The 53561-nt window shown below is 71.0% G+C and carries 49 protein-coding genes and 6 pseudogenes (1 of these 55 cut by a window edge); 32 read left to right on the top strand and 23 right to left on the bottom strand.

Going from position 1 to position 53561, the window contains the following annotated elements; genetic code table 11:
- The 3 genes and pseudogenes from KUM03_RS38030 to KUM03_RS38020 all read right to left on the bottom strand — a co-directional run.
- A pseudogene (locus KUM03_RS38030) lies at nucleotides 1-373 on the bottom strand (helix-turn-helix domain-containing protein); the annotation flags it as partial.
- A gap of 246 nt (nucleotides 374-619) precedes the next feature.
- Nucleotides 620-2038 (bottom strand): serine protease, encoded by a 1419-nt coding sequence (locus KUM03_RS38025; RefSeq protein WP_217255167.1) that lies wholly within the window; start codon nucleotides 2036-2038, stop codon nucleotides 620-622.
- The gene (locus tag KUM03_RS38020) at nucleotides 2039-2401 is read right to left on the bottom strand and encodes a CU044_2847 family protein (protein ID WP_217255166.1); all 363 of its coding nucleotides are present in this window, start codon (nucleotides 2399-2401) and stop codon (nucleotides 2039-2041) included.
- Nucleotides 2402-2695: 294 nt separating this feature from the next.
- On the opposite strand from KUM03_RS38020, the gene KUM03_RS38805 reads away from it, so the two are divergent.
- Nucleotides 2696-3055 (top strand): DUF2199 domain-containing protein, encoded by a 360-nt coding sequence (locus tag KUM03_RS38805; protein WP_254400432.1) that lies wholly within the window; start codon nucleotides 2696-2698, stop codon nucleotides 3053-3055.
- A gap of 200 nt (nucleotides 3056-3255) precedes the next feature.
- On the opposite strand, the gene KUM03_RS38005 is transcribed toward KUM03_RS38805, so the two are convergent.
- Nucleotides 3256-3879 (bottom strand): hypothetical protein, encoded by a 624-nt coding sequence (locus tag KUM03_RS38005; protein ID WP_217255165.1) that lies wholly within the window; start codon nucleotides 3877-3879, stop codon nucleotides 3256-3258.
- Between the two features lie 234 nt (nucleotides 3880-4113).
- Between KUM03_RS38005 and KUM03_RS38000 the strand changes: the two genes are divergently transcribed.
- Nucleotides 4114-5553, top strand: a complete 1440-nt coding sequence (locus tag KUM03_RS38000) for a helix-turn-helix domain-containing protein (protein ID WP_308406498.1) — start codon at nucleotides 4114-4116, stop codon at nucleotides 5551-5553.
- A gap of 69 nt (nucleotides 5554-5622) precedes the next feature.
- Here KUM03_RS38000 and KUM03_RS37995 read toward each other — a convergent pair whose 3' ends face one another.
- Nucleotides 5623-6279 carry a hypothetical protein gene (locus tag KUM03_RS37995; RefSeq protein WP_217255163.1) on the bottom strand — a complete coding sequence of 219 codons (657 nt, stop codon included), beginning with the start codon at nucleotides 6277-6279 and terminating at the stop codon, nucleotides 5623-5625.
- A 279-nt stretch (nucleotides 6280-6558) separates the two neighbouring features.
- Between KUM03_RS37995 and KUM03_RS37990 the strand changes: the two genes are divergently transcribed.
- Nucleotides 6559-8043 (top strand): PHB depolymerase family esterase, encoded by a 1485-nt coding sequence (locus KUM03_RS37990; RefSeq protein ID WP_217255162.1) that lies wholly within the window; start codon nucleotides 6559-6561, stop codon nucleotides 8041-8043.
- A 60-nt stretch (nucleotides 8044-8103) separates the two neighbouring features.
- Here the strand turns inward: KUM03_RS37990 and KUM03_RS37985 are convergent, their stop codons facing one another.
- The gene (locus tag KUM03_RS37985; protein ID WP_217255204.1) at nucleotides 8104-9297 is read right to left on the bottom strand and encodes an MFS transporter; all 1194 of its coding nucleotides are present in this window, start codon (nucleotides 9295-9297) and stop codon (nucleotides 8104-8106) included.
- A 54-nt stretch (nucleotides 9298-9351) separates the two neighbouring features.
- Here KUM03_RS37985 and KUM03_RS37980 point away from each other — a divergent pair, with 54 nt between their 5' ends.
- Nucleotides 9352-10092 carry a helix-turn-helix transcriptional regulator gene (locus KUM03_RS37980; protein WP_217255161.1) on the top strand — a complete coding sequence of 247 codons (741 nt, stop codon included), beginning with the start codon at nucleotides 9352-9354 and terminating at the stop codon, nucleotides 10090-10092.
- 267 nt (nucleotides 10093-10359) lie between these two features.
- Nucleotides 10360-11799 carry a hypothetical protein gene (locus KUM03_RS37975; RefSeq protein WP_217255160.1) on the top strand — a complete coding sequence of 480 codons (1440 nt, stop codon included), beginning with the start codon at nucleotides 10360-10362 and terminating at the stop codon, nucleotides 11797-11799.
- 257 nt (nucleotides 11800-12056) lie between these two features.
- Here the strand turns inward: KUM03_RS37975 and KUM03_RS37970 are convergent, their stop codons facing one another.
- From KUM03_RS37970 to KUM03_RS37950, 5 genes and pseudogenes are all read right to left on the bottom strand, one after another.
- Nucleotides 12057-12338, bottom strand: a complete 282-nt coding sequence (locus tag KUM03_RS37970) for a hypothetical protein (protein WP_308406497.1) — start codon at nucleotides 12336-12338, stop codon at nucleotides 12057-12059.
- 249 nt (nucleotides 12339-12587) lie between these two features.
- Nucleotides 12588-12854: a hypothetical protein gene (locus KUM03_RS37965; protein WP_254400430.1), complete on the bottom strand. Its 267-nt coding sequence runs from the start codon at nucleotides 12852-12854 to the stop codon at nucleotides 12588-12590.
- A gap of 183 nt (nucleotides 12855-13037) precedes the next feature.
- Nucleotides 13038-13580, bottom strand: coding sequence for a GNAT family N-acetyltransferase (locus KUM03_RS37960; RefSeq protein ID WP_217255203.1), 543 nt, complete (start codon nucleotides 13578-13580; stop codon nucleotides 13038-13040).
- 199 nt (nucleotides 13581-13779) lie between these two features.
- Nucleotides 13780-14428, bottom strand: a pseudogene (locus KUM03_RS37955) (hypothetical protein).
- Nucleotides 14429-14442: 14 nt separating this feature from the next.
- Nucleotides 14443-15933, bottom strand: coding sequence for an alpha/beta hydrolase (locus KUM03_RS37950; RefSeq protein WP_217255158.1), 1491 nt, complete (start codon nucleotides 15931-15933; stop codon nucleotides 14443-14445).
- Between the two features lie 235 nt (nucleotides 15934-16168).
- Here KUM03_RS37950 and KUM03_RS37945 point away from each other — a divergent pair, with 235 nt between their 5' ends.
- Nucleotides 16169-17350, top strand: coding sequence for a histidine kinase (locus KUM03_RS37945; RefSeq protein ID WP_217255157.1), 1182 nt, complete (start codon nucleotides 16169-16171; stop codon nucleotides 17348-17350).
- Nucleotides 17351-18028, top strand: coding sequence for a response regulator transcription factor (locus KUM03_RS37940; RefSeq protein ID WP_217255156.1), 678 nt, complete (start codon nucleotides 17351-17353; stop codon nucleotides 18026-18028).
- Between the two features lie 178 nt (nucleotides 18029-18206).
- Here KUM03_RS37940 and KUM03_RS39145 read toward each other — a convergent pair whose 3' ends face one another.
- Entirely contained in the window at nucleotides 18207-18482 is a 276-nt protein-coding gene (locus tag KUM03_RS39145; RefSeq protein WP_308406500.1) for an alpha/beta fold hydrolase, read from the bottom strand.
- 131 nt (nucleotides 18483-18613) lie between these two features.
- Between KUM03_RS39145 and KUM03_RS37930 the strand changes: the two genes are divergently transcribed.
- The 6 genes from KUM03_RS37930 (at nucleotide 18614) to KUM03_RS37905 (ending at nucleotide 25081) form a co-directional block, all read left to right on the top strand.
- Nucleotides 18614-19237 carry an ABATE domain-containing protein gene (locus KUM03_RS37930; RefSeq protein WP_217255155.1) on the top strand — a complete coding sequence of 208 codons (624 nt, stop codon included), beginning with the start codon at nucleotides 18614-18616 and terminating at the stop codon, nucleotides 19235-19237.
- Between the two features lie 247 nt (nucleotides 19238-19484).
- Nucleotides 19485-19925 carry a hypothetical protein gene (locus KUM03_RS37925; RefSeq protein ID WP_217255154.1) on the top strand — a complete coding sequence of 147 codons (441 nt, stop codon included), beginning with the start codon at nucleotides 19485-19487 and terminating at the stop codon, nucleotides 19923-19925.
- A 55-nt stretch (nucleotides 19926-19980) separates the two neighbouring features.
- On the top strand, nucleotides 19981-20544 hold the full coding sequence (locus tag KUM03_RS37920) for a GNAT family N-acetyltransferase (RefSeq protein ID WP_217255153.1): 564 nt from the start codon (nucleotides 19981-19983) through the stop codon (nucleotides 20542-20544).
- A 275-nt stretch (nucleotides 20545-20819) separates the two neighbouring features.
- Nucleotides 20820-22373: an SDR family oxidoreductase gene (locus tag KUM03_RS37915; RefSeq protein WP_217255202.1), complete on the top strand. Its 1554-nt coding sequence runs from the start codon at nucleotides 20820-20822 to the stop codon at nucleotides 22371-22373.
- A 43-nt stretch (nucleotides 22374-22416) separates the two neighbouring features.
- Entirely contained in the window at nucleotides 22417-23790 is a 1374-nt protein-coding gene (locus tag KUM03_RS37910) for a deoxyribodipyrimidine photo-lyase (RefSeq protein WP_217255152.1), read from the top strand.
- Between the two features lie 154 nt (nucleotides 23791-23944).
- Nucleotides 23945-25081, top strand: coding sequence for a polyprenyl synthetase family protein (locus KUM03_RS37905; RefSeq protein WP_217255151.1), 1137 nt, complete (start codon nucleotides 23945-23947; stop codon nucleotides 25079-25081).
- A gap of 146 nt (nucleotides 25082-25227) precedes the next feature.
- On the opposite strand, the gene KUM03_RS37900 is transcribed toward KUM03_RS37905, so the two are convergent.
- Nucleotides 25228-26265 (bottom strand): MerR family transcriptional regulator, encoded by a 1038-nt coding sequence (locus KUM03_RS37900; RefSeq protein WP_217255150.1) that lies wholly within the window; start codon nucleotides 26263-26265, stop codon nucleotides 25228-25230.
- Between the two features lie 157 nt (nucleotides 26266-26422).
- Between KUM03_RS37900 and KUM03_RS37895 the strand changes: the two genes are divergently transcribed.
- Nucleotides 26423-27034 carry a sigma-70 family RNA polymerase sigma factor gene (locus KUM03_RS37895; protein ID WP_217255149.1) on the top strand — a complete coding sequence of 204 codons (612 nt, stop codon included), beginning with the start codon at nucleotides 26423-26425 and terminating at the stop codon, nucleotides 27032-27034.
- A gap of 397 nt (nucleotides 27035-27431) precedes the next feature.
- A protein-coding gene (locus KUM03_RS37890) for an IS5 family transposase (protein ID WP_308406496.1) occupies nucleotides 27432-28294 on the top strand; the annotation gives its coding sequence in 2 pieces (ribosomal slippage) (nucleotides 27432-27788 and nucleotides 27791-28294; 861 coding nt in all).
- 9 nt (nucleotides 28295-28303) lie between these two features.
- Here KUM03_RS37890 and KUM03_RS37885 read toward each other — a convergent pair.
- The gene (locus KUM03_RS37885; RefSeq protein ID WP_254400428.1) at nucleotides 28304-29971 is read right to left on the bottom strand and encodes an immunity 49 family protein; all 1668 of its coding nucleotides are present in this window, start codon (nucleotides 29969-29971) and stop codon (nucleotides 28304-28306) included.
- Nucleotides 29972-30140: 169 nt separating this feature from the next.
- The gene (locus KUM03_RS37880) at nucleotides 30141-30500 is read right to left on the bottom strand and encodes a hypothetical protein (RefSeq protein WP_217255147.1); all 360 of its coding nucleotides are present in this window, start codon (nucleotides 30498-30500) and stop codon (nucleotides 30141-30143) included.
- Between the two features lie 127 nt (nucleotides 30501-30627).
- Here KUM03_RS37880 and KUM03_RS38800 point away from each other — a divergent pair, with 127 nt between their 5' ends.
- From KUM03_RS38800 to KUM03_RS37845, 7 genes and pseudogenes are all read left to right on the top strand, one after another.
- The gene (locus tag KUM03_RS38800) at nucleotides 30628-31416 is read left to right on the top strand and encodes a hypothetical protein (RefSeq protein ID WP_254400427.1); all 789 of its coding nucleotides are present in this window, start codon (nucleotides 30628-30630) and stop codon (nucleotides 31414-31416) included.
- A 72-nt stretch (nucleotides 31417-31488) separates the two neighbouring features.
- A complete protein-coding gene (locus KUM03_RS37870; RefSeq protein ID WP_308406495.1) occupies nucleotides 31489-32595 on the top strand; it encodes a sensor histidine kinase in 1107 nt (368 codons plus the stop codon).
- A gap of 5 nt (nucleotides 32596-32600) precedes the next feature.
- On the top strand, nucleotides 32601-33278 hold the full coding sequence (locus tag KUM03_RS37865; RefSeq protein WP_217255145.1) for a response regulator transcription factor: 678 nt from the start codon (nucleotides 32601-32603) through the stop codon (nucleotides 33276-33278).
- A 308-nt stretch (nucleotides 33279-33586) separates the two neighbouring features.
- Entirely contained in the window at nucleotides 33587-34501 is a 915-nt protein-coding gene (locus KUM03_RS37860) for a YceI family protein (RefSeq protein ID WP_217255144.1), read from the top strand.
- Between the two features lie 91 nt (nucleotides 34502-34592).
- Nucleotides 34593-35114, top strand: a pseudogene (locus KUM03_RS37855) (GNAT family N-acetyltransferase).
- A gap of 100 nt (nucleotides 35115-35214) precedes the next feature.
- Entirely contained in the window at nucleotides 35215-35385 is a 171-nt protein-coding gene (gene rpmF / locus KUM03_RS37850; protein ID WP_217255143.1) for a 50S ribosomal protein L32, read from the top strand.
- Between the two features lie 6 nt (nucleotides 35386-35391).
- A complete protein-coding gene (locus tag KUM03_RS37845) occupies nucleotides 35392-36579 on the top strand; it encodes a GTP-binding protein (RefSeq protein WP_217255142.1) in 1188 nt (395 codons plus the stop codon).
- Nucleotides 36580-36665: 86 nt separating this feature from the next.
- Here KUM03_RS37845 and KUM03_RS37840 read toward each other — a convergent pair whose 3' ends face one another.
- Nucleotides 36666-37196: an SRPBCC family protein gene (locus tag KUM03_RS37840; RefSeq protein ID WP_217255141.1), complete on the bottom strand. Its 531-nt coding sequence runs from the start codon at nucleotides 37194-37196 to the stop codon at nucleotides 36666-36668.
- A 91-nt stretch (nucleotides 37197-37287) separates the two neighbouring features.
- On the opposite strand from KUM03_RS37840, the pseudogene KUM03_RS37835 reads away from it, so the two are divergent.
- Nucleotides 37288-37956 (top strand): annotated as a pseudogene (locus tag KUM03_RS37835) (transcriptional regulator); the annotation flags it as partial.
- Here the strand turns inward: KUM03_RS37835 and KUM03_RS37830 are convergent.
- Together KUM03_RS37830 and KUM03_RS37825 are read right to left on the bottom strand one after the other, a co-directional pair.
- Nucleotides 37884-38453 (bottom strand): GNAT family N-acetyltransferase, encoded by a 570-nt coding sequence (locus KUM03_RS37830; RefSeq protein ID WP_217255139.1) that lies wholly within the window; start codon nucleotides 38451-38453, stop codon nucleotides 37884-37886. The pseudogene KUM03_RS37835 and the gene KUM03_RS37830 overlap by 73 nt on opposite strands.
- A gap of 44 nt (nucleotides 38454-38497) precedes the next feature.
- The gene (locus KUM03_RS37825; protein ID WP_308406494.1) at nucleotides 38498-38896 is read right to left on the bottom strand and encodes an ASCH domain-containing protein; all 399 of its coding nucleotides are present in this window, start codon (nucleotides 38894-38896) and stop codon (nucleotides 38498-38500) included.
- A gap of 170 nt (nucleotides 38897-39066) precedes the next feature.
- Here KUM03_RS37825 and KUM03_RS37820 point away from each other — a divergent pair, with 170 nt between their 5' ends.
- Nucleotides 39067-40509 (top strand): hypothetical protein, encoded by a 1443-nt coding sequence (locus tag KUM03_RS37820; protein ID WP_217255138.1) that lies wholly within the window; start codon nucleotides 39067-39069, stop codon nucleotides 40507-40509.
- Between the two features lie 199 nt (nucleotides 40510-40708).
- Nucleotides 40709-41428 (top strand): VOC family protein, encoded by a 720-nt coding sequence (locus KUM03_RS37815; protein WP_217255137.1) that lies wholly within the window; start codon nucleotides 40709-40711, stop codon nucleotides 41426-41428.
- Nucleotides 41429-41471: 43 nt separating this feature from the next.
- On the opposite strand, the gene KUM03_RS37810 is transcribed toward KUM03_RS37815, so the two are convergent.
- Entirely contained in the window at nucleotides 41472-41861 is a 390-nt protein-coding gene (locus tag KUM03_RS37810) for a thiol-disulfide oxidoreductase DCC family protein (protein WP_217255136.1), read from the bottom strand.
- Between the two features lie 425 nt (nucleotides 41862-42286).
- Here KUM03_RS37810 and KUM03_RS37805 point away from each other — a divergent pair, with 425 nt between their 5' ends.
- A complete protein-coding gene (locus tag KUM03_RS37805; RefSeq protein ID WP_217255135.1) occupies nucleotides 42287-42763 on the top strand; it encodes a nuclear transport factor 2 family protein in 477 nt (158 codons plus the stop codon).
- Nucleotides 42764-42805: 42 nt separating this feature from the next.
- Here the strand turns inward: KUM03_RS37805 and KUM03_RS37800 are convergent, their stop codons facing one another.
- Complete coding sequence (locus KUM03_RS37800; RefSeq protein ID WP_308406493.1) at nucleotides 42806-44131, bottom strand: NAD(P)-binding domain-containing protein; 1326 nt, start codon at nucleotides 44129-44131, stop codon at nucleotides 42806-42808.
- A gap of 136 nt (nucleotides 44132-44267) precedes the next feature.
- On the opposite strand from KUM03_RS37800, the gene KUM03_RS37795 reads away from it, so the two are divergent.
- A complete protein-coding gene (locus KUM03_RS37795; RefSeq protein ID WP_217255134.1) occupies nucleotides 44268-44642 on the top strand; it encodes a helix-turn-helix transcriptional regulator in 375 nt (124 codons plus the stop codon).
- 100 nt (nucleotides 44643-44742) lie between these two features.
- Here the strand turns inward: KUM03_RS37795 and KUM03_RS37790 are convergent.
- Nucleotides 44743-45583, bottom strand: a pseudogene (locus KUM03_RS37790) (NAD(P)-binding domain-containing protein); the annotation flags it as partial.
- Between the two features lie 107 nt (nucleotides 45584-45690).
- Between KUM03_RS37790 and KUM03_RS37785 the strand changes: the two are divergent.
- The 5 genes from KUM03_RS37785 (at nucleotide 45691) to KUM03_RS39140 (ending at nucleotide 52976) form a co-directional block, all read left to right on the top strand.
- The gene (locus tag KUM03_RS37785; RefSeq protein WP_308406499.1) at nucleotides 45691-47175 is read left to right on the top strand and encodes a site-specific integrase; all 1485 of its coding nucleotides are present in this window, start codon (nucleotides 45691-45693) and stop codon (nucleotides 47173-47175) included.
- Entirely contained in the window at nucleotides 47172-48911 is a 1740-nt protein-coding gene (locus tag KUM03_RS37780; protein WP_217255133.1) for a hypothetical protein, read from the top strand. The genes KUM03_RS37785 and KUM03_RS37780 overlap by 4 nt, the downstream gene beginning before the upstream one ends.
- Nucleotides 48908-51040 (top strand): integrase, encoded by a 2133-nt coding sequence (locus tag KUM03_RS37775; RefSeq protein ID WP_217255132.1) that lies wholly within the window; start codon nucleotides 48908-48910, stop codon nucleotides 51038-51040. The genes KUM03_RS37780 and KUM03_RS37775 overlap by 4 nt, the downstream gene beginning before the upstream one ends.
- Nucleotides 51021-51488, top strand: coding sequence for a hypothetical protein (locus tag KUM03_RS37770; protein ID WP_217255131.1), 468 nt, complete (start codon nucleotides 51021-51023; stop codon nucleotides 51486-51488). The genes KUM03_RS37775 and KUM03_RS37770 overlap by 20 nt, the downstream gene beginning before the upstream one ends.
- 279 nt (nucleotides 51489-51767) lie before the next feature.
- Nucleotides 51768-52976, top strand: a complete 1209-nt coding sequence (locus KUM03_RS39140; RefSeq protein WP_217255130.1) for a DUF4241 domain-containing protein — start codon at nucleotides 51768-51770, stop codon at nucleotides 52974-52976.
- A 67-nt stretch (nucleotides 52977-53043) separates the two neighbouring features.
- Here KUM03_RS39140 and KUM03_RS37760 read toward each other — a convergent pair.
- Both KUM03_RS37760 and arsB read right to left on the bottom strand, forming a co-directional pair.
- A pseudogene (locus KUM03_RS37760) lies at nucleotides 53044-53293 on the bottom strand (FAD-dependent oxidoreductase); the annotation flags it as partial.
- On the bottom strand, nucleotides 53290-53561 hold the 3' portion of the coding sequence (gene arsB / locus KUM03_RS37755; protein WP_217255129.1) for an ACR3 family arsenite efflux transporter. It continues 835 nt past the right edge of the window; only the last 272 of its 1107 coding nucleotides appear in the window; its start codon lies off the right edge, out of view — the gene reads right to left on this strand; it ends in the stop codon at nucleotides 53290-53292. The gene arsB and the pseudogene KUM03_RS37760, both read right to left, overlap by 4 nt.

Raw genomic sequence — 53561 nt, 5'->3', positions numbered from 1 at the left:
GCGCCGGGGTGGGGGTGTTCGTAGCGGCGGACCGGCTCCCCGGTGGCGCGGTCGATGTGGGAGAGGCGGTTGATCCGGCAGCGGGTCAGCACCGCGTGATCTAGACCGGTCCCAGCCGCTGCTTCCAGCGCAGGTGCACGATCTTGCGGACCTGCGGCTGAGTGGTCCGGGCCGGGCTCCGGTGAGGCCGTGAGGACCGGTCGGCCATCGCGGCCGGCCCTGATTCGGCGTACCGGTCGGCCCATCGCCTGGCGGTGGGCCAGGACACGTCGTAGCGCTCGGCCGCACGGGCGACCGGCCATCCCTCATCCACAATCAGACGCGCCAGGCGAAGACGTGCACGGGGCGTCAGAGCGGCGTTAGCGTGAGACACGAAGGCCTCCTGGTTGGCGGAGCGGTTCCTCGACAGCTCCACTCCACAACCGGAGGCCTTCGCCGTCCTACAAGTTCAGACCGTGTCGTCGCACAAACTCGACCAACCTGGCTGGGCAGTACACCTAGGTCGTGTCCTGCACCGCCTGCGCCGGCTCGACGAACAGTGGAGGGCCCCCGGACGCGTCCCCGTACAGGTGCCGTGGCCTCTGTACCGCCGGCGGCGGTGGCGCCGCCCGACCGTTCCTCAGGCCGGGGCGGCGGGCGCAGGCCGGGGTGCTGGTTCCAGTGCCTGACCGGGGACGGCCGGGCGGATGCCGAAGCGTCGGTAGCCGGGAGTCGTCTCGAAGATCGTCACCCGGGAGTCGGTGTAGTAGGTTCGCTCGCGCCAGTCGCCCTCACCGATCGTGTAGGTCCGCTCCCCGTCGTCGAACTTGGCCAGCAGATGGCGCTGGCCGTAGAGGGGCGTGCGCCGGGGGCCGGGCCTGAGGAGTGTGGCGGAGTCGAAGTCGACCGGGCCCTCCCCGTAGTGGAGCCGCGTCCACTGGAGAGCCAGGTAGGCCCCCACGGAGGGACTGACGCCGCGGGCGATGGCCCCTTGCTCCGTACGGTTGTTCATCACCCCGGGCACGCGCAGGCACGCGGTCAGGGCATCCGCGAGCCGCCGGTTGTAACCGCGTGCCCCGGAAATGACCAGCCCGGTGAACGGCTTGGCCTCCCCACCGGCAACCACCCACATCCTCCATCGCGCCGCGCCGTCCTCCTCCGCGTCGCGTTTCAACGCGTCGATCGCAGCGGAGACGGGGGACAGCCCGGCCCACTTGACGCCCTGGTAGCTCCTGAGCAGCCCGTACCACTGCGGCGAGGTCAGGTGGGGCACCAGCAGGACGCGAGGGTCCCAGCCCTGACCTCGCATGAAGGTCGCGGCGTCCTGGAGGGCGACCGCCGCCTGCACGATGGCCTCACGAGGCGGCAGCGGGACGATGTCGACGGCTTCGGCGGCCTGCCGGTGAAGACCGGTCGCCTGGTCAAGCACGTCGTACTCGGTCGGGGCCCCGCCGCCGACCGGCACCCGTCCGGTCGGGACCAGGATGTCGAAGCGCAGCAGCACGGCCACCATGGGAACGGCGTAGAGGACGTTGGCCGCCGGACGGCTCCCGCCGGCGCCCCGGAACCGGACGAGCTGTTGCTCCACCAGGATCCCCGCCACCCGCCCGTGCCCGTCGTCGAGCAGGACCGCGCTTCCCGAGTACGAGCTGTAGTCCTTGATCGTCTCGTTGACGTGGAGCTGCATGGCGAAGACGTTGCCGCCGCTGCGGGTCCGGTACGGCCGGCCGGCCGAGGTGACCTGTCCCGTCAGCTGCGGGTCGGTGGCCGTGACGGGCAGAGAGACGCGCCAGCGCTCGCCGTCAGCGATGGTGGTGACGGGCGAAACGTGAGGCGTGTCCGCATCCAGGTGCAGTACGGCCACGTCCAGTCCGGCATCGGACTCCACCTGGACCACGCCGATGTCCCCCGCGCCGCCCTCCAGCCGCAGCACGATGTCCTCGGGCGCGTACCCGTCGACGACGTGCGCCGCGGTGACCGCCCTGCGGCGCGCGATGACGACGCCGCTGCCCCGGGCCAGCCGGCGTCCGTCGCGTGTGATGACGACTCTTCCCTGCACTCAGGCCTCCCCCGGGTCCGGCGCCGACCTGGCGAACCGCACCGTGATGCCCAGCGCCGCCTCCGCACCGATCTTCGAGATCACGACCCCGGCCTCGGCCTTTAAAGTCAGCGAGAAGTCGACCTCGACTTCCTGAGCCGACCAGCCGGACGCGCTCGGCAGGTCGCGGATACTCGCCAACGCAGCCGCCGTTCCGGCACGGATGCCCTGCCTGACGTCGGTCATCCGGTCTCGCAGCCGGTCGGTGAGCTGGTCGGCGGTCGATATCTGACTTCCGTCGTCCGGGTTCTGCAGGACGATCGAGACGTCCCACACATCGTCTTCCGGGGCCGGCCCCTGCGTCGGACGCGCACCGTCGGTCATGGCGACTCGCCTCCACTGGTCGTTGACGGATCGGACGCGAGCACCCGCCAGTACGGTGCCCATGCGAGGGAGTCACTCCGGACGGCGAGCAGTAAGTCCCGGAAACCGAGCCGAGCGACGACTCGCTCCGCTTCGTCCGGACTGCCCCCAGCTTCCCCCTTTGGGAAAGCTGCATACCCCTGTCCCCCTCGCCTCACACCCCAAGCCCGACGCCCGGCAGCCGATGCGGCGCCGACTGTCTGCTCTCCTCGGAGCAGTGCGTGAATCGAGATACCGATCATCGGAAGCGCCGAGATGTTCTCCTGGGGCGCGGACGTGTGGGACAGGCCCGGCCGCGAGTCCGCGCAGCTGTACTGCGGCCGGCTCACCACCGACCTGCCGGTCTACTCGCCCACGACGCTCAACCTGAAGACGTACCTGCACATCCCGACGGCCGGGCCACCCATCCGGCTGCACCCGTGCCCGCAGAGCCTGCGGCAGCAAGTAGGGCTGCGAGCAATGCTGGTGAAGGCGGGCTCGGAACACGGGGGCGGCGCGCTTGCCCTGGCATTGACCTGGGCAGCAATGCTGAGCGGGACTGTAGTGGCGGTACTGTCGGCCGTGCTTCCGTACTCACTGGAGTTGGCCGCATGCGTGGGCGCGGCCGGTGGTTGACGGTCCGGGGTGGGCGCAGGGACCGGTGTGGTCGGCGGCGCCCACGATCTTCTGATCCAAGACCGGGTCAGCGGCGGCCCCCGGGGGGTGGCCGACGTATGACGGTCCCCGCCTCGCCCGGTGCACGACCCATGCGGGGCCGTCCTCCCGACCCCCGTGGCGGGAGGGCGGCCCCGGGCCCTGTCCGGTGACCGGCCCGGTCAGTACAGCTTGTCGACGGCCGTGCTCGTGGTCTTCTTGAAGGCGGCCACGGGCGCGTTCCCGAAGTCGCCCATCTGTCCCCACCGCACGACGGTGACGGTCCTGCCGTCCCGCCCGACCGACAGCAGGGCGATGTCTGTGGCGCCCCACGACGTCTCGGTGTGCAGGCCGCGGACGCGGGCGCCCTCCTCGACCGGCAGCCTGCCGTAGTCCCGGCCCTCGGCCTCGACGTCGGGCGAGGACTCCTCGATGCGGTCGGCGCAGGTGCGGATCAGGTCGTCGTAGTGCTTCGCCAGGGCCTTGGCCTGGGCGGCTGTGCCCGTCACGACGGTCAACTGCACTGCGCTGGTGTCCAGGTCGGTCCAGAACTCCCGGTGCCGGTAGTCGTAGGCGGGCACGCCCTCCGTGCTCACGCAGAGGCCGAGTCCCTCCGGGAACCCGTCGGTGACCGGCCCGGCGGTCCAGGACGACGTCGGGTGCGGCGGCAGCTGGGACGCCGACAGGAACTTGGGTGCGGCGGTCTTCGGCGCGGCGCCGGCGGCAGGTGCCGTGAGGACCGTGCCCGCCGTGAGGGCGGCGGCGGTGAGTGCGGTGAGAGCGCTCGTTCGGATGCGCAGGGACATGGGTGTTCCCCCGTGGATGAGTGCATGGACGTGGATGCCGCGGCGAGGCCGGCTCGTCGGCCCGGGCCTGGTCGGTGCGGCACCAAGAGCATCCGCGGTCACAGTGGCCGGGCGCAACAGCCGACGGCCGATCGGGCACGGTGGAACCATCCCAGCCCGTCTGACGTGCAGGTACATGGGTGCCTGGGATGCCGTCCCGGGCCGGGCGGGGTCGTACGAGGACCGGGGGGACCTGTGTCGGCACAGGACGACGGCGACGGCATCGACGAGGTGGCCGAGTTCGCGGCGCTGCTGCGGGCGCTGAAGGAACGCACGGACCGGAGCTATGGCTCGCTGGCCCGCCGTCTGGGCATGAACACCTCGACGCTTCACCGCTACTGCGCGGGCGACACGGTGCCGCTCGGCTTCGCCCCCGTGGAACGCTTCGCGGCCCTGTGCGGGGCGACCTCGGAGCAACGCCTGGAACTCCACCGCCGTTGGCTCCTGGCAGTGGCGGCCCGCCGTCGGCCTCGTACGGCGGGGGCGGCAAAGACCCCGCCCGACACCACGGCGGCGGAAGCGCTGAACGACGCGGCGGACGACGGGCCGGGCGCAGCGGTGGAGGGCATCACCGGGCCGGACACGACGCCGAACGCCGACGGCGGTCCGGTCGCCACACCGGACGCCGCGCCGAACGCCACCAGCAGCCCGGTCGCCGAAACGCACCCTTGGCCCAGGCCGCCCGGCGTGCCCGCGGCCCCGCACCGCCCCTGGTACCGCCGTAGACGTCTCGTGGTCGGGCTGGCCTCCGTCTGTGCCGTGCTCGCGACGCTCGGGGCCCTGTCGGCGCTGCCGGACGGGCGGCGGGCGTCCGCCGACGGTCCTGCCCGGGTCGGCGGTCCGACGGCGTCCGGTACGGCGGAGGCCAGGGCGCCCGAGCGACGGGACGCCTCACCCAGCCCGAGCGACACCCCCACCTCCGAGCGGCCCTCGGGCACCGCCACTCCGCAGAACGAGCCGGGCACTTCCCGGCCGCCCGGCGCGACATCCGCTCCGCCTCACGGCGAACAGCCCGCCGGGTTTCCGCTCACCTGGTCCGTCGACTCCCACGAGTGGAAGCTGGGTTGCGGTCACGACTACGTCATCGACAAGCCGCCGAGCGAGGTCCCCCCTCCTCCCGCCCCGCAGGACGCGGCGCCGTGGGCGGCGGCGCAGAGCGCGGTGCACGGCCGCGAAACGCTCGTGCGACTGTCGGTTCAGGGGCGCAGCGACACGGCCGTGGTGCTGGAGGCGCTGCGCGTGCGCGTGGTCGGCCGTACGGCGCCGGCCGAGGGCAACGCCTACGCCATGGATCAGGGCTGCGGCGGCTCGATCACTCCCCGGTACTTCGCCGTGGACTTGGACAAGGACCGACCCATCGCCCGCGCGGTCGCCGGGAACGACTCCGGCACGCCGATCCCGGCCGTGCGCATGCCCTACCGTGTCTCGGCGAAGGACCCCGAGGTGCTGCTGGTCACGGCCGAGACCAGCTCGTGCGACTGCCGCTGGTACCTGGAGCTGGACTGGTCCTCCCAGGGCCGCGAGGGCACCGTGCGCATCGACGACGACGGTCGCCCGTTTCGCACCAGCGCCATCGCGGACCTGCCCCGGTACATGTACGACACCCTGGGTCGCCGGTGGGAGCCCTACAGGTAAGGACAGGCACGATGCCGGCCGCGGTAAGAGCACGATCATCACCTGGCCGCGGCTGAGGCCGATCCGCTCCTACGACCGCGGTGTGCTGTCCGAGCGCCACGTGGTGAGGCGAGGGTGCCCCGGCAGTTCGGCGCGGCCGGTGGCCCACAGCAGGGTGAGCCAGGGATCCGCGCCCCCCGGAGCCTCGGGAAACAGACGGGCGAGCACTCGCGAGCAGAGAGCGGAGGGCGGGGTCCAGGCAAGACCGAGGCCTTCCGCCACATCGTGCGTGTGCACCAGCGTCTCCTGCACCCCCAGCGCCGCGAAGCCTTCGGGGTCCGACACCCCGGCGGCGTGGTGGGCGCGGACGCGGGGCGGCGTCGTACGCACCATGGCGACCAGCAGCGCGCCGCACGCCTCCAGCACCTGCATCAGGCCGGCCGGACCCGCATCACGCTCCGCGTAGACGAAGACCATGGGTCCGTCCGGCCGCTTCCGGCGCAACGCGAAAGGCACATGGGTGTCCAGCGGCGGGCTCTGCGGCCCCAGTTGCACGGCGTAGTACAACAGGTCGTTGGCGAGGTGCTCGACGGTCTCCCAGCAGTCCCACTCCAGCGAAGCGGCGTTACCGCCCCACCCCTCCGGTGGTGCGTCCTGGAGGACGCCCACGGCGAGGCGCACGGCAAGGTCGACGTCGTCCGCGGTGACCGGAGACACGACTGAACCGGATTCGACTGATCGAGACATGACAGCACCGTATCGCGCGGGAAGAGGGCGAACCCGCTACCGGCGGTGGAAGAGCCCATGGACCGTCTCCTCTTCTACGTTTCTCTACGCACCGGTGCCATACACGACCGGTCACCCGCGCGGCCATGGGCGGCCGTCACACAGGACCCTCGGCAGCGCTGGATGTCGGGACCATGCCAATGCGGCATCGGGCGCCGGACGATGCAACACCGCGCGAATGCGGAATCCCACCGTCCCCGGGTTCACGAACGTGACCCCCACCCCTCAGGAGACAGTCCCATGTCACAGCCGCACCTTCCGCGCCGCCTTGCCGGGGGCATCCGCCGCTGGGCCGCCGCGGCGGCGGGTGCCCTGGCCCTCACCGCCGGCCTCCTCGCGGCCGGCCCACAGGCGTCAGCCGCGAGTCTGATCCAGGTCTCCGGGTTCGGCACCAATCCCGGAAACCTGTCCATGTACGCGCACGTGCCCGACGCCCTCCCGACCGGTGCTCCACTCGTTCTCGCCCTGCACGGCTGCACACAGAGCGCAAGCGACTACCACGCCCACTCGGGTTGGTCCACGTTCGCCGACCGTTACGGATTCGCGGTGGTCTATCCCCAGACGACCAGCGCCAACAACGCCAACTCCTGCTTCAACTGGTTCGAGGCGGGCGACAGCGCCCGCGGTCGGGGCGAGGCCCTGTCGATCAAGCAGATGGTCGACAAGGCGGTCGCCCAGTACGGCAGCGACCCCGGACGCGTCTACATCACCGGCCTGTCGGCCGGCGGCGGCATGACGGCCAACATGCTCGCCGCCTACCCCGACGTCTTCGCCGGCGGATCCGTCGCCTCGGGCCTGCCCGCACGCTGCGCCGAGGCGCTGACCGCGGCCTACACCTGCATGTACAGCCCACCGGACAGGACGCCCGCACAGTGGGGAGACCTCGTGCGCTCCGCCGCACCCGCGGGCACCGCCTCCTGGCCGCGCGTGGCGATCTGGCAGGGCACCGCCGACACCACCGTCCGGCCCGCCAACGCCACCGAACTGCGCGACCAGTGGACGAACGTGTGGGGCATCGGGCAGACACCCTCCGACACCCGGAACCTCACCGGTGGCACCACGGTGACGACGTACGACGACGCGTCCGGCCGACCCGCGGTCGAGGTGTACTCGGTCTCCGGCATGGCCCACGGACTCGCCGTCGACCCCGGCAGCGGCACCGAGCAGTGCGGCACCGCCGGAACCTACTACCCCGACACCATCTGCTCCAGCTACCACACCGCCCGCTTCTGGGGCCTCGACGGGGACGGCGACAGCGACGGCGGCGAGAACCCGGGAACACTCCCCGCCCCCGCCGGGCTGACCGTCACCGCGACCACCGACACGACCGTCGCCCTGACCTGGGAAGCAGTCGCCGGAGCGAGCTACTACACCGTCCACCGCAATGGCACCAAGGTGAGCACCACCGCGTCCTCCCACTACACCGACACCGGCCTGGCCACCGGCACCACCTACAGCTACACCGTGACCGCCACGGACCCCGCGGGCACCGCCGGCGCGGCCTCCCCGGCGGTCATCGCGACCACCACCGGGTACACGCCCACGTGCCACACGGCGAGCAACTACGCCCACACCACGGCCGGAAGGGCCTACGCGAGCGGTGGCCTCACCTTCGCCGAGGGTTCCGGCCAAGCCATGGGACTGTGGAACACGTTCACCATCCACACCCTCCAGCAGACCGCACCCGGCCACTACGTGATCGCCGACGAGGCGTGTCCCGCCTGACGGATACGACGACTCAGGACGCAGGCCGAGAAGGGACCCGACCGGTCACATGAGTGACCATCACCCTTGATGCATTCGTTCGTAACCTTCTCCCTCCGACACCGTGGTAGCGGAGGGAGGCGGCAGGGAGGGCTCCGACAGGGTTCTGAACAGCAGCCAGGCCAGCACGGGCATCAGGATCAACGGGGTCAAGGCCGTCTGGAGTGTCGTCCAGTCGGCCAGCGTGCCGATGACCGGACTGCTCAAGCCGCCGATGCTCACGGTGAGGCCGAGCGTGATGCCGGCGGCGGTGCCGACCCGCGAGGGGAGATAGTCCTGACCGAGGGTCACCTGGAGCGAGAAGGGGACGTACAGTCCGACCGAGGTCAGGGCGACGAACACGTAGAGGGCCGGTCCCGGGACGAGGACCAGCCCGGCCATCGACGCGGCCGTCACCAGGTACGACCAGCCCGCGACCCGGACCCGGCCCCAACGGTTGGCCAGCCAACCGCCGAGAACGCTGCCCACCGCACCTCCGAGGTACAGCAGGAACAGCGCGGCCGTGCCGGCGATCCTGCTGCCGTCCACGCGCTCGGCCGCGTAGAGCGAGATGAACGTGCTGAGGCCGACGAACGCGATGGAGCGGCACACCACGGCCAGGGAGAGCCGTACGAACGACGCGACGTCGTCCCGGGGCCTCGCGGAGGGCTTGGCCGTCTCGGACACCCGGGACTCCAGTGCGCGCAGCACGGGCAGGCACAGCGCGGCACCGACCGCGGCCGGCAGCAGGAGCAGCGGTGTCAGCCGTAGTCCGCCGACGGCTACCACGGCAGCGACGGCGAGCGGCGCCAGCGCGAAGCCGAGATTGCCGCCGAGCGAAAACCACCCCATCGCGCGGTGACTGCCACCGCCGGCGATCCTGGCCACCCGCGCGGACTCCGGGTGGTACGCCGCCACTCCGATCCCGGAAACCGCGACGACCGCGAGCGTGACGACGTAGGACTCGCTCAGCCCGCTCAGTGCGATGCCCAGGCCCGCGAGCAGGGTGCCGACCGGGAGCAGCCAGGTTCTGGCCCGGCGGTCGGTGAGCACACCGAACAGCGGCTGAGCCACCGAGGACAGCAACGAGGACGCGAGCACGACCCCCGAGACGGCGGCATAACCGTAGGCGCGCTCGGAGACGAAGAAGGGCACGAGGGCGGCAACGGCCCCCTGGTAGACGTCGACGCAACCGTGCCCGACGGACAGCAGAGTGATCGAGAGGTTTCTTCGCACCTCGTCATCCTGCGTGGCACTCGGCACGTCGCGCTTCCGATAAACTGCCAGACAATGACGGAAGTCCGCCATACCCCTGTGGCTCCCACCCGCACCCAGCACCTGGCCGCCGGCGGGGAGATCGACGCGCATCGTCACGACGACCACCAGATCGTCTACGCGGGCCGGGGAGTACTGACCGTCTCCACCAGCGCCGGTTCCTGGGTCGCCCCGGCGACACGCGCCATCTGGGTTCCGGCCGGCACCGTCCACGCCCATCAGGCACACGGTGACCTCGAACTGCACCTGGTCGGACTGCCCGCGCGAGAGAACCCACTGCGCCTGGACACCCCCGCCGTACTCGCGGTGAGTCCGCTGCTGCGCGAACTGATCATCGCCTACACCCGCACCGAGAACCACGGCAGCCCGGAGTCGATGCGACTGCGCGGCGTCCTCCTCGACCAGCTGCGGATCTCGGTGCACCAGCCCCTGCACCTGCCGACCCCGTCCCATCCGTTGCTGCGCACGCTCTGCGACCTCCTTCGCGCCGACCCTTCGGACAACCGCACCCTCGCCGAACTGGGCCGGGAGGTCGGAGCGAGCGATCGCACCCTCTCCCGCCTGTTCGGCAGAGACCTCGGGATGACCTTCCCCCAGTGGCGCACTCAGCTGCGCTTGCACCGTGCGCTGGTGCTGCTGGCCGAGCACACGCCCGTGACCCAGGTGGCGAACCAGTGCGGGTGGTCGTCCACCAGCGCCTTCATCGACGTGTTCCGCCGTGCGTTCGGCCACACCCCGGGGACGCACGCGCGGTGACCGCCGCCGGCCGCGAACGGATCACTGCCGGTACGGAGTACGTCCGCGGCATCGTCTCCTGCAACGACGCGGGCACCCTGTCGAACACGGTGTGGGCTCCCAGCCGTTCAGCCGCACGCTCGTCGAGCGGTCTGGCCAACAACGCGCCGCGACAACCCAGTTGGCACCGCGCGGACACCGGCCACCGCCATGGCCATCGGCGGGCAGTCGATGCATGATGGAACGATGAGGTTCCGTCGACGGCGCACCGAGGATCGCGGCCGTCACGTGCTGGCTGCCGCACTCTACGAGCGCGACACCCGGGCCCGTGAGCGGATCGACCGGTGGTGGGCGGCCGGTGGAGCCCTCCGCGACGAGGTTTGGCGCGGCGCGTGGTTCCTGCTGTCGGCGGCGTACTTCAGGTTCGGCAACCACGAGCGTCCGGAGCAGGTCGTTCCGGTGTTGGAGTTCCTGCTCGAGTCCGATCCCACGTCGCCGTACCAGCCGCAGGTCCGGCTGACCGCCTGTCTCCCGCAGACCGCCGACGATCCGCCCAGCGGCGTGTACAGGGGCGATCCGGAGGTTCGGCTCCTCGTCGAAGCCGCGCTGAGGTTCCCCGATTCCGCATTGCGACAACGGTTGGCCGAACTGTTGTCCGTTACCGACCAGCCCGGCCTGCTGGATGCCCTGGAAACGGAATTCCGGCCGCGTGCCCGGCTGGGCCCGACCTATACCGGCGCGGCACCACCGGGCCAGGAGACCCGGTGCGCCCTGTGGCACGGAGGCGAACCGAATCCGTTCCTGGAGATCGTCTGCGCCAACCCCAATCTGCCTCGGCCCCCCGTCCAGCCCGGCGACATCGACCTGTCTTTACTCGCGCTCGTGAAGGACCGGCCCGATCTGCTGCCGGCGTTCGCACAGGGCGCCCTGGCCGTACGACTCCTGGAGTATCTCGGCACCTGGCTGCCGGAAGAGGTCCACGACCGGTGTCGCCGCGCGCTGCGTGACCTGGTGACCGAAGAAGGTGTCATGGCAGTGTGCGACCGGGCCATGCTCGGTGACGCCGAGGCCGTCGCCGCCGCCCGCGACGCCGGACACCGGCCGCCCGTCCCGATCTTGACTCCCCTTTTCCTGCTCCTCACCCGGCAGTTCGAGGCCTATCGCGAGGCGGATCCGGAAGGGCGGGTCCTCCAGGTGACGTGCTCCATCGACGAACTGGGAATCGAGGAACACGTCATCGTCGATCGGGTCCTGGAGCTCCTGGACACGGACCTGCCGGACGACGTGGCCGCAGCCGTACGGCTGTCCCTGCGCGACCTCGGTCGTCCCTTGAACGACCTCTCGGTCGAGGACGACGGACGCCGGGACCTGCGGACGGCCGTCCTGGACCGCGCGACCATGCTCGACCCGGAGGCGGTCGCGGCCGTGGTCGACGCGGGCTATCTACCCGCGAACGACGACCGGGACCTGCTCCCCCTGCTCTTCCTCACCGGACAGTTCGAGCGGTACGACCGCGAAGACCCGACCGGCACACGGTTACGCGCCATCCTCACCGAGTGGCGCTACTGGTACGAGCACGAGCCGTTCCGGACCGTCGCGGAGCGGGCGGGACGCCCAGACCCCTGGCCTCCCGAGGAGGAGACGCCGACGAGCGACCGGACGTCGACCCGCCACGCCACCACTTGGCCGAGCAGCTACGGCGCCGACGGCTACGGAGGCCACTTCTGATCCGATGGTTCCGGCATCGGCACATCGAGCCGACTGCCGAACCTTTCCCGCCGGCCGAGGGCAGCGTGCTGGTGTTCAACGGCCGTCGCACGGGTCGCCGCCCGCGGGTACCGGCACGTTGTCGGCCGCCAGGCAGGAGGAGTACACCCGTGGAGGTGTAGGCCGCGGCTTCGGATCCGCCTCGGCGCTCACAACGACGATCGCCACGACAGCGACGCACGTCAGCCCCCCTGTCGCGGCGAGCCCTGCGGCGCGGCTCACCGGTCGCCGCCGAAGTGGTCGCGGAGCTCGTCGCCGCAGTCGTCCGCGCCGACCCGGGTTCGGGTGAAGGCCACCAGACCCTCGTCCTGGCCCTCCTCCTCCGCCTTGGCCAACTGCCTCTCGACGTCCGCGATGTACTCGGCGCACTCGGCGCTGACGGGCTCTTCGCGCCTGTCGGACCGCGGGTCGGGCTGCGGGTCGGGCGCCGGGGAGGTGTCCAGTGCGGCGGTGGCGGCGATACCGGCCGCGCACAGCACTGCCCAAGCGGCGACCCACACCCGGCGACTTCTCCGTAACGGCTTCAGCATCCGTACATCCTACGAGCGCCGCACGGGCCGGCACTCGACGCGGGGCTGACCCCGTTTCGCGAGCGCGGAGGACGGCAACCGCACCTGGACACACCGGCTCCTGGAAGCCGCCCCCTTTCCGCGGTTCACGCGGCAACAGCCCGGATACGGAACGTCAGCCCGTCCGGGCCGGTCAGACAGCGAGGTCCGGGCTCCTCGGGGTCGTGCGTCGCAACGAAGTCAGCGCAGTTGGGGACTGTGCCGAGCATGTCCCGGTAGAAGCGGCGGGCCTGCTCGGGACAGGGGCAGGCAATCCCCGGCGTCGAACGGCGCGAGCACGAGTTGGGCACCGGCCGCGGTGGCGGCTTCGGTGCGGGCCTCGATGTCATCGACGGCCCGGTAGTAAGCGATGTGCGCAGGAGTGCCCGGCGGATAGAGCGACGAGCTGAGGTCGCTCACGCCGCCGATCTGATGACCGTCGGCGAAGATTCTGGTCGCACGGGTCACTCGATCCGCCGATCCAGGCGATTGACCGGCTCTCCGTCGATCACCACGGGCACACCGGCCATGCTTGGCACGCTCGCCAGGCGGAGCCTTCATAGTCGATCTCCCGGACCGTTCCGTAGGTGTCGCCGGGCCGTACGCGTTCGGCGGATCCCACGGCCCTTCGGCCCTTCGGCCCTGATCCCCTCAGGCCTCGGGGTCGCGCAGGCCGACGCAGTCCGAGGCCCAGAAGGCCTCCGAGTAGACGAAGGTGCCCGTCATCCACGGTTCGTGCGCGGACAACCGGGCAACCTGAAACGCGGCCTCGGGGATACGCAGCGACGGCGAACGGAAGCCCACAGCGCCCGCGGCCTCGAAGCCGCGCGTGCCGTAATAGCGCGGCGAACCCTCCAGGAACACCAACGGCACACCCTGGCTGTCGGCCGCCTCGAGGGCGTGAGCGATGAGCTGCGTACCGATGCCCTGGCGCTGAAACTCCGGGACCACGCCCAGCGGTGACAGCGACAGGACGTCCACGATCCGGCGCGGAGCGTCCAACCGCGTCGCGCTCAGCAGGACATGCCCGACGACCCGGTCATCAACGACAGCGACGAAGGACATCGGCGCCAATGCGGCCTCCGCAACGCGAAGCGCCTCCACAAGCCCGGGAACGCGAACGCTGTCACCGAAGGCGCGCGTATGAACCTCGCGCACCTCTCGGTGATCGTCAGGGGTCTCCTGCCGGATCACTGGCCCGACACTGGCGGGAGCGATCCGGGAGCCCGCAGGTGCATCGTGTGACGTCATGCCCGCGAGAGTAGATCGCGGGACGGCTCGTGCGCGAGGCAATTGAGCACCGGGGCAGGATCGCTTCGGGGAGCAGGCGAGAACCGCTGGGGCCGACAGTCAAGGGCCACATCGGCCCAGACTGCTCAGCACTACGCGGCGCTCAGCCCGCCCCGCCGTCGAGCAGCCAGTGGTAGCGCAGGCGCAGCGCCCGTTCCGTGCTGGCCGCCACGGTGGCTAGCCCGACCACGGCGTTGCCCCAGGCCGGCAGGTCGACGGGCGAGGTGAACGTCCCGACGTACTGGGCGACGCCCTCCGGCGAACGGGTGACCTGCTCGGCGAGCTGGAGGACCAGGAGAACCAGGCCGATGACCAGCACGGTCGACGAGAGGAATGCCGTACAGCGGCTCAGTGCGGGGTGGGCGCGGTCGAGGCGCGCGGCGTCCCTCGGCGGAGGCGGGGTCCGGGACGAGTTGGTGTGCGGTCCCCTCGGCGGTGACGTAGTGGCAGCGCTTGAGCCCGAAGGCGCTCGTCCTCACCTCGACGGTGCCGCCCCGGACGGGGAAGACGGCGGGGACTCTTGACTCGGCGTGGTGCCTGCCGTCGAGGTACAGGTGGACCCTGACGTGGCCCGTCGACTGATTCTGATGCCTGACGTCGATGGTGTAGACCGTCTGCCGGCCGTCGTCGGTCAGCTGGAGGTGGAAGAGGGCGCGGGTGAGCGTCTGCCACCAGCGGAAGCGTTTCAAGGGTCGCCCGTCCCCTGGTTCGACCCGCCGCACGGCCCGACGATGCCGCCACTTGTCGAACATGCCTCGTACTCCCGTCACTCGACCGGTTCCGCCGCGCAGGCGAGGTCTTGGGGCGGGCGCTGCCCGTCGGTGAGGAACGTCGTCACCGCGTCCTTCGCGCAGGTGTTGGGGCCGAAGGGATAGACGCCGTGCCCGCCCTGGTCGGCCGTCACCATCGTGGCCCGGGCCCCGAACGCCCGCCGCAGCTTCCGGGCGCCGACCAGGGGCGTTCCGGGATCGCGCTCGTTCTGCACCATGAGCACGTTCGACGGGCCGCGGTCGCCGATGCGCACCGGCGGCTCGACCCGTTCGTCGGGCCAGAAGGCGCACGGTCCGATTCCGGCCGTGGCTCCGCCCAGCATCGGGTACCTCAGCCGGTCTGCCGCGACGTTGCGCTGGTACTCCCGTACCGTCTGCGGCCAGCGGCTGTCGCCGCAGATCACCGAGAAGCGGGCCGACATGAAGTTCTCCATGCCGGGGAACGGCGGGGTGGGGGGCGGTGGTTGGTTCGTGTCGAGTGCCTGCCAGGTCTTGGCCACCAGCGGCAGGTCCGCGTCGCTGTAGAGGCGGTCGAAGGTGAAGCCTCGGAACGATGTCGCGTCGAAGCCCTGGACGGGCTCCGTCTCCAGCCGCGCCGCGATTTCGAAGAACTTCGCCCTCACCTGCTCGGGTGTGGTGCCAAGGCCGTACTCGGGGTGCGCGGCCGCGAAGGCCGCGAAGTCCGGGAAGCGGTCCTCCATTCCTCGGGCGAGCAATCGCATGGCCGTGACGTCGTAGCCGCCGGGGCCCAGGTTGCTGTCGAGCACGATCCGGTCGCCGCGCTTCGGGAACATCGTCGTGTACACCGCACCGAGGTAGCTGCCGTAGGAGGCACCGAGGTAGGAGAGCTTCGGCTCGCCCAGCGCCGCCCGGATCCGGTCCATGTCCCGGGCCGTGTTCGCGGTGGTGGTGTGCGGCAGCATCCAGGCTGTCCGTGAGGTGGCGCACTGCTCGGCGACGGTCCGCGCCTTCGGTGCCTCCCGCGCGACGTCGGCGGCGGTGTGCGCGTACGGCGGGACGTTGCCCCGTGCCTGCTGCTCCGGCGTCAGGTCGCAGGTCACCGGTGTGCTGCGGCCGACGCCTCGCGGATCGAAGCCGATCACGTCGTAGGAGTCCAGCACCTCCCGCGGCAGCCCGGTGGCGGCGAGAACGGCCGGGTAGCCGAGTCCCGTGATGCCGGGGCCGCCCGGATTGGTCAGGAGCACGCCGCGGCGTCGGGAGGGCTCCTGGCTCGCCAGCCGGGACATCGCGATCTCGATCTGCCGGCCCTGCGGATTCCGGTAGTCCAGTGGGACTTCGAGTGTCGCGCACTCCAGAGTGGGCGGGGCGGGCGCGCCGGCGGGCTCTGCGGCCTTCGCCGGTGCTGCCCTCTCCGAGCACGGACCCCACCGCACGGAACCGGGCGTCGCCGCCGCCGGCAGTCCCGGGTTCGTGGTCACCGCCATCGCGGCGGCGAGGGCGAGGGCGAGGGACAGGGTTCGGTGCATCGGATGTCCTCCTGAGGTGTGCACGAGGCGCACAGGTGGGGCGCTGGGGCGAGCGGGCAACCGATCGTCGTCCCGGACGGCTCGACGAGTCTGTCCGTGCGACACCGGCCGGCACATCGGCTCGGCGGCTGGAGTCGTCCTCGTCCGAAGTCGGGAGCGGCATTCGACTCTGGTCGAAGGACGCGTCGGCCCCCGGTCTGACTCACCGGCCGTTCGTTTTCGCGACAATGGCCGGGTGAATACGGATGTGGCGCCACGGCTCGGGGGGTGGCAGCAGACTTGGCGGCTGGCGGCGGCCGCGGCGGTGGGCGTTCCGACCTGGCTCTCCGTCGGTGTGCTGCTGCGGTGGCAGGAGGCCGATCCGGGTTCCTGGTTCCGCGTCGGCGATCCGCTGGTGGCTCTCGGTTGTCTGACGGTGCTGCTGTGGCGGCGGCGGTTCCCGCTCGCCGTCGCGCTGACGGTCGCGATCGCCTCGCCCGCGTCCGCACTCGCCACCGGTGCCGCGCTCCTGGCGCTGGCGTCACTCTCCGCCCGTCGCCGTCCGGTGGAGATCGCGGTCGTCTCGCTGGCCTTCGTGACCGCGTCGCAGTTCGCCGTCGGGCTCTACCCGGTCGCGAGGCCGCCCGGCTCGCTGTGGTTCCAGTTCGCGTTCCCGACGCTGACCGCGGGCATCGCGGTGGCGGCGGGTCTGGCCGTCGGTGCGCGGCGTGTGGAAGTGCGGTCCCTGCGGGAGCGGGCGGAGATCGCGGAACGGGAGCAGGCCGCACGAGCGGATCGGGCCCGCGCCCTGGAGCGCAACCGGATCGCCCGCGAGATGCACGACGTGCTCGCGCACCGGATCTCCCTGGTCGCCATGCAGGCCGGAGTGCTGGACCACCGCAGCGACCTCGCGGCGGAGGAGAACCGCGTGCTGGTCCGCGGCATCGCCGACGGCTCCCACCAGGCCCTGGAGGAACTGCGGGACGTCCTCGGCGTGCTCCGGGCCGACCCGGGCCGCCCGGAACCACCCCAGCCCTCCCTCGACCGCGTCCCCGACCTGGTCACCGACGCCCGCGCGTCCGGGCTCGACGTCACCCTCACCACCATCGTGACGGGGACACCGTCCGACGTGGCCGGACGGACCTGCTACCGGATCGTCCAGGAAGGTCTGACCAACGCCGCCAAACACGCCCCCGGCACGCGGGTGCACGTCACCGTCGAAGGAAGCGCGGGCGACAGACTCGACGTCAGCGTCCGCAACTCCCCGGCGACCGCGAAGAGTCCACGGCCACCGGCATCGGGATTCGGCCTGCTCGGTCTCACCGAGCGGGTCGGCCTCGCCGGCGGTGAACTGGACCACCAGCCCACACCCGACAACGGGTACGTCCTCACCGCCCGACTGCCCTGGCCGAACCCCACGCACGAGAGGAACACCTGAGTGGACAGCGAGCGGGAGCCGGTGCGCGTCGTCATCGTCGACGACGAACAGCTGGTGCGCATGGCGCTTCGGCTCGTCATCGACGGCGAGCCGGACCTGACCGTCGTCGCGGAGGCGGCCGACGGGGACGCCGCGATCACCGTGGTCGACGAGCAGCGGCCGGACGTCGTCCTCATGGACGTGCGCATGCCCGGCCGGGACGGCCTCAGCGCGACCCGCGAACTCCTCACCCGACCGACGCCGCCCCGGGTACTGATGCTGACCACGTTCGATTCCGACGATCTGGTGCTCGGCGCGCTGCGTGCCGGGGCCCTCGGGTTCGTACTCAAGGACACCCAGCCGGCGCGGATCCTCGACGCGGTGCGGACCGTCGCGGACGGCAATCCGGTGCTGTCACCGGCGGCCACGGCACGGGTGATCGCCGCAGCCACCGGCCCGCGGTCCGCTCACGCCCGCAGCTCGTCGCGCGAGGCCGCACGGGCGCGGCTCGCCGCACTGACCGAACGGGAACTCGACACCGCTCGGGCCATCGCCGACGGACTGGGCAATCCGGAGATCGCCCAGCGGCTGCGCATCAGCGTCGCGACCGTCAAGGCGCACACGGGCAGCCTGTTCGCCAAGCTGGCGGTCGAGAACCGGGTGCAGATCGCGCTGGTGGTCCGCGACGCGGAGGAGTGAGCGGCCTACTTCCAGGCGCGGTCCAGGAAGTCGGCGATCAGCGGGGCGATCCCCCGCAGGTGCGTGTCGAGGGCGAGGTGGGACGTGTCGAAGAGGTGGAGTTCGGCATCGGGCCGGTCCCGCAGGCAGGCGCGGGCACCGGGTTCCGTGAAGAAGAGGTCGTTGCGGCCCCAGGTGGTCAGGGTGGGCGGCGTGTGCCGGCGCAGCCAGGCCTGTCAGCGGCCGTAGCTGTCGATGTTGGAGCGGTAGTCGAGCAGCAGGTCCGGAAGCCGATCGGCGCCCCGTAGTCGAAGACGTACATGACGAACCGGTCCAGTCCGAGTCGCTGGACGAAGCCTTCCGTGACGTCGGCGAGCCGGTCGAAGCGGTGGGTGAAGCCGTCCGGTACCTCGGTGCGGCCGAAGCCCGGATGGTCCGGGGCGATCAGGCGGTACCGCGATCCGATCACGTCCAGCGGCCGGCGGGACCGGTGGGAGCTGGACGGGAAGCCGTGCAGGAGCAGCAGGACCGGAGCGTCGGCCCGGTCGGGCAGCGACCCCCGCTGGAAGACACGGACACCGTCGATGTCCCCATGGCGATGGGCAGTTGGCGATCTACCTGGTCAACACCCGCCCCAGCACCGGTGACCTGCTCACCGCCGAGGCGGATCTCCGTTCGTGGTGGACGCTCCAGGCCGACCGGCTTCCGGAGGCACCGCCGCCGGACCTCACCGCCGCCGACCTGGCGCCCGCCCTGGCCGTCCGGGAGCACACCACCCGCGCGCTGGGGCACGTCCGCCGGAGCGAGGCTCCTTCGACCGCCGACCCGGCCGGGCTCAAATGGGCGCAGCGTGCCGCGCCCGCGATCCGTGAACTGGTCCGGGACGGCTCGAAGGTGGTCACGCGGCTCAGCAGGGAGGGCCACCCCGGCATCCGACTGGCGGCCTTCCTCTCGGAGGCCGCCGCCGAACTGCTCGCCGACCCAGCGGTCGCCAGGGTCCGCGAATGCGAGGCCGAGGACTGCGTACCGCTCTTCCTGCCCCAGCATCCGCGTCGCCGCTGCTGCTCGGCCGGCCGCTGCGGCAACCGCGTCCGCGTCGCAGGGCACTACCAGCGGCACAAGCCCGGACAGCCGGGCGTCCAGGACCATGCCGGTTCACCGACCCGGGAGTCCGCCGGCACCCTCGTAGATGACCCGCCCCGGGTCTGTAGAACGCCGCACCGGGGTTGATCTCTTCGTCTTAGACGTCGGGGTCGATGGTCGAGGGGTTCGGTGTACGCGGCGTCGTACCAACTGTCGTGACGAGTCCGAATACGCCGGTGAAGTGGCCTCGGCTGTTCCGGTGCGGTGACTGGAACCGTACGAACTGGACTGCCTCACCGTCACTTTCGATCACCCCCATCGGAACACCCTCCCACCTCTTCCCTCATGCTCCGCCCGGCTTCTCCCCGAACCTCATTCGCTACAGAGTTGTCCCATGGCCGCCATCCTCATCCTGATCCTCCTGCCCCTCCTGGTCGGACTGTGGTTCTGGAGCCGTCCGCTGTTCTCCGGCACGTGGCGGCACAGCGCCGCGTGGTTCGCCTGGAGTGCGCTGCTCCTGCTGCTGGGCGCCGGCGTCACCTATCTCGCCGGCTCCCTCGCTGGGGCGTCCCTCGATCCGGAGGAGGCATGCCACCGCGCGGGCGAGCCCTACGACCGGGCGTATCGCAGGGCGAACTTCGAGGAGTACACGCGCTGGTTCCCGCTGCACGACAAGTGTCACGCGGGCTACGACCTGGTGCCGGTCTGGGTGAACCCGGTCTTCGTCGCACTTCTCGTACTGGCGCTTGTCTGTCTGGGCTACACCGTGGGGCTGGCCGTCGTCCAACTCCGGAACGGGAAGAGGGGCATCCCACGGACGTCACGGACGACCTGATCGGGATCGGATATTCGGTGTTGTCCCCGCCCCGTGAGGACACAAGATGGTGTGCATGACTCTGGCCACCCCCGTACTGCACACCGCTCGCCTGCGACTGCGCCCCTTCACCGCCGCCGACGCCGACCCCCTCTTCGCACTGCACAGCAGCGCGTACGTGATGCGTTACTGGGACTCCCCGCCGTGGAAGGAGCGGGTCCGCTCCGCGCGCTTCATCGCGATGTGCCAGAGGTTCGCGGACGAGGGCACGGGTGCGCGGGTGGCCATCGACCGTGCTTCTGACGGGGCCTTCGTCGGCTGGTGCTCACTGACCGAATGGAACCCGGACTACCGCAGCGCCTCATTGGGCTACTGCCTCGACGATGCCGTGTGGGGCCACGGCTACGCGACGGAGGCCGCGCACGCCTTGCTGCAGTGGGCCTTCGGCACACTGGACCTGAACCGGGTCCAGGCGGAGGCCGATACGCGCAACGTCGCGTCCGCCCGAGTACTGGAGAAGATCGGTTTCGTACGTGAAGGGACGTTGCGGGAGGAATGCATCGTGAACGGTGACGTCTCCAACACGTGGGTGTTCGGGTTGATCAGGCGCGAGTGGCAGCCGTCGACCATGCCGAATTGACCCCGGGAGACGTGGCGGCGCCCGACCAACCGGGGTCGCCCGACTTCGCCCCCGGTCGCGGGCCCGCACGACGGCGTGCATCCACAGTCCCCGCCCGACGCCTTCGGCAGCAGACACTCATGCGTGCTGCGGTTCAACGGCGGACGACCACCGTCATGGTCGCGGATCGCCCCGGCGCGACAGGCACGGTCACACCGGTGCCCTCATGATCGGTCCTGAGTGGGAAGCCGAATGTGACGCGTGGGAGGACACTCGTGGTGGACAAGGACCGACAGATGGACGGCGAACGGCTGCACTGCCTGGTCACCGGGGCCTCCGGATACATCGGCGGACGGCTGGTGCCGGAACTGCTGCGGGCCGGTCACCGGGTCCGGTGTCTGGCCCGCTCCCCCGGCAAGCTCCGCGACCACCCCTGGGCACAGGACGCCGAGACGGTCGGCGGTGACGTCACGGACGCCGCGTCCGTCGCCGAGGCCATGCGCGGGATCGACGTCGCCTATTACCTGGTGCACGCGCTCGGCTCGGGATCGGGTTTCGAGGACACCGACCGCCGGGCCGCCCGGATCTTCGCCGAGCAGGCACACGCCGCGAGCGTCCGACGGATCGTCTACCTGGGCGGACTCACCCCGGCAGGCGTACCCGAGCGTTCCCTCTCCCCTCATCTGCGTTCCAGAGCCGAGGTCGGACGCATCTTCCTGGAGGCACCGGTGCCCGCCACGGTGCTGCGGGCGGCGGTCGTCATCGGTTCGGGGTCGGCCTCGTTCGAGATGCTGCGCTATCTCACCGAGCGCCTCCCTGTGATGGTGACCCCCCGTTGGGTGCACACGCGCACGCAACCGATCGGAGTCCGAGACGTACTCCGTTACCTCGTCGGTGCCGCCGGCATGCCGCCCGACGTCGACCGAGCGTTCGACATCGGTGGGCCGGACGTCCTCACCTACCGGGAGATGATGGGCCGCTACGCGGCCGTCGCCGGGCTGCGGCGACGGCTCGTCGTGCCGGTGCCGGTCCTCACCCCACGGCTCTCCAGCCACTGGGTGGGCCTGGTCACGCCGGTGCCCGCCTCCATCGCCCGTCCACTGACCGAGTCGCTGCGCCACGAGGTCGTCTGCCACGAGCACGACATCGCCCGCTACGTGCCCGACCCGCCCGGCCGGCCGCTGCCCTTCGACGAGGCCCTGGCACTCGCGCTGTGCAAGGTCCGGGACGCCCAGGTGGCCACCCGCTGGTCGTCCGCGGCCGTGCCCGGTGCCCCCAGCGACCCGCTGCCCACCGATCCCGACTGGGCCGGCGGCAGTCTCTACCAGGACGAACGCCACCTGCCGGTCGACGCACCCCGCGCTTCGCTGTGGAAGGTCGTCGAAGGCATCGGCGGCGACAACGGCTGGTACTCCTTCCCGCTCGCCTGGGCGGTCCGCGGCTGGCTCGACCGGTTCGTCGGCGGGGTCGGCCTGCGCCGCGGCCGTCGCGACGCGGAGCGCCTGCGGGTCGGTGACTCGCTGGACTTCTGGCGGGTCGAGGAGATCGAGCCGGGCCGTCTGCTGCGACTGCGCGCCGAGATGCGCCTGCCCGGACTGGCCTGGCTCGAGATGTACGCCGAGACGGACACCGACGGGCGCACGCGCTACCGCCAACGTGCCCTGTTCCATCCTCGCGGCCTGCTGGGCCACGCCTACTGGTGGAGTGTCTCGCCGTTCCACGCGGTCGTCTTCGGCGGCATGGCCCGCAACATCGCCCAGGCCGCCGCCAAGGGGATGAGCGCACGCGGGCCCGCGGTGCGCACCGGCCGCGCCAGGCGTTCCCACTCCCGGAAGGACCTTCGTCAGTGAACGACCGCCGCGGTACTCCCCTCACCACTCCAGGAGCGACGACATGACCCGCGCGGTCGTCCTGTTCACCGCCGATCTCCGTCTGCACGACCATCCGCCGCTGCGCGCCGCACTCGCGGCGGCCGACGAGGTGGTTCCGCTCTTCGTCCGCGATCCCGGGATCCACGCGGCGGGCTTCGACGCCCCGAACCGCGCCGCGTTCCTCGCCGACTGCCTGGCGGCCCTGGACGCGTCCCTGAGCCGGCGCGGCGGCCGGCTGGTCGTGCGCAGTGGTCCGGTCGACCAGGAGGTCGGCGCGGTCGCCACCGAGTGCGGTGCGACGCGGGTCCACATGGCCGAAGCGGTGACGGGCTACGGCCGCCGGAGGGAGGCGCGGCTGCGCGGTCATCTGGAAACACTCGGCGCGGCCCTCCACGTGCACGACGCCGTGACCACCGCCGTCGCGCCGGGGCAGGTGACGCCCGCCGGCTCCGACCACTACGCCGTGTTCACCCCTTACTTCCGCCGCTGGTCCGTCCAGCGGCTGCGGGAGGTCTGCCCGCCGCCGCGCACCGTGTGCGTTCCGGACGGGGTGCGCGGCGAGCCGCTTCCGTCCCGCGACGCGCTGTCCGGCCTCTCGCCGGGTCTTCCGGCGGGCGGGGAGAAGGCGGGCAGGGAGTGGTTCTCCCGATGGGCGCGGTCGGGGATGGCCGCGTACGAGGAACGGCACGACGATCTGGCCGGCGACGCGACGTCCCGGCTGTCGCCCCACCTCCACTTCGGCACCCTGTCCGCATCGGAACTCGTCCAGCGGGCCCGCGCGCATGGTGGTCCCGGGGCGGAAGCGTTCGTACGGCAGCTGTGCTGGCGCGATTTCCACCATCAGGTGCTGGCGGCGCGCCCCGAGGCGTCCGAACGGGATTACCGCACCAGGCACGACCGCTGGCGGAACGAGGAGGAGGCGGCCGAGGACATCGCCGCGTGGCGGGAGGGCCGAACGGGCTATCCGGTGGTCGACGCGGCCATGCGCCAGCTACGCCACGAGGGCTGGATGCACAACCGGGCGCGGCTGCTGGTGGCGAGCTTCCTGACCAAGACTCTGTACGTGGACTGGCGGATCGGCGCTCGGCATTTCCTCGAGCTCCTCGTCGACGGCGACATCGTCAACAACCAGCTCAACTGGCAGTGGGCCGCCGGCACGGGCACGGACACCCGTCCGCACCGGGTTCTGAACCCGGTCGTCCAGGGCAAACGCTTCGACCCGCGAGGAACCTACGTACGCCGCTGGGTCCCCGAACTGAGCGACGTGGACGACCGGTTCGTGCACGAGCCCTGGCGGCTCCCGGAGGAGGTGCGGGCCCGCCTCGACTACCCCCGGCCGCTGATCGACCTCTCCGAAGGGCTCGCACGTTTCAGACACGCTCGCGGCCGCGACTGAGCGGCCGCGGCGGGAGGATTTCCGCCTCGGCTTCGAGCGCGCCGGTCCGAAGTGCCGTAAGCAGAGCCGCGATCGACGCATCCGAGCAGGGGTACTCGGACGAACCACTGGTGTGCCGGTGACCGGGAGCGACGAGAGCGAGAAGAGATTGTGCATGCGGGGACTACGGCCGACCGTGGCCGCACCACTCGCCGACGACCCGCTTACGGCCGGCGACGCGGCCCGAGCAGTCGAGGCGGAGCTCGGGCGCGTCCTGGACGCGGCGCTGGGACGGGCCCGCGACGCGGACCCGGTGTCCGCCCGTGACATCGCCGACCGCGTGGCCTCTTTGGTTCTGCGCGGCGGGAAGCGGCTGCGCACGGCGTTCGTGTGGTGCGGTTGGCGGGCCGCCGGCGGCTCGGGGGACGCCACGTCGGTTCTGCGCACGGGTGCGGCCCTCGAACTCCTCCAGGGATGCGCCCTCATCCACGACGACCTGATGGACGGATCACCGCTGCGTCGTGGCGCGCCGGCCGTACACGTGGACCTCGCCGGCTTGCACGAGGACGCACGCATGGCCGGGTCGTCCGAGGCGTTCGCCACCTCATCGGCGGTCCTCGCCGGCGACCTGGCCCTGGCCTGGGCGGACGACCTGCTGACCGAGACGGCACTCGGCTCGCCGTACGGGGCGCGTCTGCACCGCGAGTGGCAGGCCATGCGCGGCGAGATGGTCGCCGGCCAGTACCGGGACCTCCACGCGCAGGCAACCCGTGCGTCCGGTGTCGACGAGGCGGTGGACATCGCCACGCTCAAGACCGCCCTGTACACGGTCGAGCGTCCGCTGGCGCTGGGGGCGGTACTGGCCGGCGCCGGGACGGCGGTCCTGGGCGCGCTGCGCCCGGCCGGACGGTGTGCGGGGCTGGCCTTCCAGCTCCGGGACGACCTTCTCGGCGCCTTCGGTGACCCGGCCGTGACGGGCAAGCCGGCCGACGAGGACCTGCGCACCCGCAAGCTCACCTACCTGCTGGCCATCGGCTCCGGGCTCGCCGAGGCATCCGGTGACCTGGAGGCCGCGGACCTGCTCGCTCCGGGCGCGCCGTCCGTGTCCGACGATGCCGTGTGCCGGATGCGCGCGGAACTGGAACGGACGGGGGCACGGGCCGCGGTCGAGTCCAGGATCGCGGAGTTGGCCGGGGCCGGCCTGCGGCACTTCGACCGGACCGGCGCGGACCCCTCCGTGCGTCGTGAGTTCGCGGCGGTGGTCGAGCGAGCGTCCGGTACCGCGCCCGAGCGCACCGGTGAGGCCGCGTGAGGACGGTGCCGCTCCCCCACTCCGTGCGGCCGGGCGATGGTTGGCGGGTCGTTCCGGGCGGGCCGAACCCGAGCGCACGCTGTCCGACCGGGCAGGTTCCACCTGGTGGGCCAGTGTCACGACTTGTATCCGGCGGGGGCGTCACTTCACCCGCGCACGGCCGACTCCACCGCCGCGACCGCCTCCGCCAGCCCGGCAGGACGCGGCAGGCCGGGCGAGGTCTGTCCCGCCCAGCCGGGACCGAGCGTCAGGACGACCGGCTTCCTGCGGGCGCCTCGCACGCCCCACTCGATCGCCGAGACGTGCTGGGCCAGCGGACGGCTGGCCGTGGTTCGCGACTGCGCCCACAACCCCACGGCCGCCGGCCCGGTCCTCCGTACGGCGGTGACGAGGGACTCGGCGGGCAGCGCACCGCCGAACATGCGCACGGGAAGACCTCGTTCGGCCAGCGCGCCTGCCAGCGCCTCCAGGGGAAGAGTGTGGTTCTCCGCGGGCACGCAGGCGAGCACCGCCGAGGCCCTTGAACTGTCGGCGGGCACCGGCGGCGCATGACGCCGTAGGGCGCAGGAGACGTGCCAGGACAGGAAGTGCTCGACCTCCACGTACCGCTCCCCCGAGCTTTCCCACTTCCGGCCGACCGCCTGCAGCGTCGGCATGATCACCTCCGTCCAGGCCGCGACCAGCCCGTGCTGCTCGATCGCGTCCCTCAGGAGTGCGTCCAGGGCGGTGGCGTCGAGGCGCAGGGCCGCGCGGGCGACTCCCTTGCACTCCTGGCGCACGTCGCCGAGCCCGAGGCCGGTCCCGGCCCGGCTCCGGAAGCGGGTCACCGGCCGGGGTGCAGCCGCCGCGCCCCGCGCCGGCCGGGTGTCAGGAGCACCGCCGTCCGACGGCGGCGGCATGCCCGCGCTCTCCCCGTCCTCCTCGTCCAAGGCCAGGCGGGCGGCCTCGGACGGCGGCAGTCCGGTGGCGGTCAGAGCGCACATGTGCTGCAAGCGTGCCAGGTCCCCGGGGGTCCAGCGGCGGTGCCGGCCACCGGTGTGGGCAGTGGGGCCAAGACCGTAGCGGCGGTCCCAGGAGCGGATCGTCGTCGGCGCCACGCCCAGCCGCCTGGCCACCTCGCCGGTGGTGAGTCCGCCGCCGCGCGGCCCGTTCGCCGCGTCGGTCTGCCGCTTGTTCGGGTCCATCCGGTCACCATACGACGCACAAACGACGCATGTTGCCTGCGTCCTCTCCTCTCACAAGACTCGACCGTACGAGCCGTTGGCGACGGCGAACGCCGTTCCGGCCGCTCCGCGGGCGGCCTTCCCCCGCGTACAGCGCAGACGGCAGGAGGAACAGGTCATGACCACGCACTTGCGGGACACCGCAGTACGCCACGCGGCCCCTCGCCCGACCGCCGACACCGAGGACCAACTCGTCCGTGGCCTGCTCGCCGCGGACGAGAACGCCTTCGCGGCCGTCTACCAGCGCTGGGGTTCACTCGTCCGCACGATGGCCACCCGCTCACTCGGTGACGCTCACGAGGCCGAGGACGTGACCCAGCAGGTGTTCCTGGGCGCTTGGCGCGGGCGCAACGGATACCACCCTGAGAGGGGGCCTCTGGGCAGCTGGCTCGTCGGCATCACCCGTCGCAAGATCGTCGACGCGCTGTCGGCCAGGACGAAGCGCCTCACCCTGATCGACACCGTCGCCCACAATGCCGACGGGTGGCACCACGACGACGGCTCGCCGGGCGAGGTCCTGGACCGGGTGCTCCTCGTCGACGCGCTGTCCCGGCTGCCGAGCGGCCAGCGTGAGGTGCTGTGCCTGGCCTTCTACGAGGACCTCACCCAGGCCCAGATCGCCGAGCGCACCGGCATGCCACTGGGCACCGTGAAGAGTCACACCCGACGCGGCCTGCTCCGACTGCGCGAAGGGATCGAACAGGGCCGTGCCGCGGAGAACGCCGCGTAATCGCTGGACATGACAGTGACGGTGCCGCACGTCGACGCCACGCGCCCGGTGCAACTGGCACTGTGAAACGACGTCTCACCGAACGACCTGAGCGCCCTGAGCGCCCTGCGGCACATTGCCGTGTGCAGCCGCTGCCGGCAGGAGCTGAGCCTGACGATCCGGGTCGTCGTCGGCGCCCGTGGAGTCGAGGAGCCGGACCTCCCGGCCGCTCCGCCGCGCTCGACTCCGCCCGGCGGACTCGACACACCATCGACCGCCCCTCCCGTCACCCGCCGACTCCCGGCGACCCGGTGCCGCAGAGCCTGCCGGGCCCTCGGCTCGGTCGCCGCCGTGTTCATCCACCGGCCTGACTAGGGTCCGTCTTCAAAGATCACCCGGGGTGGTAGATCATGGCGTCGTGGTACGTCGTCATGAACTCACTGACCAGGAGTGGGAGTTACTCGCTCCGCTGATACCCCGGGCCGCGACCGGGCGGCCTCGCGCGGAGGACCGGCAGGTCATCAACGGGATGGTCTACAAGATCCGCACCGGGGTCTCCTGGCGTGACCTGCCGGAACGCTATGGGCCGTGGAAGACCGTGTACACCCGCTTCCGCCGCTACGCCCTCGACGGAGTGTTCACCCGAGCCTTGCAGCAGATCCAGGCCCACGCCGCCGCGGCCGGCGACATCGACTGGCTGGTACAGATCGATTCCACCATCGTCCGCGCCCACCAGCACGCCGCCGCCACCGGCCGAAAAGGGGGCAGCGCCGACAGGACGAATCGGACGATCACGCCCTCGGTCGATCCCGAGGCGGACTGACCACCAAGATTCATCTCGCTTGCGACGGCAAGGGCCGCCCGCTCGCGCTCCTGGTGACACCCGGCCAACGCCACGACAGCGTCTGCGCACGCCCTCTGCTGGAACGAATCCGTGTTCCCTGCACCGGCCTGGGCCGGCCGCGGTGCAGGCCCGACCAGGTCATCGCAGACAAGGCTTACAGCTCCCGAGGCTTCCGCGCCTACCTGCGGAAACGCGGCATTGCGCACACCATCCCCGAGAAGACCGACCAGCGACGGCACCGGCTGAGGCGCGGTGGCTACGGCGGCCGACCGCCAGGGTCCGACCGGGAGACCTACCGGCGGCGCAACATGATCGAGCGCTGCTTCAACCGTCTCAAGGGCTTTCGCGGGATCGCCACCAGATACGAAAAGACCGCCACTTCCTACGAAGCGGCGGTCACCCTCGCATCATTCCTGCTCTGGGCAAGGTCAGTTTGAAGACGGACCCTAGAAGGGCTCGGCTGCTTGCAGGAGGCTCTGCGGAAGATACGGGGATTCGACGCGGACGGCCCAGCCGCGGCGGCGGGCGTGGCAGGCCAGGGCGAGGGCGTCGAGGTTGACGGCGGCGTCCGGGTCGGTCGCGCGGTCGGCGACCTCGTAATAGGCGCGGTGGGCTTCGAGCGCATCGGCCAGGGCCAGGTTGAAACTCTCCTCGTCGCCCTCCACGAGCTGCGACAGCAGCACGGCCGGGGGCATGGCGAAGCCCCAGTCCTTGGCCTTCTCGTCCTGCTCCAGCGCCCGCCGCGCTGCCGACTCCGGGTCGGCGCCCGTCAAGTAGGCGTGGAGCGCCTCACGGTACGCGGCGAAGGCGGAACCGTCCGGGCGGGCGAAGGCGGGTCCGGTGAGGACCAACGGGGCCAGGTCCTCGCGTGCGCCCGTGATCAGGGCGAGGGCAGTGGCTGTGTGCCAGGTGCCGGCGCCGGCCGCCTCGCCCCGCTCGGCCGGGTAGCGCAGCGTACGGCCGTCGATGGTCACCTCCGCCTCGGTGCCCGGCTCGGCCAGGGCGACGCGGAACAGGGCCGCGCCCAGCTGAGAGGCCCTCCGGAGGTTCACGAGCAGGGCGTCCGTGACGCCGCCGGGGGCACCCGCGCGCCACTTGAACATGCGTTCCTGGTCGTCCATGACCCGGTCGAGCCGCGAGACGGCGAGCGGCTTCCCGTCGACGGAGGTGAACGCCTCACGGAGGTCCTCCTCGTACATGGCCTCGGTCTGCGGATGCACGGCCCGCTCGCAGTCCGGACGCTCCACCGGCAGCGGGCCGGCGGCGAGAGCGGCGACCGCGTCCGGTCGCCGGTTCCGGCCGAACCCCGCGACCCGGGGGCCGCGGCTCTCGAAACCGGTGACCAGGGCGTGCGGGAGGTAGTCCGTTCGGACGGCAGGCGTCCAGCCCAGAGTCCGGTAGGCGAGGGCGGCAAGGGCGATGGGGACCGGCGGGAGAAGGCTGCTCGGGGAGGCTGAGGGACCGTGCAGGGTGGACTGACTGACCAGGAGGTCGGACAGCGCGGCATCGAAGGCGTCCCGGTCCTCGGCGGTCAGGGCGCGCAGCGTGCGCAGTGCCGTGCTGTGCGTCCGGTCCAGCAGCGGCTCGCCGGTCTCCTCGGCGCGGACGCGGATCCGGTCCAGGGCCGCGTCGACGGCCGCGACCTTGGCCTGTGCGCTCGGCGGGTACTCCTCGTCGTCGCCGGTGTCGTCCAGGACCACGGCCATCAGTCCTGTGGCGAGTTCGCCGGCGGGCGTTCCCTGTGCCTGCTCGGCGAATTTCTGCCGGGCGAAGTGGAATGCCTCGCCGTGCCACTTGGCCTTGTCACGGAGGACGGCCAGGCACAGCGCGTCGATCCACTCCCCGGGCGTGACGCTCTCCTCGGGGGCGTCGTCGCCCGGGTCGTAGCTCATGCCGAAGTTCACGTACTCCAGGAAGACCTGGAAGGTGCAGTGCGGGTGGTACGCGGCGTAGGCGACAGCGCCGGCCGCGGCCTCGGAGGCGTCCTTGAGTGCGGCCTTGGCTTCCGGTGTGTCGAGGTCGGGGTTGTCGGTGGAGAGGGCACCCAGGTAGTCGAGGAACTCCTCGGCTATCGACTGCCATTCGTAGGTGGCCATGCGGTCGGCCCGCGACATGGACCGCACCAGGCCTCCGATCCTGTTCGTGAAATCCTCACGTGCGGCCGACACGACGGCCCCGCCGACCTGATGACGCTCTATCCGCACTGTCCTGCTCCTTGATCAAATCTTTTGGGGACAGCGTAAGTTCGCGCGTAGGGGGCTGATCGGGGCGGGGGGTACGCACTCAGTGGTCGGAGTAGCTGAAGTCACCTACGGTCCAGGCGCTGACCTCCTCGATCGCCACGCGGTACATCCCGCCCGTCTCCGGGATTCCCATCGTGCCCTGCAGGATTCGCGCGACGTGGAAGTGCAGGTGCGTGGGCGGCGCGTCCTTCTCCACAGGGGTGTCGAAGACGGCGGAGAACTCGCCCAGGTCGGCGGAGCCCGTCAGTACTTCCGACACCCTCTGCCTCCACACGGCTTCGGGAGCCAGGCGACCGGTGAGGACAGCGCCGCTTGTGACGACGGTCAGGGACATCCGATTGCTCTGCCCGGACTCCACGAGGGCGGCGAGGGCAACGATCAACTCGTCAGGCTTCGGCATGAAACCGGATTCTATGCACCGGCTCGGGTAGGGGCACCACCGCTCGACGCGTCATACCCAGGTCTGACGCCGCGGTTCAGATCTTGGTCCGACGCCCCGCGGGGGCGGCCGAGGCATCGTCTTCAGTATGAAGAACACGACGACATCCATGCCCACCCCGGGCTCAACGATCGGCGCCCGGCTGCGCGGTGCGCTGCCTGTGGAGCGGCTGGAGGACACCGGCCTCCCCGGGCGTTGGGTGGGTGGCACGTCGATGGTGCTCGGCCCGCTCCTGATGCTGGCCGGCGCGTTGCTGCGGGCCCCCTTCCACTTCTTCTATCCCGACCAGCTCGCCGCGTACGAGCGGCATCCCACCCTGATGGCCACCGCTTATGGCCTCTTCGCCGCAGGCAGCACACTGCTCTGGCCCGCTGCGGCCGTGATGGCCACACGCATCGGGGGCCGGAGTGCCGGGTGGGGCCTGTGGGGCGGGGTTCTGGTGATGTTCGGCCTGTTCGCCCGCGCCTTCCACGCGGGCGTGGACCACCTGGCCTTTCAGCTGGTGCGTTCCCAGGGAGTGGAAGCCGCGACCGAGGCGGTCTCCGCCGGCTACGGTGCCTTCCACGTCTTCGCTGCGCTGAACTTCGCCATTCTCGCGGGATGGATCGTTCTCGCCCTCGGAGCCTGGCGCACCCGGGTGCTCGGCCCGCTCCGAGCCGCCGCACTCGGTCTCACGGCGGCGCTGCCTGTCGGAGTGCTCAAGGGGACCACGCCTCTGTCACTGGTGGCCTTGGCCGGACTGTGTGCCGGGCTGGTGCCGTTCGGCCTGGCGCTGCTGTGTGAAGGGCCGCGTCCCGGCCGGCGGGCGGTACTGCGTTGGGTGCCGCTGACCCTGGTGACGCTCGGGGTGCTGGTGCTGCTCGGACAGGCCGGCTGAGTGCACCCGAGCAGGTACGGTCGGGCCATGAAGGCCAAAGGGCAGCACCATCTGTACGCCCTCGACCTCGGCGTGGCCCTGGCCCTGACCGCCGTGTATGTGGGCTTTGCCCGGCTGACCGCCGACGATGGGCAACCCACCTACGCAGGCCCGGTCTGGCTGGGTTGGCTGATCGCCGCAGCGGTCGGCCTGCCGGTCGCCGTACGTCGGCGTTGGCCGCTCGCGGTCCTGGGGACCGTGCTCGCGGCTCTGGCCTCGGCGTCTCTCCTCGACCTCGCTCGCGAGCCCTTTTTCGCCGCCGGCCTGGCGGCTTACCTCGTCGGACTGGCCGAGCCCGCCCGCCGGTCCGTACCCGCACTCGTGGTGACGCTGCCGGTGGCGTGCGGCGCCGTCTACCTGGGCGAGGCGGTGATCACTCCCGCTGAGGACTGGCGGGGTGCCGCAGGAGTGGCCGGTCTGGTGCTGGTGGTGATCGGCGGTGCGTGGGGTGTGGGGTTCATCGTGCGCGGTCGCCGCGCCGATGCCGAACGGAACGAGCGGCGCCGATCGGAGCACGCGCTGGGCGAGGAACGCCTGCGCATCGCCCGCGAGCTGCACGACATCGTCTCCCACAACCTCAGCCTGATCGCCGTCAAGGCGGGCGTCGCCGGGCATGTGGCGGAGGCCGATCCGCAGGAGGCACGGGCCGCGCTCAAGGTCATCGAAGAGACAAGCCGTTCCGCGCTGGCCGAGATGCGGCGCACGCTCGGAGTGCTGCGCACTGAATCCGTACCCTTGGGGCCCGCGCCGGGCCTCGACCGCCTCGATTCGCTCGCGGCGGAGGCGAACGAGGCGGGGGTGTACGTCGACTTGGCGGTGCACGGGACGCACGGCCTGGCCGACGGCACGCAGCTGACCGTCTACCGGATCGTCCAGGAGGCCCTCACCAACACTGTCCGACACGCCGCCCCGACCCGCTGTCTGGTCACCGTCGAGGCGGACACCCGCGAGATCCGTATCGACATCGAGGACGAGGGCCCATCGCCGGCCCGCCCGGCGTCCGGCCGCAGGCTGCCAGGCGGACATGGCCTTCTGGGGATGCGTGAGCGAGCGATGATGTACGGCGGCAGTTTCGAGGCGGGCCCCCGGCCGGAGGGCGGCTTCGCGGTGTCCGTCCGGCTGCCTGCCGAAGGGAAGTAGCCGGCATGACCGACGAGTCCGGGGTCCGAGTGCTGATCGCCGACGACCAGGCGATGGTACGCGGCAGCTTCCGCGTCCTCGTCGACCACACGCCCGGCATGACCGCCGTGGGTGAGGCCGAGGACGGGGCGGAGGCCGTCGAACTCTCCCGCCGGGAAAGGCCGGACGTCGTGCTGATGGACGTACGCATGCCGAGACTGGACGGCATCGAAGCCACCCGGCGGATCTGCTCGGACCCGGCCCTGTCCGGTGTCCGCGTCCTCATCCTCACCACCTTCGACCTGGACGACTACGTCTACGCCGCCCTGCGCGCCGGGGCCGCGGGCTTTCTGCTCAAGGACACCGCACCGAGCGACGTCCTCACCGCCATCGGCGTGGTCGCCGCGGGCGAGGCACTGCTCGCTCCCACGGTGACCCGCCGCCTGATCGCGGAGTTCGTCCGCCGCCCAGAGCCGACGCGACCGCCGAGCCGCTCGCTGGACGCGATCACCAACCGCGAGCTGGAGGTACTCGGTCTGATCGCCCGCGGACTGTCCAACACAGAGATCGCGGAGCACCTCCACCTGAGCCTGGCCACGGTGAAGACCCACATCGGGCGCCTGCTCGCCAAGCTGCGCGCACGCGACCGCGCCCAGCTCGTGATAGTCGCCTACGAGACCGGGCTTGTGCCGGGTCCGTGGTGAAACTCAGGACTGTTGGTGAAAATCGCGGTCCCCCTTCCGTGCCCTTCGCCACAGCATTGCTGCAAAGCGGCGAAGCCGAGGTGCGGTGATATGGGCCGTCCATGTACTGATTTACGACCCGGCATCCACGGACCAGGCGGTGGAACTGCTCCCGCTCAGGAGCGAGGTGGCTGAACCGGACGGCTTTATGATCAACAGTGAACCGCCGCTTCCGCATACGCCCTCCTGTCGCCGCCCCCTTGGCGACCGCGAACATCGCCGACCGAGTGGGCCGCGTCGCGGTGCCCCTGCGAAGAAAGGTGAACTCCATGGCCCTCGGGTTGCTACGACGTCGACGTTCGCGCGGCGCCTCCGGTGCCGGAGCAAGCATCTCGGTCCCCCTGCCGCCCGACGCCGGGGCGTTCGGCCTCGAGGTCGTCGATCCCATGGGGCAGCCCATGGGCGGAGCCGAGGTCACGGTGAGCGCGGTGGAAAGCCACCGAGTGGTGACACGTGGAACCACGGACCCCAACGGCTACTTCATAGCGACGCTGCCTCCGGGCTCCTACAGCGTCATGACTGCTGCCGAGGGCCTGTCACCCGCCCGCGAGACCGTCGACATCACGACCGGGGTCGCTCTGGCGCCGACGCGCGTGGGCCTCGCACCCGCACGCCGGCTGGAGCTTCCGACAGCCGGAACCTGGCTGTTCGACCCTCCGCACACCGCGATTCGGTTCATCGCCAAACACGTCGGCATGGCCCATGTCCACGGCCGGTTCACCCGCTTCCAGGGCGGCATCCGCGTCGCACCGGACATGGCCGACTCACAGGTCTCGGTACGCATCGACGCCGCCAGCATCAACACGGGCAACAACACCCGTGACAACCACCTGCGTTCCGCCGACTTCCTGGACGTCGAGCGCTACCCCTACATCGACTTCACCAGTACCCGGTTCGCCTACCGCGGCGGGTCCAAGTGGACCCTGCACGGCACGCTCACCATGCACGGCACCAGCCGCTCCGTCGGCCTCGACACGACCTACCTCGGGACGGTCAACGGGGGCTACGACCAGGAGCTGCGCTGTGCGGCTCTCGCCAAGGCGGAACTCCACCGGGAGGACTACACCCTCAACTGGCGCTCCATGCTCGCCCGCGGCATCGCCGTCGTCGGTCCGACCATCCAGCTGGAGATGGACGTACAGGCCATGTACCGCACCCACGACACGCCCACTCCCCCGGAGTAGACACACTCCGGTCGGACGCCCTTCATACCGTGTGCTTCCGGCCGGTCGGAGCCCGGCAGAAATGCGTTGCCGCGCCGGCGCCGCGGTCGGCATGCTCCGTACCGTGATCACTGAAGACGACTCCACCGATGCCACCATCGTCATGCCGGTCAGCGTGCGCGATCTGCTGCCCCGGGACCTGCCGGCGTGCACCTGGTCCGGCTCCGCCACCCACCTGCGCCACGTGGAGGGCGAGTTGGTGCGCGCCGCGGCGGGCGAGGTGGACTACCTGGCCGTGTGCACCCCGGTCGATCTGCCGGTGGCGATCGGCGGCATCGACTACCAGGTTTCCGAGGGAGCCGGGACCCTGTGGCAGCTCGCGGTGCTCCCGGCGCTCCAGTCCCGCGGCCTGGGGACCCTGCTCGTCCGAGCTGCCGAACGGCGGATCAGGGACCGCGGGCGAAGCCGGGCGGAACTCGCCGTGGAGGAGAACAACGTGCGTGCTCGCGCCCTGTACGAGCGCCTGGGCTACGTCGCGTACGGCCGCGAACCGGACGCCTAGGACGAGGAAGGGCCCGACGGGTTGATCCGCCGCCACGAGACGATGTGCGTCCTCATGCGAAAGGACCTTTGAGCACCCGGAGCCGTCGGTGAGCGGCGTACACCCAGGTCGTAATGACATCCATTTTCATGTACTGTCTGCCTGGAGCCCACGCCCCACACCGGAGGTCCCCGTGGCCGTACCCAAACGCAAGATGTCCCGCAGCAACACCCGACACCGCCGTGCCCAGTGGAAAGCGGACACTCCGCAGTTGGTGACGGTCACGGTGGACGGGGCCCAGTACCGCGTCCCCCAGCGGCTCGCCAAAGCGTACGAACGCGGCCTGCTCCACCCCGAGGGCTGACACCGCATGACGAAAGTCCCCTCTGCCCGTCTGCCCGTCACCGTCCTGTCGGGCTTCCTGGGTGCAGGCAAGACCACCCTGCTCAACCACGTCCTCGGCAACCGTGAGGGCCTGCGCGTCGCCGTCATCGTGAACGACATGAGCGAGATCAACATCGACGCCGCACTCGTGCGCGGCGGCGAGGCGGCCCTGTCCCGCACCGAGGAACGCCTGGTCGAGATGACCAACGGCTGCATCTGCTGCACCCTCCGCGACGACCTGCTGGAAGAAGTGGACCGGTTGGCGCGCGAGGGGCGTTTCGACTACCTCCTCATCGAGTCCTCCGGCATCTCCGAGCCCATGCCGGTGGCCGCCACCTTCGCCTTCGCCCGCGACGACGGCGCCACCCTCGGTGAACTCGCCCGGCTGGACACGATGGTCACAGTGGTGGACGCCGCGAACTTCCTGCCCGAGCTGACCGGCGGTGACGAGCTGGCCGAGCGAGGCCTGGACCAGTACGAGAACGACGAACGCACGGTCAGTGACCTGCTCATGGACCAGATCGAGTTCGCCGACGTCATCGTCCTCAACAAGCTCGACCTGGTCGACGCCGCATCCGCCGACCACCTGCGGGCAGCCCTGGCCCGGCTCAACCCAGCGGCCCACGTCGTGCCGGCCGTGCGGGGCCGCGTCCCGGTCGGCGAGGTCCTGGGCACCGGCCGCTTCGATCTGGAGCGAGCGCAACAGGCTCCGGGCTGGGTCAGGGAACTCAACGGCGACCACGTGCCCGAAACGGAGGAGTACGGCATCTCCTCGACCGTCTTCCGGTCAGCGACGCCCTTCCATCCCGGGCGGCTGTGGACCTTCGTGACCGAGGCGCTCGACAGCGGCGCCCACGGCGAGGTCCTCAGGTCCAAGGGCTTCTTCACGCTGGCCAGCCGCCCCCGCGTGACGGGGCTGTGGTCCCAGGCCGGCTCGGTGGCACGCTTCGAGCCCTCCTCGGCACGTGACGCCGACAGCCCCTTCGCCCAGGAACTGGTGTTCATCGGCACCCGCCTCGACGCCGAGGCCCTCCGGGCCGCCCTCACCGACTGCCTCATGCGGGCAGCCGAGCAGCCTCCCGCCTCAGACTCCTTCCCCGCCTGGGACGCCTACGGCTTCGACGAAGCCTGCGCGCACGAGCGCGAGCCTCTCACCGCCGTGACAGGGCACTGAGACTCCGGGCCTCCGGGCCGGACGGTGGTCGCAGCCACGGCACCGTCCGGCCCGGTAACCGGGTTACGTGGTCCGACCTCGATCAGTCAGGTGCCTTCCTCGGCGAGCGTCTTGATGCCGTGGAGGGTGGCCTCCATCCCGGCGCGCAGTTCCCGCATCCGGATGGCAATGATCTCCTCCTCCCGGTCTGGCCGGCGTTCGAGAGCCAAGGTGACTCCGCTGCGGCCAGGCCCGATGAAGGCCGACTGCCGCAGTCGGGTGCCCTCGCCCTCGGGCTTGAGCAGGAAACGCCAGGACGCCATGCATGTCGCCGGATCCAGCGTCGGTTCCCCGTATCGGCCGTCGGCATCCGTAACCGCCCAGGCGAACGCCCGTCGCTCCTCCAGCTCGATCACATGCGAGACGGTTCGCCACTCGCCGAGCCTCTGGTGATGGTTGTATCCCTCGAAGCGCGCGCCTACCCGAGGTCGGGTCGAGTCGTCCAGCCAAGCCACGCGCTGCAGTTCGGGGCTGAGCCGGGCGGGCAGGCGGATGTCGGTCACCAACTCCCAGACCTGCGGCACGCCCGCCTGGACAAGAACGTCACAGTGCACACTCGGGCCATCGTCGAAGCGCATGTCTCCCCCTGAATGCCGGTGGAAGTGGATACCACCCAGCAGGTATACCCCACACCACCGCGGCCCACGTCTACGCTCGGGGACATGGAGAGCCTCGGCGCAGGTCCTCGACTCCCTGGCCCGCGTGCTGGAACTCGACGAGGTCGAGACGGTCCACTTGCACCACCTCGCCCGCCGGGCCAGTCGGGCCGGCTTCGCCGAACCACCCGTCGAACACCCCCACCCCCGTGTGCTCACCTTGCTCGGCGCGCTCGGCGAGGCGACTCCCGCGATCCTGCTCGGCAGGCGCGGGGACGTACTCGCCCGGAACCGCACCGGGCACGCGCTGTTCGCCGAGCACATGAACTTCGACGCGCCCGGCGACTCGGCACGCCGTCCCTCGATCCCGCGTATGTTCTTCCTCGACCCACTGACCCGGGACCTGCACCGCGAACGGGACGAGCTCGCCCGCACCCACGTCGTGTGCCTCCGGCTCACCGCGGGCCGGTCCCCGACCGACGCCCGGCTCGCGAACCTCGTCGGCGAGCTGACCATGCGCAGCGACCAGTCCGCCCAGATGTGGGCGACCGGGGACGTCGCCGACTGCACCACCGGCGACATGCACCTGCGGCACCCCAGCGTCGAGTCCGCGAGCATCGCCTACGAGGTGTGGCTGCAGCCCGACAGTCCGGACCACCGCCTCGAGATCTACACCCCCGACGACGGGTCGTCGGCGGACGCGCTGAGCCTTCTCGGTGACCGCCGCAGGCCGAGCCACTGATCGGCGTCCCAGGCCCGGAACCGCTCCACTTCGGTGAACCCCAGCTTCGCCGCGAGGCGCATCGAACCGACATTGGCGGTCTGGGTGGCGAGCACCACGGGCTCACCGGGGAGGACGCCTCCGAGCCAGTCGAGTGCCGCCGCGCACGCCTCGGCGGCGTACCCGGACCCCCATGCCCGTGGCAGGAACAGGTAGCCGAGGTCGGCCTTCCCCACAGCAGCCGGGCGGTGGTGCTCCGTTGCTCTCCTGAGCAGGACCTGGCCGATCATCTCCCCGTCGAGATCGACGACGAAGCTCCCGGGCCACCGCTCGGGCACCTCGGGCAACTCGCGCTCGAGTTCGGCACGTGGGCGGGGTCCGCCGAGGTAGGTGTGCACGTCCGGCGACGCCAGCAGCTCGACGAACGTCGTACGGTCCCGGGCCTCGGGCTCCCGCAGCACGAGCCGCTCGGTCCTGATCGGTGCAGGCGGCCAGGGGACGTCTCCGAGATCGTTCATGCCGGCAGCCAATCAGCAGGCTCAGCAGCGAGCAAGAGTCGCCATCAGGAAGGCGCGACCAGCCGGAAGCGCAGGCACACCAGTTGCGTGTTGTCATCCACCGGAGTGCCGATCCCCTCCCAGAAGCGCATGTGTCCGGTCCGCCATTCGTCCAGCGATCGGTCGCCCTCTCCTTCGGCAGCGGCGTGTTCCCACGTGACACCACCGAAGGCGGCCAGCTCGACGCCAGTGATCTCGATCGTGGCGACGCAGTCTCCGTCGTTCCCGGCGAGCGCCAGGCGCTCACCCTCGAACTCCAGGCCCTCCGTCTCCTCGACGTATTCGGCCAGCAGCCCGGTGGTGGCGGTTTTCCTCCCGGCCAGGACGAGGCCGTTGAGCCGCTCCCGCATCTCACCGGCCGTACCGAGCTCCAGTGCCCGCATGCCGTTGATCCGTGGCCACACGGTCCCACCTCCCCTTCCGGCATCGCCCCGCGCCGATCGTCCCGCCCGGACAAGCCTCGACGATAGCGCTCGTCCTGCGCGACCAGTAACTCGACGACGCGGGACGGCTCCGACTCCCGGAACGGCCGCGTCTGAGCGAGCCCGAACAGGCCGTACTGCGGCGCCTCGCCGTGCACGCCGAGGGGTGCACGCCGGAGGCGGCCGAGGAGGTCTGCGCGGGCGACGGGGTGGCCGCTGTCGACGGCATTGAGGGGCCCCGGTACCGGCTGCTGGAGTCCGTCGCCGCGTACTGCGCCGAACGGATGCGGGAAGCGGGCGAGACGGCGTCCGTACGCCGACGGCACCTCGTGTACTACACCAGGTTCGCCGAGGCCGCGGAACCCGAGCTGCGCGGACACACGCAGGGTGGGTGGCTGGCACGGCTGGACGCCGAGAGCGCGAACCTGCGCTCGGCGCTGGACGGTGCCCTCGAACGGTGCGACGCGCAAGACGCGCTCCGGCTCGTCGACGCGCTCTGCTGGAACTGGATCCTGCGCGGCCGGCTCGGTGAGGCCCGGCGCTCGGTCACCGCGGCGCTCGGCCTGCCCTGCGGTGACGCGGCGTTGCGGGCGAAGACGGGCGCCTGGCAGACCGGTATCCGTGTCCTGTCCGGTGACGGAACCGACCGCGCGGCCCGGATCGAGACGGCGCTCACCGCGTGTGAACAGGTCGGTGACCCGTTGGGGACGGCATGGGCGCAGTGGTTCCTGGCGAACGCGCTGTGCGGGACGGGTGACCTGCCTGCGGGAGAGACGCTCACCGCGGCGTCGCTGGACGGCTTCCGGGCGCTCGGTGAGCTCTGGGGGGAGGCGGCGGCGCTGGCGGACCGTTCCGTACAACGGTTGCTGCGGGGGGATCTGAGCGGCGCGGAGGCCGACGCGGGACGCAGCGCGGAGATCTTCGCGGGCGTCGGGGACGCGTGCGGGCAGTCGTGGTCGGTGTACCCGCTGGCGTCGGTGGCCGAGATCCACGGTGACTACGAGCGGGCGACCAGGCTGCTGCGGGACGGCCTGGACACCGCCGAGAAGTTCGGGCTCTCCACCCAGGCCGCGGACCTGCTGTCCGGGCTCGGGCGGACAGCGCTGCTCGTCGGCGACGTCGACGGCGCACGGGAGTTCCACGAACGCTCCCGGCGTCTCGCCGCGGGACTCGGCTTCCGTGCGGGTGAGATCAACGCGGAGCTGGGGCTCGCCCTCGGCGCACGCCGCGAAGGACTCCTCGACGAGGCCGAGGCGCGACTGCGTACGGTCCTGGACTGGCACCGCCAGGTCGGCCTCGAGGGAGCGAACGCACTGATCCTGGCCGAGTTGGGATTCGTCGCCGAACTGCGCGGCGACGCGCGGGGTGCGCTGGCCCACCATGGCGAGGGCTGTGCGACGGCCCTCACCACCGGCGATCCCCGTGCCCTCGCCCTCGCCCTCGAGGGCCTCGCCGCCGCGCTGGGAGCGGCGAAGTTCGCGGACGCCTTCGCGCGAGGGGAGTCCCTCACCCCGGAGGAAGCACACGCCCGGACGGCGGCCGCGCAGGACTGGAGCGCGTCGGAGGCGGTCTCTGCGAGAGCCGGTGAGGCATGAGGAGACGCCGGGTCCGGCAGCCCCTGATCGTGCGCCGTCCCCGGCCCCGCCTCCTCCCGCACGCGCGCGACCGCCGAATACTCGGCTGCGGCCGGGCCCGGTCGGCCCATAGGATCCCCGCTCAAGGCGCCGACACGGCGCCACGCCGACTTTCTGGTACTCGACGGACCTACTCAAAGGGCCAAGGAAGCGTGGGGCAATGAGCAGCCGACTCTTCGCAGTCTCCTTCGACGCGCACCAGCCCGAAGTCCTGGCGCGCTTCTGGTCAGGTCTCCTGGGCTCGGAGCGGACCGGCGACGCGCACGGCGGCGTCGGTCTGCCGTCCGGGAACGCGGCCGGCTACCGCCTCCGCTTCCGCCCCTCCCATCGGCAGAAGGCCGCCCAGAACCGGATGCACTTCGACCTGACCAGCTCGTCCACGGAGGAGCAACGGCGGACCGTGGCCAGGGCACTCGACCTCGGCGCCCGGCACGCCGACGTCGGTCAGGGACCGGACGCCTCCCATGCGGTGCTCGCCGACCCCGAGGGCAACGAGTTCTGTGTCCTCGAGCCGGGCAACGGCTTCCTCGCCGGCTGCGGCTTCCTCGGAGCGCTCGCCTGCGACGGATCGCAGGCCGTGGGCCACTTCTGGAGCCAGGCGTTGGGCTGGCCGCTGGTGTGGGACCAGGACAAGGAGACCGCCATCCAGTCGCCCGACGGCGGTACGAAGATCACCTGGGGCGGCCCGCCGCTCATGCCGGACGCCGGCAAGGACCTGTGCTTCGACCTCGTGCCCGACGGCGACGGACAAGCCGAGGCAGAGGTCGAGCGTCTGCTCTCCCTCGGCGCCAAGCCTCTCGCCTCCGCCCACCGAAGCGATGGCGAGGTACTGCTGGCCGATCCGGACGGCAACGAATTCCGCCTGCTCACACGCCGGTAGCGCGCCGGCCCCTCGGCATGCCGCTACCGCCCGCCCCGGGGGATCAGCTGCCTCGGGATGCCGTTTCGGGCAGTGCACAGTCCGGGGTTCCACCGGGCAGCCGGTGCCTGTTGTCGGCGATCAGCCGGTAGACGCCGGCCGCCGCCCAACGAGTGGGCGGCAAGGTGAGCACCGCTCCGACGATGCGCCATCCGCTTCCTGCGCTCATCAGGAGTTTCGCCACGGCCTGCGCACCACCGTGGACGGCACCCGCGGGTGTCACCCACAGCACCTCCCGCCGGGCCCGTTCCTGGCGCACGCCCAGGGCCGCAAGGTCGGCCCGCTGCCAGGGAGTGGTCGCGCAGCGAGGACGTACCTTCCGTTCGAGGACGCGTACCGCCGCGGTACAGAAACCGCAGTCTCCGTCGAAGACAAGCACAGGCCGAGTCAGCATGCGTCCATCGTGCCCCAGGGAAACGCCCTCGGCCTCGCCCGTTGCATCCCGGGAGGGGGTACGCGGGGCAGATCCGGCACGCGCCGCTTCGGAAGCGACGCCCCCGCGCGGCGCGAGCACCGTTCTTGGAGAGTGACGCGATTCCGTCGCCCGATGGGACACCTCCGGGTCGCGAGATGCAGTGGCCGGGCACGGAGTTGCAACGCTCGGAGTGGTTCACCGGCGTCCAGCAGTCCGTCATCGAACGGCGCGTGACGTCGAGCGCTCGCGAAGAGTCGAGATGGCCGCCGACATCACCGTCCATCTTGCGCGCCGGCGCTACGAGGACTGATCCGGGGACGCGACCCCTTTCGGGGCGGGGGCCCGTATAAGGAGTCGTGTATAAGGAGTCGTGGACGTGCCAATAGGGCTGGTAGGAAGTGGAGATGACCACCAGTGACCTTGACCCGATGGAGCGTATCCTCGCGGAACGCGCCTGTGAACGTTTGATCCTGGAACTCGTCCGCCGGCTCGACCTCGGTGAGCCGAGCACCGTCTCCGAGCTCTTCACGCCCGACGGCGTGTGGGAGTGGCCGCATGACCAGCGGCGGATCCAAGGCCGTGAGGCTCTGCGCGAGTATTTCGGCTCCCGGCCCGTGGATCGGCTGTCCCGGCGAATGTGCACGAACATCCTGGTCAGTGTCGACTCGGCGGACACTGCCGCGGCGACCACCTACTTCGCGACTTACCGAGTTGACGGCTATACCGAGGGGGCACTGGTGGCGCCCCGGTTGCCGGTGAACGTCGGCCACTACCAGGACACCTTTCGCAAGATCGACGGCTCCTGGCTCATGGCGACAAGGACCCTCTTCCTGCCTTTCGGCGGGCCGACGGAACGCCTCGGCAGTCCCGGCCAGACCTGACCGGTGAGCGGGCCCTCAGCCCCCGGCGGGCGCTCGGGACGGTCACGAACCGCAGCACCCGCCGCCGTCGCCGTCGGGCTGCTGGGCGTCGGGGGTGTCGAACAGGCCCGCGCCGCCGCAGACTCCCGTCTCGGGAAGGTTGAGTTCGACACGGTCGGCGGAGTCGAGGTCGCCGGCGATCGCGGCGGCGACGGAGCGGACCTGCTCGTAGCCGGTCATGGCGAGGAAGGTCGGGGCGCGGCCGTACGACTTCATCCCGACCAGGTACGCGCCCTGTTCGGGGTGGGAGAGCTCGCGGTGGCCATGCGGGTAGACGGTGCCGCAGGAGTGCTGGTTGGGGTCGATCAGCGGTGCGAGCGCGACCGGCGCCTGGAGCCGCTCGTCGAGACCCAGGCGCAGCTCGTCGATGAAGGACAGGTCGGGACGGAAGCCCGTCAGGACGATCACCTCGTCGACCGCGTCGAGGCGGCGCCCGTCCTCGCCGACGAGGATCAGGCGGCCGTCGGCGTCACGCTCGATCGCCTCGGTACGGAACCCGGTGACCGCGTCGACGTGGCCCTCGTCGACGGCGGCCTTCGCCGCCAGGCCCAGTGCGCCGCGTGCCGGGAGCTGGTCGGCTTCTCCGCCGCCGAAGGTGGAGCCGAAGATGCCGCGGCGCAGGATCCACAGGCCCTTCGTCCCCGCGCCGTCGCCGGACTCTGCGAGGTCGGCGAGGTGGGCGAGAGCGGTGAACGCCGAGGCACCGGAGCCGATCACGGCGGTGCGCCTGCCCGCGTACCGGGCGCGGACGGCGGGGTCCTCGAGGTCCGGGACGCGGTAGCCGATCCGGTCGGCAGCGGCCTTCTCGCCGAGCGCGGGAAGACCGCTGCCGCCGGCCGGGGACGGGGTGGCCCAGGTGCCGGAGGCGTCGATGACCGCGCGGGCGAAGATCCGCTCCTCACGGCCGTCGGCATGGGCGACGTGCACGACGAAGGACTGCCGCTCCCGGTCGGCGTCCACGATCCGGTCCCGCCCGGACCGGGAGACGCCTGTGACGGTCGCCCCCAGCCGGACGCGGTCACCGAGGGCGTCGGCGAGCGGCTGCAGGTAGCGGTCGGCCCAGTCGCCGCCGGAAGGGTAGGTGGCCGGGTCGGGGCGCGTCCAGCCGGTGGGGGCGAGGAGCTTCTCGGCAGCCGGATCGACCACCTCGCCCCAGGTGGAGAACAGGCGCACGTGGGACCACTCGCGCACCGCGGCGCCGGCGGCCCGGCCGGCTTCCAGGACCAGGGGCTCGATGCCCTGGTCGACCAGGTGGACGGCAGCGGCCAGGCCGACGGGTCCTGCCCCGATCACGACGACGGGCAGCTCGGTGGTGGCGGACGCGTTCACGGCGACTCCTTGCGTGTTTCGATATCTGTCGATGGCTTGCGCGGCTCAGCATGGCACCTGCATCGACAGGCGTCAACATAGACAGATGTCGAAACAATCGACCGAAAGCTGATTCGATGTGTGTCAACATAGGCGTATGTCGAATGCGAAGGTGCTGCTGCCGCCAGAGCCCGCCGACGGCCAGGGTGTGGTGCCGTGCTGCCCGCCGCTCACCGAGCGCCCGATGACCGCCGGGGAGGCCGAGACCGCGGCGCGGATGTTCAAGGCGCTCGGGGACCCGGTCCGGCTGCGGCTGTTCTCCGCGGTGGCCTCGCACGAGGGCGGGGAGGCGTGCGTGTGCGACATCTCCGACGTCGGCGTCTCCCAGCCCACCGTCTCCCACCACCTGAAGAAGCTGAAGGAGGCCGGGCTGCTCACCTCCGAGCGGCGCGGCACCTGGGTGTACTACCGGGTCGAACCGTCCGTGCTCGCGGCGATGGGCAAGCTGCTCGCGCTGCCGGCCGCCGCCTGATGCGAAGCGGGGAGAAGGGCCGGGCGCCGAACGGCCGCTTGCCAAGGTGCCTACGAAGCCGGCCGGGCACCTGACGGACATCGACCGACCGAAGCCGAGCCCGGGCGGCGTCGCGGGCGGGACGGCCCACACCGATGAGCGTGGCTGAGGCCGGGCCGGTCCAGTCGCCGTGGCCGAGCAGGTGCAGCCGCGGTTCGCCGAGGGCGCGTGTGCCGTCGGTGGGGATGTGCCCGCGCCGGCCGCGCAGGTCGAGGGGGGCGAGGTGGGCCAGGGCCGGGCGGAAGCCGGTGCGTGCACCAGACGATCGCGTCGGCGCGGGTGCGGCTGCCGTCGGCCCATCGGCACCGGTAGCGGTGAGCTGGGCGAACATCCGCCTCGCGGACAGGCGTCCGGCGTCGCGGGCGGCACGGACCGGGGGAACGGCGACGATGTCGCCGAGCGAGGCCACGCCGCCGGTGTCACCGCGGCCTTGGTCGAGGGCGCGATGAGGGTCCCCCGGCTCGAGCGAAGCCGAGGGTGGGGGGAGGGCGGTGGCGACGTCGAACAGGGCGCGGCCGTCGATGTCGTCCGGCAGGAAGCGTGGCGGCCTCCTGGTCACCCACGTCACCTCGACGTCGCCGTCCAGGGCGCGGTCGGCCGCGATCTGGGCGCCGGAGTTGCCGCCGCCGACCACGATGACGCTCCACCGGCCTCCGGCCGGGAGGCCCCCCGGTCCGGTGAAGTCGGCCGGGCCACGGTCAGTTCACGGTGTGCAGCTGCCGGCCGGTGAAGAGGCCGCGGCCGGGGACGGCGGGGACGAAGGGCCGTGACCAGGTGCCGGTGGCACTGATGACCGCCCTCGCCCGCCAGGTGCCGGTGTCCGTCTCGGCCACGAGGCCGTCGCCGTCGCGGCGTACGGAGTCGACGCGGGTGCCGTGCTGGACGGGCAGGCCGTAGCGCTCTCGTAGTCACTGTCGCCTTCCCTGTTGGATCGGCGTGTTGAAGCGGATCGAGCAGGGGTGGATGCGTGCTGGGGTGGCGTACGTTCAGGGTACCGGAGGACCGCCAGGTGTCTGCGGATCGGGTGCCAGTTCTGGGTGGGTGGGAGGACCTGGGTGCTCGTGAGGATCGCGTTGGGATTCATCCTGGGGATCCGATTCTTCTTTCTCCGGACTGGCGGGTCGATGAGGTACTGAGCCGGTATCTGTGTCGGTCGTCGTTCGCCCGGCTCGCGCAGGAGACGAAGCGGAACTACACGGACGACTACTGCGTGTTCTTTGACTTCTTGTGGGGCCGCGGGATGCAGTGGGACGAGGCATCGGCGGACGACCTGTGGGACTTCGAGGACTGGCGGACCCGCTCCCCGAGGAACCCGCGCCGGGTCGGCGGGGCGCGATGGAACAGGGGCCTGGCCGCTCTTGCGCGGCTGTACGGGTGGGCGGTGCAGCACGGGTACGTGCCGGTGAACCCGGTGCTGATGCGTACGGTCGTCGGCCGGCGCGGTGAGATAGCGCTGGTCCCGGCCGCGCGGGCGAAGAACGCGCGGACCAGTGACGTGCGCTGGCTGACCCCGCGCGCCTTCCGCCGCTGGGTGGATGTGGGACTGCGCGGTCACGATGCGGATGGGCGCCCTGCTCCGGGCTGGGCCGGGCGGCTGGCCGACCGCAACGCGGCCTTCGCTGATCTGCTGTTCTCCTCCGGAATGCGCCTGACGGAGGGGGCCTCGCTGCTGACTCTGGAGGTTCCGCGTCTTCAGCTGGAGGGCGGCCGGTACTACGCGGGGCGTCTGGCGCGGGCGGTGACGAAGTCGAAGCGGGCGCGCACGTTCTATGCCTCCTCTGTCGTGGTGGGTGAGGTCGAGGGATACGTGGAGTCGTCGCGCGCCCGGGTGGTGCGGCGCGCGCAGTCGGCAGGCCGGTACGACGGGCTGCCGATGCGGCTGGTGACACACGAGACGGGCCGACGCCGCCGGCTGCTGCACTGGCGGGACCGGAACGGCATGGTGGGGCAGACTGCCCTGGCCGAGGCGACGGTGGGGGAGCGAATGAGCTTGTTCCTCGAGGGGCCCGCGGGCCCGGAGCCGCTGTGGCTGTGGCTGAACGAGTGCGGGCTGCCGTTACGCCCGGCGTCTTGGGAAGGTGTGTTCCGCACAGCGAACGAGCGGTGCGAGAGCGAGCTGGCGCCGGTGACGAGCGCGCCGCCGTTTTGCACCCCTCACATGGCCCGGCACAGCTTCGCGCTGGTGATGCTCGTGGTCCTCAACCACGTCATGGACCGGCGCATGGGCCTGACACCGCAGGAGCGGCGGGACTTCCGGCTCCTGTACGGAGATCCGTGGCGGATGGTGCAGGACCTGCTCGGACACGCCCAGCTGGAGACCACGAAGCACATCTACCTCGCTCCGGTCGCGGACCTGCAGCTGCGGTCGCTACTCGCCGACTTCCAGCCCGAAGACGGTCCGCTCTCCGAAGGACAGCTGACGTCGGTGTTCGCGCGGCTGGCCCAGGAGAGCGAGGGCATCCAGGACCTGGACGACAAGCTGGTGTCGCGGTGAGCCGCCGTGGCCACGCGGCTGCTCTGCCGGACGGGCCGCACCAGCGGCCGATGGCCCTGGAGCACGACGGCCTGGTGGTGACGCACCGAGATCAGCAGGGCCGGGTGCGCCGCTACGACTTCGGCACGGTCCTCGTCCCCAGTCCGTGGCAGCGGTCGCTGGCCGTGCTCTTCGCCGCCAAGTGCACCCCGGGCGGGGGCTGGGACAGCGTGGAGAGCAGCGAGGCGACCTGGTACATGGTGCGGCCCTTCGCCGAGTTCCTCAGCGCGCTGGACCAGGCGCCCCAGGACGTGGACCGGCTGACCGCGGGCCACTGGAACGCGTGGCGGCTGAGCCTGCCGCCGAACACGAACGGGTACAGCAAGTACTCCACCGTCGCCGGCCTGCTGCAGCACGACCAACGGCTGGCGCAACCGGTGCGGGAGGCGATGGCCCAGCGGTTCACGTGGACTGCGGGCCGCGTGGAGGCGTATACGCCCGAAGAGTTCACGGCCATCCGCGTGGCGGCACGGCGAACGTTCCGGGCGGCGCTGCTGCGGATCCGGACGAACACCCAGCACCTGGTGGCGTGGCGGGCCGGACGCATCGAGCCGGGCGCCACCGACTGGCTGCTGGGTGAGGCGCTGGACGTGCTGGCCCGCACCGGCGACGTTCCCGTGTACGACAAACGGCGCACGGTCCGCAAGCGCTACCGGGCGGCGTTGGGCGGCGGGTCGGCCCCGTACACCTGGGGGCGGCTCTGCCTCAGCCGTAAGGAGACAGCCGCGCTGGCCGTCTTGATCGTCGCGGAGCTCGGACTGAACGCGACGCCGCTGTCCGAGATGCCGGTGCCCGAGACGCAGCCGGGCACGGTCGAGGCGGGCACGCCGGTCTACCGGCTGCGGCTGGAGAAGCGACGCCGTGCGGGGCACCGCGGCCGGTTCGAGAGTCGGAATGTGACCGACTCCGGCGCCGACTCCGGCGGGCGAATCATCACCGAGGCCCTGGAGGCGACGGCGCACGCCCGGGCTCTGCTGAAGCAGTTGGATGCCAGTGTCGACCGGCTGCTGGTCTGGCGCCAGACCACGCCGCACGATGGGCAGGGGTATCCGAATGCGGTGCGGATCGGGCCGTTCGGGCTGGGCGTGGATGAGCTGGCAGGCGCCGCCTGGGCACGCTCGGTTGGCCTGCCGGGTTCCCCGCTGCGGCGCCTGCGAAGAACGGTGAATGTGCTGCACCGGCGTGAGCCAGGGCAGAACACCCAGGACACCCACGACCGCGTCTACGTGGCGGGTGAGCCGCAGGTCCAGCATGCGGCGGTGCCGGTCATCGCCGACGGCGCGCTGGAGGCGGTGGATGCCGCACGCCGTGCCGTCTTCACCGCCCGCCTCGCCGCTTCGGCGGAGGCCGGGAACCGGCAGACGGCGACCGCGGCCTGTGCGGGATGGGAGATCAGTCCGTTCGGCCCGGCCGGGCAGGGCTGCACCGCGTCGTTCCTGATGTGCACGGCCTGCCCGAACGCCCGGGTTACTCCCGCCCATCACCCTCGCCTCGCTCATCTGCTGCGGGCCCTGGACCAGCTGCGCAGTGTGATGGAGCCGGGGATCTGGGAGGCGGACTGGGCCGATGCCCATGCCCGGTTGACCGACCTGCGCGGCCGGCTCGGTGAGCCGCTGTGGCACGAGGCGCTGAAGGCCGTCACCGATACCGACCGTGCGCTCATCGGACATCTTCTGCAAGGGGACTTCGATCTGTGACCGCTCTGCCTGCCGACCTTCCGGCCCTGCCCTCCTGGGACACACCGGTCGTCGCACCGTCGCTGGTCCTGACCCCTGGCCCTGTGCCAGTGTCGATCTACGCCGACGAGGTGTGGTCGCTGGCCCCGCTGGTGGCCAACCCCAGCGCCCCACGGCCCAAGATTGACTGGTCACGGTTCCCGGACACGGCTCGGCCTCAAGCCCAGCTGGCCACCTGGATGATGATCAACACACCACTGCCCGCGAGCGTGCTGGTCGGCCATCCGACCTGGCACTCCCGCCTGGGCCCGCCCGGAATCCACGACACCGTACTGCGCTGGCAGCGCTTCACGGACTGGCTCCACCAGCAGGGTGTGGGCACTCTGCACGCCGTCACCGACGACGTCCTCATCGCGTGGGCCGGCCACCTGGCCCGCCAGGCGGGCGCCGGCCGCGGCAACGTCACCAAGGACCTGGTGGCCCTGACCCGGTTGTGGGCCTTCGACGCGGCCGGTCCCGCTCCGAGCGGAATGGCGATGCCGCCCTGGCACCACCTGGGCGTCGACGACTTCCTGCCCCGGACCCCCAGTTCCGGGCGGGGCGAGAACACCACCGAGGCGATCTCCCCAGCCACCATGGGACCGCTGCTGATCTGGGCGCTGCGCGTAGTCGACGACTTCGCCGACGACATCCTCACCGCATGGGCAGAAAGCCTGCGGATGACCGAAGCCGCCGCCTCCACCCCCGGCACGCAACAGTCCAAGAGCTCCTTGAAGCACTACCTCCACGACCTCATCGACCGTGGACACCCGGTGCCCGCCCGGCCCAACGCCAGCTACCGCCACGCCCTGGCCAACACCTACATCGCAGCCACGGTCGGCTGCTCGACTACGCAGGTCAACGGCCTCCTGATGACCGAACAGTGGCAGCACCTGCCGGCCTACGTCGACGCCAACCCCGGGCCCTGCCCACTGGACACGCCGATCACCAGCCGCATCGACGGCGAACCGTGGACGGCGTTCATCGACTTCACCGAGACCCGCGAGCTGATGCGCCATCTGGGCACGGCCTGCTTCATCGTCCTGGCCTACCTCACCGGAATGCGCCCGGCCGAAGTGCTGGGGCTGCATGCCGGATGCTGCCCCGAGGTCGTCACCGGCCGACACCTCATCTACGGACGCGAGTTCAAGAACGCCTTCGACCATGACGGCAACCACCACTCCGCCGGCCGCCCACGCGAAGTCCCCTGGGTCGCGATCGCACACGTAGTGCGAGCGATCCGTGTCCTGGAGAAGATCGCCCCCGATCAAGGGCTGCTGTTCGACGCGGCCGCGCACACCTTCGCGAAAACCCTCCGGCCCAGCACATCCTCCCTGGGCTATCAAGGGATGCGCTTGCGCATCGAGGCCTTCGCCGCATGGGCCTCCACTCTGGCCCGCCGCCTGGGACGGGGAGGCGAGGTCATCCCCGACGATCCCCACGGCGCGATCGGTCTGGCCCGGTTCCGCCGCACCCTGGCCTGGCACATCGCGCGCCGCCCGGGCGGCCTGGTCGCGCTGGCCATTCAGTACGGGCACATGCGCACCTCGATGAGCGGCGGGTACGCCGCCCGCGGCCGCGACGGCATCCACGAACTGCTCGACATCGAGACCGCCCGTGCCACCGCCGACACCCTTACCAATCTCCACGACGACCTCACCCGCGGAGTGGGCATCTCAGGGCCCGCCGCACAGCGCGCGATCCACGCCGCAGCCCAGGCCCCCACGTTCGCCGGGTCGATCCGCACGCAGCGCCAAGCCCACGACATCCTGCGCAACCCCGCCCTGACTGTCTACGACAACCCGAACGCATTCCTGATGTGCGTCTACAACCGAGATCGGGCGCTGTGCCACCGGCTGGACCTCACCGAGGCCCCGCGCCTGGACCGTTGCCAACCGTCCTGTGCGAACATCGCGCGGACCGACCAGCACGCCGAGCAGCTGCGCGAGCACGCACAGGCCCTGGACAAGCAGGCCGCTTCCGAGACCGTGCCTGGCCCCTCGCTGACCGGCTCACCCGACGCGCCGGACACCTGCGCCGGTTGGCGGACCGGCACGGACGAGACCGCACTCACGTACAGGAGCCGACGTCATGAGCCCAGCCCCGGATGAACGCGAACGGATCCGTGCCGCGATGGAGCGCATCCTGGACAGCACACCGCGGCAGTCGAACGGAGCACTGACGATCGTCGCCCTCGCACTCGAAGCTGGTGTCCCGCGCAACGCCCTCACCCAGCGGCACACCGACCTGAAGAACGAGTTCTACGACAGGGTGCGCGCCCGCGGCGGCACCCCGGAGAGCGAACAACGCCTGCGCAAGCAGATCCGCCGGCTCAAGGAACTCCGGTCAGCCGACGCCGAAGAAATCGCGCGGCTGAAGACCGACGTCGAGGCGCTGGTCGGCGCCCTGCACCAGTCAATGACAGAAAACCGGCTGCTGCACCAGCAGCTCGCCGACCGCACCGGCGTAGTCCGCACGCTGCCGACGCAATCCCGCTCGGAGACAGCCCGCACCCACTGTGGCCCACAGCAACCGACAGAACGCGTTGACCAGCCGTAACGTGGCCTCTGCCGGGTTGGATTCCCCCCTGAGCATCGCCGCTGACCTGAACGCCGCCATTACCGACGGGGGTCGCCGAACCGACTCTGTTTCGGCACCTGGGGCGGCACGTTTCATCGGTAACCCCAGGTCGCGGGCCTCCCACAATCCTCTGTGTCACACCTAAGTGGCAGACTGCGGCACAACGAAGCTTCAGAAGGAGCAAGGCGTTGCGGCAGGATCACCCGTCGAGCGCCACTGCTCGGGGGTGGCTGGTGCCACGGGGGGAGATGTGCGGCTGTGATCTTCGACAGTCTTGATGTGTCGTACGGCGAGATGTGGGGTTCCTATCGGGGAATGACCCATCCGGTCCCGATGTCGCGCGCGCTCGCGGCACGCAAGCATGCGGCCGGGGTGGACTACGCGGTTCTGCTTTCCGCGCGGGAGCGACCGCTGGCACTGATCGAATACTGGCCGCGGCGTATGTGGCGTGTGTATCTGTTCGACGACAGGTCCTGGTGCATGCAGATGATCGACCTCAAGCCTCACAGCCCGGGAATGTTGCTGGCTCAGCGAAACACCCGATGGCAGTTTCCCAGCGAGCAGGCGCACTTGTACGGGAAGTGGGATGTTCAGGAGACCACGACCGTCTCAGCCGACGGGCAGGTCGAGGTGAGGTCCGAGTTCGCCGGACCGCGGGGCGGGTCGCCGGAGTCATCGCACGATCGAGCATCCGGCCCGTCGAGCGTCCCCGTGCGGCAGTTCGCGACGCCCATCGAGGACTTCCTCTGTCACGCACCGGAATTCGGCGACTGGCAGGTGTTCGCGCCGTTCCTCGCCCAGCAGGGCCACGAGTCCGCCGCGACCGTAGTCCTGAACGACGTGTCGGTGGACGAAGGATCGGGACCGCTGCGCGCCACCGGAATCGAGCAACTATTCAGCCCGGGTGCGTGCGACACCCGGGAGGGGCCGGCCGTCGTCGAGCCCATTGACGTCGGCATGCTGCGGATCACGTCAGGGCAGCTGGCGGTCTCTGACCCCGGCTGGATCAGCAACCCGCGGACCGTCGCTGTGCCACTGGGCGAGTTCCCAGTCACTCTGTCGCTTTTGCGGACGACGCGCGGAGCCGGTGTCGCCGCGGCAAGGGTGACGTTCCTGGCCATCCCTCCCCAAGAGTGGGAAATGACCCTCCGGCCTGACGAGGACCTGGGGTTGCTCGGCGAGGGCCAGTTCTACGGGGTTGGCGTGGATACCGGCACAGCGGCTTTCATGGATGCGATGCGGACCGTGACCGAAGACCAGCTGGACGACGACATTTTCATACCCCTCGACAGCGACAGCCAATTCAGCGTCGAACTGCCCGGCACAGAGCCCGAGCCGAACCTCATCGCCTTCCGTGCCGGCCAAGGCGACGGGGCCTACCCCGTCTGGACCGGCCGCACCGAAGACGGGCAGGTTAGTTGCGTCGTCGTCGACTTCCAGCTCCATTCCGCCGACGGAGCAGAGTAAGGACCGCCGCCCACCGGCGCGGGCCGCACTGCCCGCTCCAGTTCAACACGCTGAACTTGACAGAGAAGAGATGGGCCACCACGTGCCCGGCGCCCGGGTAGGTCTCACCGGGCTGGGCGAGCACGAGCCGGCCGGGCAGGGAGGAGTGATCCGCCGGGGAGAACAGGTGCAGGGAGTCCCACATACTGCCAGGACCCTCCCGGCGCCGGGTCGGCGTCCAGCAGGACGAAGTCGAGGCCCTGGCGGCGCGGGTGGTAACCGGCGGCGAGCCCTGCCTGGCCGCCGCCGACCACCACCACGTCCGTGTGCTGCGTCACGGTGCCGTCGTCACCGCGTCGGCGGCGAACCTCCTTCGCCAGGCGAGCGCGACGTAGACCAGGCCGATCAGCACCGGCACCTCGATGAGCGGTCCGACCACGCCGGACAGGGCCTGACCGGAGGTGACCCCGAAGGTCGCGATCGCGACCGCGATGGCCAGCTCGAAGTTGTTGCCCGCCGCGGTGAACGCCAGCGTGGTGGTGCGGTCGTAGGCCAGGCCCAAGCCCTTGCCGAGGAGGAAGGTGCCGAAGAACATGACCGCGAAGT

This window comes from Streptomyces sp. AC602_WCS936, from assembly GCF_019049125.1.
GTDB lineage: Bacteria > Actinomycetota > Actinomycetes > Streptomycetales > Streptomycetaceae > Streptomyces.
This window is presented reverse-complemented; position numbering and strand designations above follow the sequence as displayed.

Coding starts and splice junctions, on each gene's coding strand:
- KUM03_RS38020 (WP_217255166.1), bottom strand. CDS start 2,401: ATGACCGACGGTGCGCGTCCGACGCAGGGGCCGGCCCCGGAAGACGAT.
- KUM03_RS38805 (WP_254400432.1), top strand. CDS start 2,696: ATGTTCTCCTGGGGCGCGGACGTGTGGGACAGGCCCGGCCGCGAGTCC.
- KUM03_RS38005 (WP_217255165.1), bottom strand. CDS start 3,879: ATGTCCCTGCGCATCCGAACGAGCGCTCTCACCGCACTCACCGCCGCC.
- KUM03_RS37995 (WP_217255163.1), bottom strand. CDS start 6,279: ATGTCTCGATCAGTCGAATCCGGTTCAGTCGTGTCTCCGGTCACCGCG.
- KUM03_RS37990 (WP_217255162.1), top strand. CDS start 6,559: ATGTCACAGCCGCACCTTCCGCGCCGCCTTGCCGGGGGCATCCGCCGC.
- KUM03_RS37980 (WP_217255161.1), top strand. CDS start 9,352: ATGACGGAAGTCCGCCATACCCCTGTGGCTCCCACCCGCACCCAGCAC.
- KUM03_RS37950 (WP_217255158.1), bottom strand. CDS start 15,933: ATGCACCGAACCCTGTCCCTCGCCCTCGCCCTCGCCGCCGCGATGGCG.
- KUM03_RS37925 (WP_217255154.1), top strand. CDS start 19,485: ATGGCCGCCATCCTCATCCTGATCCTCCTGCCCCTCCTGGTCGGACTG.
- KUM03_RS37920 (WP_217255153.1), top strand. CDS start 19,981: ATGACTCTGGCCACCCCCGTACTGCACACCGCTCGCCTGCGACTGCGC.
- KUM03_RS37915 (WP_217255202.1), top strand. CDS start 20,820: ATGGACGGCGAACGGCTGCACTGCCTGGTCACCGGGGCCTCCGGATAC.
- KUM03_RS37910 (WP_217255152.1), top strand. CDS start 22,417: ATGACCCGCGCGGTCGTCCTGTTCACCGCCGATCTCCGTCTGCACGAC.
- KUM03_RS37905 (WP_217255151.1), top strand. CDS start 23,945: ATGCGGGGACTACGGCCGACCGTGGCCGCACCACTCGCCGACGACCCG.
- KUM03_RS37900 (WP_217255150.1), bottom strand. CDS start 26,265: ATGGACCCGAACAAGCGGCAGACCGACGCGGCGAACGGGCCGCGCGGC.
- KUM03_RS37895 (WP_217255149.1), top strand. CDS start 26,423: ATGACCACGCACTTGCGGGACACCGCAGTACGCCACGCGGCCCCTCGC.
- KUM03_RS37885 (WP_254400428.1), bottom strand. CDS start 29,971: ATGTCGCGGGCCGACCGCATGGCCACCTACGAATGGCAGTCGATAGCC.
- KUM03_RS37880 (WP_217255147.1), bottom strand. CDS start 30,500: ATGCCGAAGCCTGACGAGTTGATCGTTGCCCTCGCCGCCCTCGTGGAG.
- KUM03_RS38800 (WP_254400427.1), top strand. CDS start 30,628: ATGAAGAACACGACGACATCCATGCCCACCCCGGGCTCAACGATCGGC.
- KUM03_RS37865 (WP_217255145.1), top strand. CDS start 32,601: ATGACCGACGAGTCCGGGGTCCGAGTGCTGATCGCCGACGACCAGGCG.
- KUM03_RS37860 (WP_217255144.1), top strand. CDS start 33,587: ATGGCCCTCGGGTTGCTACGACGTCGACGTTCGCGCGGCGCCTCCGGT.
- KUM03_RS37845 (WP_217255142.1), top strand. CDS start 35,392: ATGACGAAAGTCCCCTCTGCCCGTCTGCCCGTCACCGTCCTGTCGGGC.
- KUM03_RS37840 (WP_217255141.1), bottom strand. CDS start 37,196: ATGCGCTTCGACGATGGCCCGAGTGTGCACTGTGACGTTCTTGTCCAG.
- KUM03_RS37830 (WP_217255139.1), bottom strand. CDS start 38,453: ATGAACGATCTCGGAGACGTCCCCTGGCCGCCTGCACCGATCAGGACC.
- KUM03_RS37815 (WP_217255137.1), top strand. CDS start 40,709: ATGAGCAGCCGACTCTTCGCAGTCTCCTTCGACGCGCACCAGCCCGAA.
- KUM03_RS37810 (WP_217255136.1), bottom strand. CDS start 41,861: ATGCTGACTCGGCCTGTGCTTGTCTTCGACGGAGACTGCGGTTTCTGT.
- KUM03_RS37805 (WP_217255135.1), top strand. CDS start 42,287: ATGACCACCAGTGACCTTGACCCGATGGAGCGTATCCTCGCGGAACGC.
- KUM03_RS37795 (WP_217255134.1), top strand. CDS start 44,268: ATGTCGAATGCGAAGGTGCTGCTGCCGCCAGAGCCCGCCGACGGCCAG.
- KUM03_RS37770 (WP_217255131.1), top strand. CDS start 51,021: ATGAGCCCAGCCCCGGATGAACGCGAACGGATCCGTGCCGCGATGGAG.